44 protein-coding genes and 1 pseudogene (2 of these 45 cut by a window edge) are annotated in these 57,671 nt (G+C 45.7%); 31 read left to right on the top strand and 14 right to left on the bottom strand.

Annotation, left to right across the window (positions count from 1 at the left end; genetic code table 11):
• The 3 genes from yycH to NZ043_RS09080 form a co-directional block, all read left to right on the top strand.
• Positions 1-690: the 3' portion of a two-component system activity regulator YycH gene (gene yycH, locus NZ043_RS09090; protein WP_091035267.1), read on the top strand. It extends 591 nt beyond the left edge of the window; 690 of the gene's 1,281 nt are visible here — the last part of the coding sequence; its start codon lies off the left edge, out of view; the stop codon is at positions 688-690.
• A 274-nt stretch (positions 691-964) separates the two neighbouring features.
• On the top strand, positions 965-1,708 hold the full coding sequence (yycI, locus tag NZ043_RS09085; protein ID WP_339311569.1) for a two-component system regulatory protein YycI: 744 nt from the start codon (positions 965-967) through the stop codon (positions 1,706-1,708).
• 6 nt (positions 1,709-1,714) lie between these two features.
• Positions 1,715-2,521 carry an MBL fold metallo-hydrolase gene (locus NZ043_RS09080; protein WP_091035273.1) on the top strand — a complete coding sequence of 269 codons (807 nt, stop codon included), beginning with the start codon at positions 1,715-1,717 and terminating at the stop codon, positions 2,519-2,521.
• Here the strand turns inward: NZ043_RS09080 and NZ043_RS09075 are convergent.
• Positions 2,490-2,702 carry a hypothetical protein gene (locus NZ043_RS09075; RefSeq protein WP_036611899.1) on the bottom strand — a complete coding sequence of 71 codons (213 nt, stop codon included), beginning with the start codon at positions 2,700-2,702 and terminating at the stop codon, positions 2,490-2,492. The genes NZ043_RS09080 and NZ043_RS09075 overlap by 32 nt on opposite strands.
• A gap of 758 nt (positions 2,703-3,460) precedes the next feature.
• Here NZ043_RS09075 and NZ043_RS09070 point away from each other — a divergent pair.
• The 7 genes from NZ043_RS09070 to NZ043_RS09040 all read left to right on the top strand — a co-directional run bounded on the left by NZ043_RS09070 (position 3,461) and on the right by NZ043_RS09040 (position 10,459).
• Complete coding sequence (locus NZ043_RS09070; protein WP_076320179.1) at positions 3,461-4,738, top strand: trypsin-like peptidase domain-containing protein; 1,278 nt, start codon at positions 3,461-3,463, stop codon at positions 4,736-4,738.
• 398 nt (positions 4,739-5,136) lie between these two features.
• Positions 5,137-5,661 (top strand): hypothetical protein, encoded by a 525-nt coding sequence (locus NZ043_RS09065; protein WP_240768221.1) that lies wholly within the window; start codon positions 5,137-5,139, stop codon positions 5,659-5,661.
• A gap of 339 nt (positions 5,662-6,000) precedes the next feature.
• Positions 6,001-6,168 carry a CxxH/CxxC protein gene (locus tag NZ043_RS09060; protein ID WP_017691462.1) on the top strand — a complete coding sequence of 56 codons (168 nt, stop codon included), beginning with the start codon at positions 6,001-6,003 and terminating at the stop codon, positions 6,166-6,168.
• Between the two features lie 689 nt (positions 6,169-6,857).
• Entirely contained in the window at positions 6,858-7,337 is a 480-nt protein-coding gene (gene rlmH, locus NZ043_RS09055; RefSeq protein ID WP_339311567.1) for a 23S rRNA (pseudouridine(1915)-N(3))-methyltransferase RlmH, read from the top strand.
• Positions 7,338-7,479: 142 nt separating this feature from the next.
• Positions 7,480-8,496 carry an AraC family transcriptional regulator gene (locus NZ043_RS09050; RefSeq protein ID WP_339311565.1) on the top strand — a complete coding sequence of 339 codons (1,017 nt, stop codon included), beginning with the start codon at positions 7,480-7,482 and terminating at the stop codon, positions 8,494-8,496.
• A gap of 181 nt (positions 8,497-8,677) precedes the next feature.
• Positions 8,678-9,637, top strand: a complete 960-nt coding sequence (locus NZ043_RS09045) for an SDR family oxidoreductase (RefSeq protein ID WP_339311563.1) — start codon at positions 8,678-8,680, stop codon at positions 9,635-9,637.
• A gap of 195 nt (positions 9,638-9,832) precedes the next feature.
• Positions 9,833-10,459 (top strand): DUF2306 domain-containing protein, encoded by a 627-nt coding sequence (locus NZ043_RS09040; protein WP_133386398.1) that lies wholly within the window; start codon positions 9,833-9,835, stop codon positions 10,457-10,459.
• Positions 10,460-10,588: 129 nt separating this feature from the next.
• On the opposite strand, the gene NZ043_RS09035 is transcribed toward NZ043_RS09040, so the two are convergent.
• Entirely contained in the window at positions 10,589-10,750 is a 162-nt protein-coding gene (locus NZ043_RS09035) for a hypothetical protein (protein WP_339311560.1), read from the bottom strand.
• A 30-nt stretch (positions 10,751-10,780) separates the two neighbouring features.
• Positions 10,781-11,047, bottom strand: a complete 267-nt coding sequence (locus tag NZ043_RS09030) for a CPBP family intramembrane glutamic endopeptidase (protein ID WP_240768215.1) — start codon at positions 11,045-11,047, stop codon at positions 10,781-10,783.
• Positions 11,048-11,289: 242 nt separating this feature from the next.
• Here NZ043_RS09030 and NZ043_RS09025 point away from each other — a divergent pair.
• Positions 11,290-11,478, top strand: a pseudogene (locus NZ043_RS09025) (NADPH-dependent FMN reductase); the annotation flags it as partial.
• A 37-nt stretch (positions 11,479-11,515) separates the two neighbouring features.
• On the opposite strand, the gene NZ043_RS09020 reads toward NZ043_RS09025, so the two are convergent.
• On the bottom strand, positions 11,516-13,540 hold the full coding sequence (locus NZ043_RS09020) for a hypothetical protein (protein ID WP_339311556.1): 2,025 nt from the start codon (positions 13,538-13,540) through the stop codon (positions 11,516-11,518).
• A gap of 276 nt (positions 13,541-13,816) precedes the next feature.
• Here NZ043_RS09020 and NZ043_RS09015 point away from each other — a divergent pair, with 276 nt between their 5' ends.
• Complete coding sequence (locus NZ043_RS09015) at positions 13,817-14,902, top strand: 5-methyltetrahydropteroyltriglutamate--homocysteine S-methyltransferase (RefSeq protein ID WP_339311554.1); 1,086 nt, start codon at positions 13,817-13,819, stop codon at positions 14,900-14,902.
• Between the two features lie 28 nt (positions 14,903-14,930).
• Positions 14,931-16,421: an aldehyde dehydrogenase family protein gene (locus NZ043_RS09010; protein WP_339311552.1), complete on the top strand. Its 1,491-nt coding sequence runs from the start codon at positions 14,931-14,933 to the stop codon at positions 16,419-16,421.
• A 160-nt stretch (positions 16,422-16,581) separates the two neighbouring features.
• Here NZ043_RS09010 and NZ043_RS09005 read toward each other — a convergent pair whose 3' ends face one another.
• Complete coding sequence (locus NZ043_RS09005) at positions 16,582-17,034, bottom strand: HEAT repeat domain-containing protein (protein WP_091035293.1); 453 nt, start codon at positions 17,032-17,034, stop codon at positions 16,582-16,584.
• Between the two features lie 91 nt (positions 17,035-17,125).
• Positions 17,126-18,091 (bottom strand): YndJ family transporter, encoded by a 966-nt coding sequence (locus NZ043_RS09000; RefSeq protein WP_091035296.1) that lies wholly within the window; start codon positions 18,089-18,091, stop codon positions 17,126-17,128.
• 406 nt (positions 18,092-18,497) lie between these two features.
• On the opposite strand from NZ043_RS09000, the gene NZ043_RS08995 reads away from it, so the two are divergent.
• Positions 18,498-24,788: an Ig-like domain-containing protein gene (locus NZ043_RS08995; RefSeq protein WP_339311549.1), complete on the top strand. Its 6,291-nt coding sequence runs from the start codon at positions 18,498-18,500 to the stop codon at positions 24,786-24,788.
• A gap of 213 nt (positions 24,789-25,001) precedes the next feature.
• On the opposite strand, the gene NZ043_RS08990 is transcribed toward NZ043_RS08995, so the two are convergent.
• Positions 25,002-25,628: a hypothetical protein gene (locus NZ043_RS08990; protein ID WP_133386393.1), complete on the bottom strand. Its 627-nt coding sequence runs from the start codon at positions 25,626-25,628 to the stop codon at positions 25,002-25,004.
• A gap of 481 nt (positions 25,629-26,109) precedes the next feature.
• On the opposite strand from NZ043_RS08990, the gene NZ043_RS08985 reads away from it, so the two are divergent.
• From NZ043_RS08985 to NZ043_RS08960, 6 genes are all read left to right on the top strand, one after another.
• The gene (locus NZ043_RS08985) at positions 26,110-28,485 is read left to right on the top strand and encodes an Ig-like domain-containing protein (protein ID WP_339311546.1); all 2,376 of its coding nucleotides are present in this window, start codon (positions 26,110-26,112) and stop codon (positions 28,483-28,485) included.
• A 361-nt stretch (positions 28,486-28,846) separates the two neighbouring features.
• Complete coding sequence (locus NZ043_RS08980; protein WP_339311544.1) at positions 28,847-30,970, top strand: 5'-nucleotidase C-terminal domain-containing protein; 2,124 nt, start codon at positions 28,847-28,849, stop codon at positions 30,968-30,970.
• A 364-nt stretch (positions 30,971-31,334) separates the two neighbouring features.
• On the top strand, positions 31,335-31,880 hold the full coding sequence (locus tag NZ043_RS08975; RefSeq protein ID WP_133386390.1) for a 50S ribosomal protein L25: 546 nt from the start codon (positions 31,335-31,337) through the stop codon (positions 31,878-31,880).
• Positions 31,881-32,297: 417 nt separating this feature from the next.
• The gene (locus tag NZ043_RS08970) at positions 32,298-32,915 is read left to right on the top strand and encodes a hypothetical protein (RefSeq protein WP_133386389.1); all 618 of its coding nucleotides are present in this window, start codon (positions 32,298-32,300) and stop codon (positions 32,913-32,915) included.
• Positions 32,916-33,234: 319 nt separating this feature from the next.
• Positions 33,235-33,795, top strand: a complete 561-nt coding sequence (locus tag NZ043_RS08965; protein WP_339311541.1) for a DUF4303 domain-containing protein — start codon at positions 33,235-33,237, stop codon at positions 33,793-33,795.
• Between the two features lie 271 nt (positions 33,796-34,066).
• Entirely contained in the window at positions 34,067-34,408 is a 342-nt protein-coding gene (locus NZ043_RS08960; protein WP_338589568.1) for a hypothetical protein, read from the top strand.
• Between the two features lie 84 nt (positions 34,409-34,492).
• On the opposite strand, the gene NZ043_RS08955 is transcribed toward NZ043_RS08960, so the two are convergent.
• Positions 34,493-35,215 carry a YheC/YheD family protein gene (locus NZ043_RS08955; protein WP_074096662.1) on the bottom strand — a complete coding sequence of 241 codons (723 nt, stop codon included), beginning with the start codon at positions 35,213-35,215 and terminating at the stop codon, positions 34,493-34,495.
• 452 nt (positions 35,216-35,667) lie between these two features.
• Here NZ043_RS08955 and NZ043_RS08950 point away from each other — a divergent pair, with 452 nt between their 5' ends.
• The 6 genes from NZ043_RS08950 (at position 35,668) to NZ043_RS08925 (ending at position 45,351) form a co-directional block, all read left to right on the top strand.
• Positions 35,668-36,762, top strand: coding sequence for a bifunctional glycosyltransferase family 2/GtrA family protein (locus NZ043_RS08950; protein WP_339311538.1), 1,095 nt, complete (start codon positions 35,668-35,670; stop codon positions 36,760-36,762).
• Entirely contained in the window at positions 36,762-39,053 is a 2,292-nt protein-coding gene (locus NZ043_RS08945) for a glycosyltransferase family 2 protein (protein ID WP_339311536.1), read from the top strand. The genes NZ043_RS08950 and NZ043_RS08945 overlap by 1 nt, the downstream gene beginning before the upstream one ends.
• A gap of 11 nt (positions 39,054-39,064) precedes the next feature.
• On the top strand, positions 39,065-40,918 hold the full coding sequence (locus NZ043_RS08940) for a hypothetical protein (protein WP_133386384.1): 1,854 nt from the start codon (positions 39,065-39,067) through the stop codon (positions 40,916-40,918).
• Between the two features lie 193 nt (positions 40,919-41,111).
• On the top strand, positions 41,112-42,251 hold the full coding sequence (locus tag NZ043_RS08935) for a 5-methyltetrahydropteroyltriglutamate--homocysteine S-methyltransferase (protein ID WP_133386383.1): 1,140 nt from the start codon (positions 41,112-41,114) through the stop codon (positions 42,249-42,251).
• A 368-nt stretch (positions 42,252-42,619) separates the two neighbouring features.
• Positions 42,620-44,563, top strand: coding sequence for a hypothetical protein (locus tag NZ043_RS08930; protein WP_133386382.1), 1,944 nt, complete (start codon positions 42,620-42,622; stop codon positions 44,561-44,563).
• 26 nt (positions 44,564-44,589) lie between these two features.
• Positions 44,590-45,351: a leucine-rich repeat domain-containing protein gene (locus NZ043_RS08925; protein ID WP_133386381.1), complete on the top strand. Its 762-nt coding sequence runs from the start codon at positions 44,590-44,592 to the stop codon at positions 45,349-45,351.
• Positions 45,352-45,508: 157 nt separating this feature from the next.
• Here NZ043_RS08925 and NZ043_RS08920 read toward each other — a convergent pair whose 3' ends face one another.
• Positions 45,509-46,600, bottom strand: coding sequence for a GntR family transcriptional regulator (locus tag NZ043_RS08920; protein WP_339312704.1), 1,092 nt, complete (start codon positions 46,598-46,600; stop codon positions 45,509-45,511).
• Positions 46,601-47,034: 434 nt separating this feature from the next.
• Between NZ043_RS08920 and NZ043_RS08915 the strand changes: the two genes are divergently transcribed.
• From NZ043_RS08915 to NZ043_RS08895, 5 genes are all read left to right on the top strand, one after another.
• On the top strand, positions 47,035-48,651 hold the full coding sequence (locus NZ043_RS08915; protein WP_339311532.1) for an FGGY-family carbohydrate kinase: 1,617 nt from the start codon (positions 47,035-47,037) through the stop codon (positions 48,649-48,651).
• Between the two features lies 1 nt (position 48,652).
• Positions 48,653-49,348, top strand: a complete 696-nt coding sequence (locus tag NZ043_RS08910; RefSeq protein ID WP_036611813.1) for an L-ribulose-5-phosphate 4-epimerase — start codon at positions 48,653-48,655, stop codon at positions 49,346-49,348.
• Between the two features lie 273 nt (positions 49,349-49,621).
• Positions 49,622-51,040, top strand: coding sequence for an L-arabinose isomerase (gene araA, locus NZ043_RS08905; RefSeq protein ID WP_339311530.1), 1,419 nt, complete (start codon positions 49,622-49,624; stop codon positions 51,038-51,040).
• Between the two features lie 148 nt (positions 51,041-51,188).
• Complete coding sequence (locus NZ043_RS08900) at positions 51,189-51,959, top strand: AAC(3) family N-acetyltransferase (protein ID WP_339311528.1); 771 nt, start codon at positions 51,189-51,191, stop codon at positions 51,957-51,959.
• A gap of 336 nt (positions 51,960-52,295) precedes the next feature.
• The gene (locus NZ043_RS08895; RefSeq protein WP_339311526.1) at positions 52,296-53,990 is read left to right on the top strand and encodes a diguanylate cyclase; all 1,695 of its coding nucleotides are present in this window, start codon (positions 52,296-52,298) and stop codon (positions 53,988-53,990) included.
• Between the two features lie 75 nt (positions 53,991-54,065).
• Here the strand turns inward: NZ043_RS08895 and NZ043_RS08890 are convergent, their stop codons facing one another.
• The 5 genes from NZ043_RS08890 to NZ043_RS08870 all read right to left on the bottom strand — a co-directional run.
• Positions 54,066-54,413 (bottom strand): helix-turn-helix transcriptional regulator, encoded by a 348-nt coding sequence (locus NZ043_RS08890; RefSeq protein WP_133386376.1) that lies wholly within the window; start codon positions 54,411-54,413, stop codon positions 54,066-54,068.
• A 253-nt stretch (positions 54,414-54,666) separates the two neighbouring features.
• Positions 54,667-55,323, bottom strand: a complete 657-nt coding sequence (locus NZ043_RS08885; RefSeq protein WP_133386375.1) for a DUF1871 family protein — start codon at positions 55,321-55,323, stop codon at positions 54,667-54,669.
• A gap of 161 nt (positions 55,324-55,484) precedes the next feature.
• Positions 55,485-55,916, bottom strand: coding sequence for an SMI1/KNR4 family protein (locus NZ043_RS08880; RefSeq protein ID WP_133386374.1), 432 nt, complete (start codon positions 55,914-55,916; stop codon positions 55,485-55,487).
• Between the two features lie 40 nt (positions 55,917-55,956).
• Positions 55,957-57,060, bottom strand: coding sequence for a colicin E5-related ribonuclease (locus NZ043_RS08875; protein WP_133386373.1), 1,104 nt, complete (start codon positions 57,058-57,060; stop codon positions 55,957-55,959).
• A 232-nt stretch (positions 57,061-57,292) separates the two neighbouring features.
• Positions 57,293-57,671 carry the 3' portion of a hypothetical protein gene (locus NZ043_RS08870; protein ID WP_133386372.1) on the bottom strand. It continues 47 nt past the right edge of the window, so 379 of the gene's 426 nt are visible here — the last part of the coding sequence; its start codon lies off the right edge, out of view; the stop codon is at positions 57,293-57,295.

Raw genomic sequence — 57,671 nt, 5'->3', positions numbered from 1 at the left:
CCATATACGTTGATGGACGGCGGGTATTATATCCCGGCGGAAGCTCTGGAGACGATTGAAGCCGATGTGCCGACAGGTCAGTTCACGGTTGAGCAGATGCAGCGTAGTCTGTTCTTTGATCCAAGCATGACCCGGAACATCCGGGAAAAAGATGGATCGGAGATCTACACGGACAGTAAACGTAGTCTGCAGGTGAAACAGGAACAACGCTGGATCAGTTACACCGATCCGGCCGCACCGCCTGCGGGACAGATTGACCCCGCGAAGGATGCGCTGTCTGCGGTTGATTTTGTGAATCAGCATGGCGGCTGGAAAGGCCGGTCGCGCATGATGCTGGAGACCGCCGACAGCAAGACGCGGCTTGAATTTCAACAGTATTATGGCAGCTATCCGATTATGGATTCCATGCAGTTCCGCTTTGGCACGATCACCATGGAGATGCAGCAGGAGACGGTATCCAGCTATGAACGATCACTGGAATACCTGAACGAAGGTGCAGAGACGAAGAAATCGGTAAAGTTGCCTGGCGGAGACAAGCTGAAAGCTCTTATTAAAAAGGTGGCAGGTGAGAATCGCCAGGTTGTGGACGTGTACCCGGCTTATCGTCCTTCTTCGATTGAGGACGGACTAAAGCTGATTCCGGTATGGGTAATCCGCTTTGGAAACGGGGAGGAAACCACCGTTTCTTGATGGGTTGTAGGGTAACGGAGTCATTCGATATCCGAGCGAGGTGTAAGATCACACGATAACGGAGAGGGCAGAAAAAAGCTGTAGAAGCGAAGCCAAAAGCTTTCTGAAAGAAAGCTGCATCGAAAGCATACGCTTCGCCTTTATCGCCGGATTTCTTCCTTAGGAAAAGGGAATCAAGAAATCTGGGGATAACAGCGATCGGAAGGTTGTTCTGACCACGGAGTGGGCCAGTGTGATATTAGTTGCTTTTATATAATGGACGGAGGTGAATGTTTTGGATTGGGGACGGGCGAAAAATGTGTTGATCTATGCCTTTCTGCTGCTCAATCTGGTGCTGGGATACCAGATCTGGATGGATGCGCGCGAGACGGCCGGAGCCAATCTGGACTTCACCTCACTGGCAGATAATACACAGCAGGCGATGGAAGAGAAGGACATTCAGGTGCTGGCTCCGATTCCGAATGAAACGCCAAAGCTGCCAAAGTTGTCCTATGAGTTCATTGAAGAGGACAAGGCTGGCGTGGATATGGAACTGGAACAGCCTGTAGATAGCAAGTTAATCTTCTCGCAGAGCGAGCTGGAAGATGCATTAGAGCGTGAGATTCCACAGATCGGGACGTATCGGCTGGATCAGCTGATGGCCGAGGATGGGGCTTTTGTGCTTCACCCACTGGTGGATGGCAAATGGCCGCTCTTCAATGTGAGTCTGGAGCTATTCTACAGCGACCAGAAAATAACGGGTTACCGTCAAACTCCAGTGCGGATTACAACCGCAGAGGAGAGCGATCAGCAGGTGCTTCCGGCGTCGAAGGCGCTGGGAACACTGATCGAGAACTTTTTGCCAAATGATGCAATTGTCAAAGATATTCAGCTGGGCTATTACGGCCAGTTGTTCAATTCAGATATACAGGTAGCGATGCCGGCATGGCGGTTCGTGCTGGAAAGTGGCGAAGTGTTGTACGTGCAGGGCATCAGTGGGGATGTATTCAGTCCCAAGACAGACAAACCAGGGGAGTAATGCGTTATGGGGATATATTTTACCGTGTTATCCAGCGGTTCGACAGGTAATGCCACAGTCATACAACATGGGGGTACCTCACTCATGATTGACGCGGGTCTTAGTGCGAAGCGATTGGATGCACTGTTTCAGGAAAGGGAGATTTCTGGGGCGGAACTGGACGGGATTCTGGTTACACATGAACATTCCGATCACATTAAAGGACTAGGCGCGATGTCTCGGAAATATAATTTACCAATCTACGCGAATCTGAATACGTGGGCGGCACTGGAGAAGTCGGTTGGGGCGATTCCAGAGGAAAACCGGAGGGTATTTGAGACGGGTGAAAAGCATGATTTTGGTTCACTGCGCGTGGAATCCTTCGGGATCTCGCATGATGCGGCTGAGCCGGTAGGTTATACGTTCGATGATGGTACGGAGAAGCTGTCTGTTGCAACGGATCTCGGGTACATGAGCGACAAGGTTCGCGATGCGATCGCAGATTCTGACGTACTGGTGCTGGAGGCGAATCATGATGTCGAATTGCTGCGTATGGGGCGTTATCCGTGGAACACCAAGCGCCGGATTTTGAGTGACATTGGGCATTTGTCGAACGAAGCAGCAGGGGCAGCGCTTAGTGAACTGATGAACGGACGCATCAAGCGCACGTATCTGGCACATCTTAGCCGAGATCATAATATGATGGACTTGGCGAAAATGTCGGTGCGCGACGCGATGGAGAGCCGTGGATGTTTTTATCGGGATCATGAGTTCAAACTCTGTGATACCTATTATGACCGTCCTACGCCATGGGATAGGGTGGGTGAGCCATAAAGCTGTCGAGTTCGGCGGCTTTGCGCTCGACTTCCTCGCGGGTCAGAATTCCTTTATCAATAAGCAGTTCGATGATGGTACTGAGTGCAAGTGTGTTGCGATAGTGTTCTTCTTTGAGATCGGCCAGCTTGGCCGCCATATGAACTTCATCCATGGCTGTGAGTGTACGTGTGCGATCCATATATATCCTCCTCTATGAAGCTTCGAATTGTCTTTTACTATTATTGTAGTCAGGCTTGATGGAAAACATTCCTCTTTTTGCCGCTAACATTTGTGTGATGAGACGTGTATGCTGAACCTGTGACTATGCAGGGGTGAAAAAGTTCTTCAAATTTGCCAAAATGGCGCTTAGCGGACCGGATTTTGTGGTGATAGATACTATGGACCTTTATTGTTAAGAGCGTTATAGCGGAAATGTGCGTTAATTTTCGTAAATATGCAACTTTTTGGGATTTGGCGTGTTTAGTATATAAGGAGCATTGTGATTTTGGCTGTTTTGCGTGTGAAATGGCATGTCATAGAATGCGAGAGCATGATTGATAGAGTCACTGACAGAATGGCGTGTCCGTTCTGTTGTACATAGACGCTGTATCTTGATTTGATGCCGGGATGCGGCGATATGAAAGACCATTTTATAAAAATGCAAAAAAGCATGGGAAACCGAGAGGTTATTTACGGTACGCACGTAACGAAAGACACAGAACGAGGCTGGAGAAGCGAAGCGTTCGCCGAAAAGCTTTCTGAAGGAAAGCTACTTCGAGAGCATACGCGATGAACAAATTTCACCCTGAAAGTGGGATGGGAATTTGTGAGTAACAGCGATCGAAAGCTCGGCTGTGGCTGGAGTGGGGTAACGTAAGAACACCATCGTTGAACCATGCGACAACTTAGGCGGCAGTCAGGGTCTTGATGCGTGACAACGAAGGGGAGAGGATCACGATGGGATTGTTTGGAGACGATTTTTATTCAACCAAAGTATCAAGACGCGCCGAACCTGAACAGAAAGGCAAACTTCAGATCATCCGCCCTGGAGGCAGAGCACGTGGACGTGACCGCTGGAGCAATCCGCGCAGATCGCGTACGGGAATCAGTTCCACAGTGAAGGTAGCTGTGATTAGCTCGGTGATCAGCTCCATCGTGACCGTCCTGCTGTTTAGCTTCATCACACAGCCCGCTTCGTTACCGCTGGCTAATGCTACGGGGAATGGTGGTGGAGGCGGTGCACAGACAGCGCAGGCAGCTGATCCATACGATCGGATTATCCAGGCGGCAGCCCATGTTCGTCCTTCCGTGGTGAGCATTGTGAACCATAAAACGGGTAGCAGTCTGTCGATGGAAGATTCGGCGCTGGGCTCAGGGGTCATTTTCAAAAAGGAAGATGGCAAGGCCTACATCATGACCAACCACCACGTCGTGGAGGGTGCGAGTGATCTGGAGATTGTGACCGTAGATGGGGAGACACACAAAGCGAAGCTGGTCGGTAAAGACCGTGTAAGTGACATTGCTGTACTATCCGCAGAAGATAAAGGGCTGGGTGCAGTCGCGGAAATTGGCGATTCCAGCAAACTTCAGCGCGGTCAAACGGTGTTGGCAATCGGAAACCCACTCGGTCTGGGCGGTACGCTGACATCCGGTATTGTCAGTTACACGGATCGTATTCTACCGGTATCGATTAATCAGGATGGAGTATACGACTGGGAGCAAAACGTAATTCAGACGGATGCGGCGATTAATGAAGGCAATAGCGGTGGTGCATTGGTCGATCTGAACGGCAAAGTGGTCGGCATCAACACGATGAAGATCTCGGATACGGGTGTTGAAGGTCTCGGCTTCGCGATTCCGATGAACGAAGTGATGAAAACAGTAGATTCCCTGCTACTGAACGGCAAAGTATCTCGTCCATACCTGGGCGTGTACACGGTCGATCTGAGCAACCCATATGCACCACTGGATGACGAGCAGCGTAAGGATCTGAAGCTGCCATCTCATGTGGACAGCGGTGTGGTTGTGCTGGAAGCATCTGGTCCAGCATCCGAAGCCGGCATGAAGCTGAATGATGTCATTACGGAATTTGACGGGCAAAAAATTACCTCTACGCTGGATCTACGGAAATATCTGTACGATGAGAAGAAGATTGGGGATACGATTGAAGTGACCTTCTACCGGGATGGCAAAGCTGAGAAAGTATCGGTGAAGCTGACTGATAAACCGGAGTAAGGGAAGTTCAGCGAGCGAGCCTATACTGTTGCGTGGATTGAAATAGGGAATGCTAGAAGAGTGATCAGATCAACTGACCACTCTTTTTTAGTTGTTGGATGATGAGCATTACGCAATGCTTGATTGTAAGGGATGGGTTAGGTTGTAATTAAAGAAGAAAAGGAGTACTTAACTGGTACTTACCACTGGCCGACTATGAGTGGACTTGTTCATTCGACAGTAAATGAGTAGATTAAGCATTTATATCTTCCCATGATCAGTTAGACCCGGAGCCAAAGGAGCAGATACATAAGACTAGGGCTGTGGTAAACTGTTGTCAATATGTTGGAGACGGTCGCTGATGCAATAACATCTGTTTGTCGATCTAATTTTATTTCAGGATGGAAGGGGTATTTTTGATGAAACATTTGAAGAAAAAGATGCTTGGGGGAACGAGTTTGGCTCTGTCCCTGTTTATGTTGTCCGCCTGTGGGTCTGAGGTAGCTACGACAGGAGCATCTGTAGATACAAGTGCTTTGCAGGAGAAGATTGCTGGCCTAGAGAAGAAACTGGTGGAGCAAGGAGCCAAGAGCGTTGAGCAGGAGCAAAAAATCGCAGCACTTGAGACCAAGTTGAATGAGCTGAGTACAAATGTGATTGCTGCAGGTGGAGCTGGTGGTCAAACGCCTGTAACATCGGGAAATAACGGATCGGCCGGGAAAGGCGATGGAGTCCTGATTACGTTTGCCCAGTATGAGAAGCTTGAGGTTGGCATGTCGGTGGAAGATGTCATCGAGATCCTTGGCGGTGAAGGTGAAGCGCTGAGTGAAGCGGAGAATATGGTGGTTTACAACTATAAAGGCACAGCCGGCAATGGTGCCAATGCGGTTATTGCTTTTCAAGGCGGGAAGCTGTTGACGAAGGCGCAGTCGGGATTGAATTAAAACGAGTGTGGATTAGAGACAATTCATGGAATGGAACAGGGCAATAAGTAACTCTGTATTCGTAATTTAGGCGCAGGAGCAAGATTCATTCGCTATGTGAAGTGATTGTTAATGTTACAGGAGCATTCTTTTCGTAGTACCGTAAAGGTATCGGGAAGGATGCTTTTTGTGTTCTTTTACGGCGAATGGAGAGGTTTGTTGGAGGTTGGGCACGATAAATTAGGGCTGGGGGTTTCTTTTCGGCGGCAGGTGTGATAGAACTGAGAAGTGGCTATCCTGTAATGGGATAAGCGGTTGTGAATCGGGAACATAGCTGGTTACAGAAAGGATGCTTAACGGATGTACGTTGTATGCAAAGAACACGTGGACATTGCCATCGACATGTTTGTCGATGAGTATGAGGACGCTCCAGATATCGTTGATCTGAAGGAGACGGAATTTGCCGATTGGGACCCGCCTGCGAAGTGCGCAGAGTGCGAACAGCACGCGGAATTCCTCGTCGTTTAGCGTACTGTAGGACTTAGATGGCCGGAGGCGTGACTATAGGTGGCGCTTCTGGCTGACTTTCCATCCGGTATGAACATCACAGCAAGAAGCCAAGGAGAGCGTGATTAGCGCTCTTTTTGTCTTTGTGGGGGAATTGGTGGTGGTTGTTAGGCAGCGTGGCGTTGGCGAGGGTTGTGGGGGATGAAGGTGGAGTAGGACAGTAGGAGAAGATTAAGCTAGGTAGGCGCCGAGCCGAGTTCTGAGTTGGGGTGAGCCAGGTTGTAGCAGACGTGCAAGGTGTGTAGGTAATAGAAATGGAAGCTGCTGAGGCATGGGGAAAGTAGAATTTGGGTGACAGCGATGTCGGTAGGGACGGTGGCGTGGCTGGGTTGGGCGGAGTAACTCTAAAGAACCTGACAGACCTTATTCGGGGCAAACACTGCCTGGTTGAAATCTAACGAATCGTAGACACGTTATATTGCTGAAATGGTCTCGAAAGAGGTGGGGAAGGCTCGTTTTTAGTGGGATAGCGTGTTTCAGATTCGTTAGATTTTAAAGGAGCCGAAATGAGGCTGAATAAGGTGTGTGGGATTCGTTAGAATTGGAGAGATATGTAGGTATACTACAGTTGGAACAAACGATGCTGTGAAGCTTCTTACTTATAGAAAGAATATTGTGCAAGCAAGATAATTTAGGAGGAATGATTTTTCGTGTTTATTCAGATTATTGGCGTAGGCAAATTGAAGGAAAAGTATCTCACGCTGGGCATTCAGGAATATGCCAAGCGTCTCGCCCCGTACATCAAGTTTCAGATGATCGAGGTCGCAGACGAAAAGGCCCCCGATACCCTGAGCGAAGCTGAGGTTCGGGCGGTAAAAGAGCGCGAGGGCGAACGCATCCTCGCACATGTGAAGAGCGAGGCGCATCTTGTCGCGCTCGCATTGGATGGCCAGCTCTGGAGTTCCGAAGAGCTGGCATTGGAGATCGACAAGCTCGGCACGTATGGGACGAGCCATGTCGTGTTTGTCATCGGAGGAAGCCACGGGCTCTCCGATGAGGTGTTGCGCCGTGCGAAGCAGCGCTTGAGCTTCGGGCGCATGACCCTGCCGCATCAGCTTATGCGGCTGGTATTGGTGGAGCAGATTTATCGCGCGGTGAAGATAAATCGGGGGGAACCGTACCATAAGTAAAGCACATTGGGAGGCGATAGCGAGAAATGCTGTCCGCTTCGTGCTAGCAGGGAATCCCCTCGGACTTGCAGAAGGGAAGACTTGAGATATCCATGCTAATTTAACTTTAATGCTTAAGCTTTCTGGATGCGCCTGTGGTATCATGAACATGCCTATCATCCCGTTACATCTGAGGGGGAAGAAGTTGCTTGTGAACATGGACAATTACTATAAATATGAGGATGTATCTGTATTAGATGATGCCAATTCAGCGCTAGATAGTGAAGCAGCTCGGTTGGCAAGTTTGATTTACACGCATACTTCGCAGGATGGGACCTATGCTTCACCAATCCATGGTCTGTATGTGAACCGATATTCGCAAGTAGAAGCGGCGGATGATGTTCACACTATGTTCTCGCCGGTAATCTGCATTGCAGCGCAAGGGAAAAAGCGAATTACCGTAGGCAAGGATGCTTATGAGTATGGTGCTTCGCGAATGTATATTGCCCCCGTTGCCTTGCCTGTTGCGATGAAAATCATGCAGGCCAGCCCCCAAATACCGTTCTTGGGGATAGGTCTATACCTCGATCCGCAAAGGATTGCTTCGTTGCTGCCGATGGTATTTCCTAATGGTTTACCGGAGGTTCGCAATCGCAGTGCGTGCTATGTCATCGAAGCAGACTTGGCTATGATGAACGCCGCTGCAAGATTGATGGCTTGCCTGTCCTCTCCCGATGATGCTCAAATGCTGGCTCCATTGGTGAAAGACGAGATTTATATCCGCATCCTCCGTAGCCCAATCGGTGTTTATGTTGCCGAGACTGTTCTGGCGGAATCGGGCATGCAGCAGGTTGCAAAAGCGATTGATTGGCTCCAAAATAACTTTTCTCAGCCGTGGAAAGTAGCGGATTTGGCGGAGCTGGTCCATATGAGCGAATCTTCGTTTCGCGAGTATTTCAGATCGGCTACTGCGATGAGCCCTCTGCAATATCAAAAGGTGCTGCGCCTGCAAGAGGCGAGGCGTCTAATGTTATCCAGCTCCATTGACGCAACTACGGCGAGCCGGCGTGTAGGCTATTTGAGCGATTCCCAATTTAGCCGCGATTACAGCCGATTTTTTGGGTGCCCTCCAACTAGAGATATCACAAGGTGGCGTCAGGACCAGCAACAGTTGAAGTGAAACGCACATGTAAACGGCTTTTCAAATTTCCGCGGGCATAGAGCCTAGCGGATTTTTCCTTTTTAAGCGGCGGAATCTGTTGAATCAGGCAAAAACTCCGACGGAAAAGGCAAAGACCGCAGTAGTCAATCCCCTATACTAAGAGTAAACATCCTATCGATAGGAAAGGGGATTTCTGAAAATGCGTGTATTGGTTACAGGGGCGACAGGCTTTATCGGAGGGGCGGTCGTTCGCGAACTGCTGGATGCCGGTCATCAAGTGGTTGGTCTTGCCCGTTCTGAAAAAGCCGGCAAACGGCTTACGGCACTGGGTGCCCAGGTTCAAGTCGGTTCGATTGAGGATTTAGCAGGCTTGCGCAAAGTGGCTGCTGCAGTAGACGGGGTCATTCATTTGGCCTTCTTCCACAAGTTCTCGCATGCGGGCCTTCCAACTCGGCTTAGGGTTTTATTCGGCGGGAATCCTCGTCATGTAGTGATGCGATTTATGAAGGCTGCAATTGAGACCGATAGGCGAGCCATCGAGACACTTGGCACCTCCTTACCCGCCGGTGACCGGGCGCTTGTCGTCGCGATGCCTACGATGACGCTTACTCCCGGCCGTCTCGGAACGGAGGCCAGCGCTGGGGATCCTCAATCGCAAGGTGGATTACGCATCATTTCAGAACATACCACCCTAGACTTGGCGAATCGTGGGATACGTTCCTCGATTGTACGCCTCCCACCGATCGTACACGGTGAAGGCGATAAGACGGGCTTGTTCCCAAATCTGGTGAACATCGCTCGCAAGAAGGGGTTCTCCGCCTATACAGGCTCCGGTAACAACCGTTGGCCATCCGTGCATCTACTGGATGCGGCGCGCCTTTTTAGACTCGCCTTAGAACAAGCTCCGGCAGGGTCCCGGTTTCATGCAGTGAGCGAAGAGGGCATTCCATTTCAAGAGATCGCCACGGCTTTGGGCCTCCATTTGAACTTGCCGGTCCAAGGTATTGGGGTTGAAGAAGCAGGTAAACATTTCGGATGGCTTGCACCCTTCACGAAAACGGATAATCCAGCGTCCAGTGCGTTGACGCAGGAGCGTGTAGGATGGAAACCAGTACATCCTACCCTTTTAGATGATATTCGGAAGGGGTATTATTTCTAACTGTAAAGCTGGGAGGAAGCGAAGATCCGTTTGCACCAAAAGTACGGCAGGAAACTTGACCACGACAAGCGTTGAATTTGTATGTCCCTTTCTGGCCGATGCCTTAATCGAGAAGATCGGTATTGACTCTATAGCCACTATAGGGTTTAAAGGGACAACAGCTTCACGGTGCATCAACGGAGGAGGATAATTCTAATGGGAAATAAGATGATTCGGGCACTCGTTTTCATTCTTGCATTTTCGATTGCCGGATACGCAATTGTTCAGTATGGCGTGCTTAAAGCTAGTGATGCAGGACTTGTCTCTTTCAAATTGCAAAAGCCGAATTTTGAACTCAAACCATGGATATATGTACTATACATCCATATTGTTACCGCGATATTTGCCTTGATCATAGGACCCTTTCAACTATTTATGAAGCCAACGAATGATAGGAAACGTTGGCATCGCCTATTGGGGTATGGATATGTTCTTTCGATTACAGTTAGTGGGATCGTGAGTGTTTATTTATCCCTTTTTGCCACGGGAGGTTGGATTGCCGGGCTTGGGTTCATGTCGCTCGATGTATTGTGGGTTGCGACGACGCTTATTGCAACGAGAAAAATTATGGCGAAAGACATCCAAGCTCATAAAGCATGGATGCTTCGCAGTTATGCGCTTACTTTTGCAGCGGTCACGCTTCGAATCTGGTTAGCGCCGCTGAATCTTCTGCTTGGCGATTTCGAGGCGGCGTTTCGGGTTGTCGCTTGGGTTTGTTGGATTCCTAATCTGCTCGTCATAGAAGCCGTGATTTCCAGAATGAGGTTGCGGCCGCGGCAATGATTCACAACTGCCAGCTACAGAAGGAACGCTAAATGCGCTCCTTCTGTACAATGAGAATTAATCGAATCAGTTCATGAGCTGGACAATCTTTTCAAGCTCCAACTTTCCATCCAAATAGCGGGAAACAAATCATGGCCGTTTCTGTGCAGCACCGATCAGCATCGGAATGGCAATCACAATTCCCAGGATCACCGTAACAATAGAGCCCTCCAGGTCAAAATCTCCCCCCGTAAGCCATGCTGCGCTGTCAGCCTTCACCGTAAACAACCCGGCCGCAGGGAGTCCGGACACAGGAATGCCAAGCACACCTTCAAGTGCATTCTAAGCGAAATGCAGCCCCATGGCGAACCACAAATTACGCCGCCACAAGAATGCAGCTCCGAGCAGAACCCCTGCTTCCAGGGTGATGGCAAGTGCGCTCCATAGTGTTGCTCCTGGATTGCCAAGATGGAAGGCTCCGAAGGTGAGCGAGGTTACCGCAAGTGCAATCCAGCTGACCCATAATTTCTGTATAGATTGAAGCATCAATCCACGAAACACCAGTTCCTCGATGATGGCTGCGCTCAGCGCAGTTTCAATGGACGTCATGAGAATAGAAACCGGATCTGCAGCAGCAGCCCATTGGAAGGAGTAGCCGCCGAGCAGAACAATAATAAGTGTAGAATATGGCTCCCGTGATTATGCCCCGGACAGCTTCCACCCCTGCATGCTGCCCGGATAGCTCTGGAATGGGCCGCCATGCCACGTATTTCATAATAAGCTTATAAAATAGGATGGCTGCTAAGCTCAACAGGAGTGTTAAGAATAAGGAACCGACCCCTTCTACTCGCTCGGTCAATTGGTTATCCCGAGTGAATCGAGTTATGATCGGGAAACCCTCATGGATCGTAGGATCTTCCATGGGGCTGCTGGGTTCGGTCAAAGCTCAAGGCCATCTTCGTGATATTCTGTTTTCTTCGGGCATTTCCTCGCCACCTTTGCCGGGAAATGAAGTATATATTGGCATAGTTCATGAAAAGTTTCACCTAAAATCATGACTGGACCCTCAAGAATAAACTAAATTTCAAAATCAAGAGTACCCTGTTCGGTTAATTCAAAGGGACCAGGTGTAACATCTGCATCGGGTCTCTTTGTTCCGAAAAAGTCGGAGTCAAATTGATAGGGAGTGCTGTCTGGTTCCTCATACTTCATATCGGCGTGATACGTCTTTCCAAGCAGGTCCGTGGTAATCAACAGGGCAGAGGCTCCCCGAAGCAATTCGGGCTCATTGATCTGAATGTGCACCTTACCTTGCGCAGGATCAATCTCAACATTGATTCCCTTCTGTGCAACAATCTTCGCATCCGATTCGTGACGACTTGGAACCGCATCGTTAAGAAATGCATTGCCACCCATAGCCACCGGAAGAACGGCATTGCCTATAAAGAAATCCTTCGCCGCATCGCCAAGCTCAAGAAGCTCCTCTTTGGTGTATTCCCACCATTTCTTATCTTTCACATCAGGATGTTGATCGTAGCCTCCAAGTCCCACAGCATGCAGATAACATATGGAATTGTCCGGGACACCATCCATGACCGTCTTCCCGTCCTCTCCAACTTCATCCCTTGGTTTAAGGGGAAGATGCTCAAAAAAGGTGATGGGCGTAGGTTCCTTATTAGGATCATTGTCTCCTATAAAGATATTATTGTAGTACCTGTCATCGCCTCCAGTGATATTGGAGTATCCGGCCATGGCAGTCTCGTGAGGGAAGTGATATGGCGTAATACGAGTAATTTCAGAACGAACTACAAATCTCCCTGCAAACAAATTATGAGCAAATGCCCCGCCCTGAGCCATATTTCTGAAATTCATCGGAGAGAGAAATAGATTGTGATCGACCATATACGGACCATGGCAAACCTCAACGAAGAGGTCCTCCGAAAGATTGTCAAAAAATACATTACGGCTGATGCGAGTGCCCTGTGCCTGCCAGTCCAGCCAAAGCGCACGGTAACAGCTATACATTATATTTTCGCTAATTTGAGTATCCAGTGAAGCATGCAGTTTAATTCCCGCTACTTCGGCACCGTGTCTGAGTCGTTTGTGGTGAATATTATAAATACGGTTCTGATATATGTGGCTGAAGGCTGCTCCCATATGACCCACAATACCTGCCTGTTCACAATCATGAATTACATTACATCGAACAATGTGACTTCCGATGTTATCCTTATGCCAGCCGGAGCGTAATGCTCGTAAAATAACCTCCTGCTCGCGCTGAGTACCGCCTTTACTATGCTTCTCCAAAGACTTGCTGTGACCTGTACCGATTTCGGTACCCAGACTAATACCAACGCATTTGGATTCACTGATGATATTGTTTTCAATAATCCAGCCCTTGCTCCAGTGAGGTCCAATCAAACCTTCCTGGTAGTCCGTAGGTGGTGCCCATTGGGGGGAGGCTTGACGAAGAGTAAAACCGCTTACGGTGATGTAGTTAATTCCCGGTTTCTCAGGCCAGAAGCAATAAGGACGTACATTAATTTCTACATTTTCCTTACAAGGATCTTTTCCACCAAAGTTGGCCCAGATTTTGGTTGTCGTAGAACCAACCTCGGCATACCATTTTAACAATGAATCCTTGGGATACTTGGCTTCGGGCCAAACTTCAGGATTGTGAACGCTTTCAACACTATTGCACTCATATAATGATTTGCCATTCTGATAGACATCGCCGAGATGAACCGGGAAAGGCCCGTCAAACAACCAGTCTCCACTGAGCTCCACCTCAAAGGGATTACGAACGGAAAAGATAGAGTTGAGCACTTCTGTGCTCCAAACATGGTCTCCTTCAGACTTCCAGTTGGTAATCCGCTCAGCTCCTGTAATCACAACTTCCCCGTCTCCTGCGGATCGATATACGATTCGATGCTCCGCTGTTCCTCCATTCGCCGGGTTAACCCATTCCCTGTATACTCCCGCATGAACAATAACGGTATCACCAGCCATGGCATGAGCCGCAGCGCGTGATATGGTACGAAGGGGTTGATCTGCTGTTCCTTTTCCTTGATCATTCCCATGGTTGGATACATGATATTCCATAACAACTCTCCTTCTATTTTAAAATGTTTGTTGTATCCCGTTATTATACTAGAAAATAAATGTAATGGGAGAGATAGGAAGGCGGGTATCAGGCTAAATTGATATTGATATGAGGTAAACCATATCTAGTACCCTATGAGGTTGTGGTTTTTTTTGCTTTTTGAGTCTTTTAGCTATTGTTAAAAGCTATGACTAGCCATGCTTTTTTCATATAACAAGCATTCCTTTTCATCATGCTATACTCATTAGACTAAAAAGTTAGAAGGAGAAATAGTTATGATACCATTTCGTAATGATCATGTAGGTAGCTTTCTACGTCCTGCAGATTTAAGTCAGGCACGTGAACAATATAAATCAGGCAACATCACATATGAGGAATTAAGAGCTGTAGAAGATAAAGAGATTATTCGAATTATTGAAAAGCAAAAGGAAAATGGCGTATTGGCAGTTACGGATGGTGAATTCCGCAGAAGCTGGTGGCATTTTGATTTTCTGGGTGGCTTGGATGGCGTAGAGTTGTATGAGCAAATAGACGGACCAAAATTCCATAATATGCAAACGCGCAAGGGTGGAATTCGTGTTATTGGTAAAGTTGATTTTTCGAGTCATCCTTTTGTTAAGGATTTTGAGTTTTTGAAAAAGCATGCAGGTGATGCAGTGGCGAAACAGACCATTCCAAGTCCCAACATGCTTCTATATCGGTTGGAAAATGGCGCCAATATCTATACGGACCGGGAGCAATTCCTTCAGGATACGATTGCGGCGTATCAAAAAGCCATTCAAGCTTTTTATGATGTGGGATGTCGATACCTGCAATTAGATGATACCGCTTGGGCAGACCTATTCTCAGAAGCTGGTCATGATAAGCTGCGTGCCAAAGGTCTGGAACCGGCAGAAGAGTTGAAAACGATGCAGCGAATGATTAACGAAACTTTAGCTCATAAACCGGCAGATTTAGTTGTGACGATGCATATTTGTCGTGGTAACTATAAATCAAATTATTTCTCAACGGGTGGTTACGAGTACGCTTCTGAAGTTATCTTTGGTGGCTTAAACGTAGATGGATTATTCTTGGAATTTGATGATGAGCGCTCAGGTGGCTTCGAGCCTTTACAATATGTGAATCGAAAAGATTTGAAAATCGTGCTTGGTTTACTTACTTCGAAAACAGGCGAGTTAGAGGATAAAGAACAGATTAAAGCTCGGATTGCAGAGGCGGCAACCTATGTACCACTTGAGCAACTTTGTTTGAGCCCACAATGCGGCTTTTCTTCCACGGAAGAAGGCAATATTTTAACGGAAGAACAACAATGGCGTAAACTTCGTTATGTGAAGGAAATTGCAGAAGAAGTTTGGAATTAATCCATCTAAATAACGGAGGGGATGCAAAATGACGACGCAAGCAGACCAAGAGACAGTTATCGTTGAAGCGTTCATTAATGGTCAAAATGTAAAATCCCTTTCGCAGTTAGCAAAAGAGAATCCGACAAACCCATCCGAGATCGTAGGCTATTTCCCTGTCACTACGAGAGAACAAGCGGTTGATGCGATTGAAGCGGCGGCAGGGGCTTTTAAAACATGGAAGCAGATCTCCATTGATGAACGCATTATTATGATGCGCAAGGCGATCGAGAAGATTAGAGCAGCTGAAAATGAAATTGTTCATTTGCTGTCCAGAGAGCATGGCAAGCCCCTATATGATGCACACGGTGAAATTTATGTTTCGTTAATGTGGATGGAATTTGCTTGTAATGAAGCCAAATCGGCTCTACAGGAAGAGATCAAAGAGCATGAGAATGGTAAAACGATTCTTACCTATGATCCAATGGGTGTGGTGGCAGCGATTAGTCCATGGAACTATCCCATTGCTTTATCTACCATTAAGATCGCTCCTGCCTTGCTTGCGGGCAACACGATTGTGCTTAAACCCAGTCCATTTGCACCGCTGGCGGCAGCGAAGGTGGCAGAGATTATTGCGAGTGAGTTCCCGGCTGGTGTAATCAATGTCGTTCATGGTGATGCAGATGTGGGCGTTGAACTGACTAGTAATCCTCATGTTACTAAAATCGCCTTTACAGGTGGAACCGCGACCGCTAAGCATATTATCAAAGCAGCTTCGGAAACGATTAAGGATATGACACTTGAGCTTGGCGGCAATGATGCGGCGATCTTCTTGGAAAGCTTTGATGTACATGATGAGCGAGCCATGCGCCGGATTGTCATTTCTAATTTTTTGACAACAGGACAGATCTGTATGATCGCCAAACGTGTATATGTACACCGTTCTATTTATGATGCGTTTGTGGAAAAATATATCGAGGCGGCTAATCGCTGGATTCGAATCGGTGATCCATTTGATTCGAATACGACAGTAGGTCCGGTTAATAACCTGAAGCAGAAAGATTACGTGCTTGGCTTGGTTGAAGATGCACAAAAGCGCGGGGCTAAGGTCATCCCTCTCGGTCAAATTCTTGATCAGAAGCTGTTTGACCAAGGTTACTACCTACAACCTACGCTTGTCTTAGGTTGCGATGTTCATGATCCGATTGTAGTGGAGGAACAGTTTGGTCCTACGGTTCCGATTCTTCCATTTGACGATGAAGAGCAGGTTATTCATCTACACAATGAAAGCATATATGGATTGACGAGTTCTGTGTGGGGGAAAGAAGAGGATGCCATCTCCGTCGCACGTCAACTCGAAGCTGGAACGACCATGATCAATACAGCTGCTGTTCAGGGTCTTGACGTTCGGTTCCCTTTCGGTGGCTTTAAGCAATCTGGTATTGGCCGTGAATACGGCGCCGAAGGGATCCGCACGTATACAGAAAAACATGTCATCAACGTTCCGAAGACACTGGATCTTCCTTATATACCTGAATAAATTTTATATCACATAACTTCGCATCGTACAGGGCATGTACATGTGAAATTAAATGTAGGTTCTAACTTTACTCTGGTGACAATCAAAATAATAAGAAATAAAGAAGCCACTCCATTTTTTGGAGTGGCTTTTTATTCAGCTATTATACGGTGAATGGCGGCTATCTTCTACCTAGTGTCTCCCAAATTCCATGGAGCCAGGCGTCGAACTCAGCATCTTTGTCGCCCTCGTAAGTATCATAGAGATCCAGACGTGTCTTTTGCAGTTTTTCCTTAAATTCCTCAAATGTGTGACCTTCAGGAAGGCTTTTTTTGATCCGCAGCAAAATTTTGTTAGTACCTTTAAACAGCTCGCCTTTGTTTTTGGCAGGCATTTGTACATCTTCATCCAACTGTTTCAGCTTGTGATATGCAGCTTCACGCACCTGGAACACTTGATCATTTTTCAAAACATGCTGAAGTAACTTAATGGTAGGGGCTGTATCCCAGTTTCCCAATTCGTTCACCGCATTCAGTCTGTCTCTCCAGCTTGACGTACGGTTAGCCGCTCGTTTGAGCTCTTCAAAGTTCTCCGGTAGTTCGTTCACTGCTCCAACTTCATGGTTGTTCGTCAAAATTCAATCTCCTTAATCATCGCCATCTCGGCAGAATGATGAATGTTATTTATGTGATCACTATTATAGCACGAACCTGACTAAACTACTCCTATGAAGCCGATTGGTTAGCCTTTTCCTTAACGAAGTCTACCATGAACACCCAACCAATTAGTCCACATAAGACAAAACCAAACGCATGCAGAGATCCATAAATGGGAATAAAATCGCGTATGGTTAATGAGTACATATTTTTCAGTAACGGATAGAAGATGGAAATGACAACCACCGTGTAAAAGGCTAGACAAGAAAGGCCTAAGAAGAAGGCTGCCTTAATATCCAAAGCATTTTTCCTCAAGTAAGCAAGGAGATAAGCTGTGTAAACCACAATATTGCAGGCGAACAAACCGACACCAATGTATTCAATCGGCTTGGAGAAAATCATACCAATAGCAATCAAGATGGGTCCGATGATATCGACGGCAACAACCCAGGGATACCAGCTTTTCTTCGTCATGATGCGTCCCAGTTCACCAATGAAAATTGGAACGATTGCAGATGAGAAATGAAAGTGAACCGAGCTTAACGCGTGCGTTGCAGGATTAGCTTGAAAGAGGTTCAAATGATATTGATATAAGGTAAACCAAATGCCCCCGATGAAAAAATAAACGAGCCCCGCACCAATTGCTATTTCCGCTGCTTTTCCTTTAGCGATCACAATAGTGGTCAAGCCATAGATGCCAAGCAGCAGTGTGAACAGTAGCCACCCAAGGGACAGAATTCCTGGCATTGCCGTACTTTCTAACCCCCACATTTTACTACTCATTACCGAAGCTAGAGTAAGAAGCGCAGCGGGAAATTGAAGCCACTTCATAGCGGCATACATCAATCGTTGATATGTATTCTTCGCGTCATGATCCAAAAGTAAAATCACAAGAGGCACAATAACGAAAGCCGCAAACAGTAGAAATTTTTCAACAAGTTCGAATGGAAAGTAATCCAGATAAAATATCAGAATGGTTATGATACCACCGGGAAATGCGGGTGATTTCATGAGTTGCTTCAAGGAACTATTCATGGGGCTTCCTTTCTAACCTACGTCTATCGTAAGATCTGCCTGCATTCAGTTATGTCGCGTTTAATTAGTATAGAACGGCAATTCTCCTTCTAGTAGATTAACACAGTTATATGTAGATATATAAGAATAAATCCCCTCAATAACAAGACTTCATTCTTCAAATCCCAATAAAATTAATGCATTTTTTGTGATTCAACCAGGCAAGGGCAACTGTCATCACATTCTTGTTCAGTTTTTGTTTAGAGTTAATGATTATACTAAAATTCGCAACAAATCTGGAGACGGGAAGAAGGTAATAAATGTTGCTATAGTTCTTTTTGAACAGTGTAGGTTATAGACGAAGAAACACAAGAAGTTTGCTGTATTAGGGATCATTATATTTCAATTTTGTACGGAGGCACTAGATATGAACAACGATGGCTTTAGAAAATTTATTTCAATTGCGCTCACGGTCTGTCTAATATTTGGGCTTAGTGGTCTTACTCCTTTAGACGGCTCAGTGGCCAATGCGGCAATCGCTCCGACTATGGCGGAGACGAACTACGACCAGTACCAAGTCAAGTTAACTGCCGACCCGGTGACGGATGCGCCACCTAGCGGTTTTGGCACAGCGGCATCAGACGGACGTATTTGGACTGACAAGAGCGTTACGGCAGAGGGTGATGGCAGTTTTAATGTCAAATTGTCAGCGTTAGCACAAGAATATATGACCGCAAATTCGACCAATCCAGGTGTCGGAGGGAGCGGCAATGCTGACGGTCCTGCGGCGGACGTAACCTTTATTTTGGACATGAGTTCGTCTATGGGAAATCTAAATGGGAGAGAAATAGCAGAAACAGCAGGTGGACCTGGTGTGTACTATCGTGTGGAAGCGATGGCCAAGGCAGCCAACGATGCAATCCGCACAGTCATGGATGCCAATCCCAATAACCGCGTTGCGGTTTATTGGTTTGGAGGATCGGCTAGCTCCAACCACCTCGGCACGTTTATGGAACTAGGACACTACGTATTTAGTTCAGGACATGGAACGGAAGATTATTTGAAATATGCAACATCGAACCAAAACATCACATTGAACAGCAATCTAGTCAAGGATGGTACGGCCGTTGGAACGAAGTCGCCAGTCTCGCTAGGGGCAGGTACGCCAACGCAGGACGGTATCATGTATGGCGTCTCTAAGACGATGAGCAGTGTTGGAACTAAGGGCACGGGACCTAAGCGCCAGCCTTACTTGTTCCTTCTATCAGATGGGGCGGCAATTCATGCCAAGAAGGCATGGTATACTTCGCCCAAAGGCAAATCGTTTGAAACGGAATTTCAAAATGCAGTAACCGAAGCTACAACGATTGCAAACTACAATCAGAGTGGCACTGATGGTACCAAATACGTACCAGCTACTGCCGGTACCAGTCTGGCCAATACAGGTGATCCGGAAATTGCTGCGTTGACTATACTCACGGGCGCATACATGAAGGGTCTTTTAGATACTCAGTACACTGCATACAATGGAGGAGAATCCACTAAGGCCAAAGTGTATACAGTGGGACTGGGTTCCACAACGGCAATTAACGGACCGTATAGTGGTAGCCAGCCAGTCTATGCATGGGCAGGTCTTGACCCGAAAAGAGTCAACGATAATAAGGAAGACAGTAGTTATAACTATGGTACGGCAAAGAATACCTATGACAAGCTGAAAACGTATGCTGCTCAGGGGCCAAATGGTTTTAACTACGCAGATTCTTTTGTCTACAGTAATTATTACACATTCGCTCCAACCTATGACATTGTCAGTTCAGCTTTTGCTGGGTTGGCCAATGATGTAGAAGCTACTACGACCATACTTCCGCTTCTCAATATACCGGAGACTACCGATCTTGGCTCAGAGACAGCCGATATAGCAAGTGCAATTGTTGTTGCAGACGAAATCAGCGAGGACTTTAATGTTGATCTGTCCACGTTGAAAATCGGTGACGCTGTCGCAACGGTGGATGCAAATACAACGATAAATGGCGGTACAGCGTATCAATTTGCTGGATACGGAAGTAAAGCCGTCATTAAGACAGTCGCAGGTGTTACCAGTCTCACTTGGTATATCGACGCGGAAGATATGCAACGGCATATTTATCGCTTCAAGAACCGGACAAGCCCAAAGTCGGGAGAATATAGTGCACCAACAGACGGTTCATTTGCACTCAACTATAAAGTAAAACCTACTTTTCAGGTATCTCCCAATAATGTAGGAAACATATCTCGCTACTTGAATTTAGGTAATGCCATGGATGGGGCCAAAACAGCAGCTTATTTCTTCCCGCCTACGGACAGCCCTTACTATCTTGCTTTAACGAGTAAGCAGACGATCTCCAAAACAGATGGAATTGGTGCAACTTATGTAACCGAGGAGTCACTGAATAATGGAAGAGCGACGATGAAACTTGGAAACAACGGTAAGCTTGATCTGAAGATGGGGATTGACAAGACAGGTCCCACAACGGTTCAGACCAACGGATCTATAGACTACACAGTTACAATCTATAACTATACGAATACGACAAAAACAGGTCTTAGTGTCACCAGTGAGGGCCAAACACAAACGGGAATTGATGTACCCGCGAATAGTAGTAAGGTGCTGAGCTTCACGAAAACGGCACCAGGTACACCGCAAACTGTGATCAGCGACAATGCTGTAATTTCGGGGATGAATCTTGGCTCTAATACAGTAACTACCAATGTAACGGATGTGACAATAGCTGTGGTCACCACGCATGTCATCGAAGCCATTGGAGGCACGACTGAAGGGGATAATACCTACAATATTGGTGACTCAGCAACAATTAAGGCAAGCGCAGATCAAGGATATGCATTCGTGGGATGGTATGACAACCAAGCAGGTACAGGTACTCCAGTAAGTACAAGTGCAGCATATACGTTTACCGTTCAGACGGATGTAGGCTATTATGCTAAATATGTTATGCTGCCAGTCGCGGAGAATGACACGTATAGTGTCTTAAGAGGAGATACGCTCACCGTTTCGGCACTAGAGGGCATCTTGATGAACGATACGGATGCGGAGGGACGTCCACTTACGGCGGGGGCTATCAGCTCTGTCAGCGACCCGAGCAAGGGCACTCTGAATGTAAGTCCTGACGGATCATTCACATTCGTGGCAGATGAGGAAGCGTCCGGTAACGTTACGTTTACTTACCAAGCAGACAATGGCATCGCCCAGTCAAACGTAGCTACGGTGACGATTGCGATTACTCTACCAGTTTCTACGCATGAGCCTATTGCGGAGAATGACACCTATCGCATTAAGAGTGGAGATACGCTCACTGTTCCAGTTGAGGCAGGTATACTCACGAACGATACCGATGATGAGAATCATCCGCTTACGGCGATGAATGTCAGCTCAATCAGTGATCCAAGCATGGGCACGCTGAATGTGAGCCCTGACGGATCGTTCACGTTCATTGCGGAGGAGAATGCTTCCGGTAATGTTACGTTTACCTATCAAGCCTTTGACGGAACCGTTTATTCGAGTGTAGCTACGGTGACGATCACAATTACGTTGCCAATCAATACACATGTCATTGGAAATGTCGGGGGCACGACTAATGGTGACGATGCTTATGGGCTTGGCGAATCGGCAACAATTGCGGCTAACCCAAGTCTGGGCTATTCATTCGTGGGATGGTATGAGAACGAAGAAGGCACAGGCATTCCAGTAAGCACGGATGCGTCATACACCTTTACTGTTCAGACAGCCGGAGACTATTATGCAAAATTCAGAGCGGTGCCAGTTGCCGAGAATGACAGCTATCAGGTTGCAAGAGGGGGTAAACTTACTGTCCCGGCGGAAAAAGGAATTTTACTCAATGACACTAGCGCAGGGAATGATACGCTCACAGCAGTGAATATTAGTTCAGTTAGCGACGCAAGCAAGGGTACGCTGACGGCCAACTCGGATGGCTCATTCACGTTTGAGGCAAAAGAGGAAGCATCAGGAAGTGTGACGTTCACGTATCAAGCTTCTGACGGAACAGGTCAGTCCAACATAGCTACGGTGACGATCACAATTACCAACCCGAGCATTGTTGGAACGGTGACGGATAAGAAAACCGGAGACCCGGTATCCGGGGCGACAGTCATTTTACGTGACCTTGCAGGTAAGGAAAAGGAGCGGTTCACGACAGGTTCAAATGGTAAATATAATTTTGAAAATGTCGTGATCAATAAATATATTCTAGAAGTGATTAGCGATAAGTACAGCTTGGCTCATCGAGAAATCTCAGTATCCACGGTCAACGTTAATACGAATGGAGTTGTCATCCAGGACTTTGAGCTTGTCGAGTTTGAAATGACGTTGACGGCCAACCCATCGTCCATACTTGGTAACGGCACGTCAACATCTGTCTTTAAGGCGGTGGTGACTGATAAAGAGGGTAATCCTCAGGCAGGGGTCCAAGTTGTATTTAAAGTGCCGGATACAACATACGGCCATTTTGCTGGGGACTTGAATACGATAAGCGTCTTGACGGACGCACACGGAATCGCAACTACAACCTTCACGGCGGCTATACTTGGCGGTACGGAATCTGCATCTATACCATTAACGGCAACGGTTTCTGACAGCCCAAGAGATCTCTATGTGAGTGATACGATTCATATTACGATCACCCCTGGTGTTATTACGGGTATTGTCACAGACCAAGCGGGTCACCCCGTAGCAGGCGCTTTGATTAAAGTGAGCAAAGATTTTGATGGTGATGGTATTACTGATTTTCATGCTGTTGCAGTTACAGCGGGCGATGGGGCATACACCCTAGCTATACCGCAGGGTAATGTGACATACAATGTATCCATTACAAAGCAAGTAGAGATTGGTGGACAGAAAAAATCCGTCACGTTTAATCAGAGTGTTCCAGTAAATGCTAGTGTGGATGGTCGATCCTTTGAGGGGAATAAAACAGTCTCTGGTGTTGTCTTGGTGGAAACATCGCAGGGTGGCTCCCTGGCACTCAACGGAACTGTGGGCGGCGGTTACACGGTGTTGATCAATGACGGCAATGGGACTCATACAGGCCAAATTGATTCCAATGGAATATTCAATATCGACAGTGTACTTAAGGGCATCTACACTGCCGATGTCATCTATAACATTCCGCTCCCGGGCGGTGGAACACAACCTGTTGTTGTTGGTCGTGCTGATATTGAAATCAGTTCAGACGGACAAATCAGCATTAGTGAGGTGCTCATTGACCCCTACGGTACAATTACCGATTCCGTGACGGGTCATCCAATATCCGGTGCAATCGTTACACTTCATTACAGCAACGGAACGGTGGTCAACTTGCCACCTGTGAGCAGCTTCCCGCCAGCGGATAACGCGAACCCGCAGACGAGTGATGCGACTGGGCAGTATGCGTTCATGGTATTTCCGCATACGGACTACTACTTAACCGCGACCAAGGCAGGATATAAGAATTTCGACAGCAGAGTTGTCGATACGAACCAGCCGCTAATTCATGTAGGTACGGAGATCGTGCTGTACGACTTTAGCATGACGCCACTGCCGTCATCCAACGGAGGGGGCTCTCCAGTTGTAACGACTGATCCTGTAGGGCCACCAGTCACAACGACTGAGCCTGCACCACCGAAGACCATAACGACCAAGCCCATTGATCTTGCCACAGCTATCCTTGTGGACAAAATGAAGGGCAGAGAAGACGATATTCTAACCTTCACCGTGATTTACGCCAATAAAACGTTGACTGAGGCTGATGGCTTGTATGTTAAAGCTACTATCCCGGCGGGAATGAGTTTAGTTGATGCAAACGGCGGCGTCGTTACGGGCCAAGAAATAAAATGGATTGTTGGTAAGCTGGCAGGAGACACACGTGGCCAATTGACGTTTAAACTAAAGGTTAACGAAATGACCGAAGGCGAGAACTATGCTTCTGTTACGGCTGTTGTTGGCTCAGATCATAAGCTTACGCTTGTGAATACGCAAGACGATACGTCCTTGATTAAAGTGATGTTGTACTCTAACCGTTATGAGCACAAACATGATCGATATATTATGGGGTACCCAGACGGTAATGTGAAACCTGAAAAGCTCATCACTCGTGCAGAGATTGCAGCTATTTTTGCCCGGACACTTCATTTGCAAGATGAGGTTCGACACATCAAGCTGTACAGCGATGTCGCTACGGATTACTGGGGTGCCGATTATATCGAAGCAGTTGCAAATAAAGGGATATTCAAAGGCTATGCGGATCTTACATTCAGACCGGATCAGCCCATTACAAGAGCAGAGCTAGCGACAGCCATTGCTCGTTATCTCGGCGTTGCCAAAGAACTCAAGATGGACCATACTTTGAGAATCAGCTCGTTTACAGATATTGAGGGGAACTGGGCGGAGCAGTCTATCGATGAAGTTTTCCGTTTCGGTATCGTATCAGGGTATAAGGATGCTTCTTTCCAACCTGGAAGTCAGATTACCCGAGAGGAAGCCGTTAAGATGATTAATGGGATGCTGTATAGAGGTCCTCTGACTGGAGCAGAACCTTCATATCCGGACAACCGTTTGGACAAATGGTCATATGGACATGTCGAGGAAGCCACAAGAACCCATACGTATAAAATTAATGAAGATGGCTCGGAAACGATGATCAAGTATATCCCGGAAGATCTGTGGTAATTTTGCATCGTGAATACACTCAAACTTAGTAATAAGTAAGTGCACGCTATCTTAAACTAATCTGAGGGATCTCATTAGATTCCTCAGATTTTTTTGCTATCTGGTTATGTACATACATATTGGTGAGTGGACCCAAAAACGTTAGACACAAAAAAGAGCCGCAAATCATGCGACTCTTTTTTGTCTTTCTGTACATTCGAGTTCGTTTCCCTTTTAACGCCCGCCCGTATTCGAAGCCCAGACAGGAATCCAACTATTCGGATAATTGCTATTGGTCAGGGTTGTGTTATAGAGAACTAAATTCCCATCACTTTGCATGACCAGTGTATCACCTGTTGTGTTAGCCGGTAAGCTGCTCCCGTGATGACCTGGAATCCATGAGGTGGTATTGGGAGACCAAGCAGCTACCTGTACAGAAGTATCAATCATCAAAACTTTATCCCATCCCCAACCGGTGTAATATTCGAATTTACCTGTAGCCGGGTTGAAACCATAACGATAACCATATTGGTAAACGTCTTGATATTTCATGCCATATTTATAGATGACAGGTTTCCCGTACTGTGATTCAAAGTTGAACGAAAGAGCCCCACTGTTACTAGTTCCGCTACTCCAGAGAGAAGAACCGTTTTGATAGATAACAAAGTTCCCGTCATTCTGCCAAATGGCTGAAAATCTACCATCTTGGGAGGTGAGATAGTCACCCTTCGCCATGCTTTGACCGATCGTGAGCTTATCACCAAGATAGCCGGCAGAAGCTGATGCTGGTACGGCAAATGCAAGGATCAACAAGCAAGCCATAAGAATGCGAAATGATCTGGGGAAAAGTTGTCTGTTCATTGGACACGCTCCTATGTTCTTTATAAGTGGTAGTTATAGGGAAAATCGATATATAATGCTCTCCGGGGTCACCTCCTTTAATAGGCAGTAAGTTGCTTGAATACATCGTATGTAAATGGATATGTGTTAACTAGAGTTGAGGGAGATGGAGGTCCGCGGAGGCTTACTATCATAACTGCCCTTACATGTGATCACAAAACGAATATGACTTTTTATCCCATTATATCAACTAAAAAGATAAAATACATAATTTTCTATTAAAATCTTTCCGGGCGATAGTTGAAGGAATAAATGAATACTTTTAACTAGTCTCACTCTCGACTTGCAGTTAGTAGTTCTGCTGTGGCAAACGATTTATTTTTATTTGTGGATATAGGAATTTGGACGAATGTGTCGAATGATTGATTAGATTGAATTTGAGGTATTTCAAAGAGTTTCAGATGGTTTTTTTCATCCAGAGGAAAGATACGAGGAGGGTCATATGAATTTTGGCAAAAGGATAGGGAGCATGATTCTGGTCTTGTCTCTCATTACAGGACTGTTGTACTTAAAACCATCGGATAAGGTGTATGCAGCGGCTCCAACGTCAACAATCACAATGGATAATACGCTGCTGAGAATTGGCAGTACATCAAAGGTAACCTTTACGTTCTCGGAAGCGGTACAAGGGTTGGATTATGGAGACTTAACCGTTCCGAACGGCACACTGACTGCACCTGTCTCTTCTGATGGAGGCATTACGTGGACCGCAACTCTCACACCTAAACCCGACACTACAGATGCAACCAACGTCATTACTCTCGACAATGGGGGTGTGATGAATCAGGACCGTAGTGTAGGTATAGGAACGACCACTTCGAATAATTATGAGGTCTATACCGCTCGGCCAACGGCAACGATTGTTGTAGCCGATACAACACTGACCATTGGTAAGACATCACAGGTAACGATCACATTCTCTGAGGCCGTGACAGGTTTTACCGTCGCAGACCTTGCGGTGACGAATGGAACAATTCAAAATCTAGCCACCAATGATAATATTAGCTATACAGCAGAACTAACCCCGCCTGTAGGCATGACTGCTGGAACCAACAAGATTACACTCGATAATACGGGTGTGGAGAATCAAGGCGGCATTGAAGGCATAGGAACAACAGACTCAAATAACTTCGCAATCGATACAGTAAGGCCCACAGCAATGATTTTCGTAGCCGATGCTGCACTGACTGCCGGGAAGACATCGCAGGTTACCTTTACGTTTTCCGAAGCAGTTACAGGCTTTACCAATGACGACCTTACCGTTGCAAACGGTACCCTGAGTGCCGTTAGCTCTACCGATGGAGGCGTTACATGGACCGCGATATTGACGCCGACTGTTGGTATTACGGATGGAACGAATATCATTACGCTTGATAATACAGGCATCAGTGATGTTGCAGGCAATGCCGGAACGGGTACGACGGATTCGAATAATTATACGGTTTATACCGCCCAACCAACGGCAACGATTGTTGTAGCCGATACAACGCTGACCAGTGGCAAAACATCAGCGGTAACGATCACATTCTCTGAGGCTGTGTCGGGTTTTGATAATGCGGATCTGACGGTTGCGAACGGTACCCTGAGTGCTGTTCATTCATCCGATGGGGGCGTGACGTGGACAGCAACGTTAACACCTCAAGCTAACGTGAGCAAATCGGTCAATGTCATCACCCTTCAGAATAATGGAGTGTCCAACGGTGCTGGTAATGCAGGACAGGGTATAACGGAGTCCAATCCGTATTCAGTTTTCACTGTACAGCCCGTACAAACAACAAGTCCGAGTACTCCTTCTGCACCAACGGCTCCGATAGACAATACAGTCACTTCAACAACGGGTAAAATAACCGTTCCGGTGGGCAAATCAGGGTTGGTTAGCTTGGGCAAGGAGATTCAAATCTCAATTCCAGCAGGGGGATCCCCTCAAGAACTGACTTTATCGATTGATAAAGTATCTGATACCGAAACTCTGCTAAGAAATAAAGAGATTCTGGCCAGCCCAGTATTTGAGCTTCTAAAGAATTTTACGGAGAACTTCCTCAAGCCGGTAAAAATGACATTTACATTTGATTCATCAGGTCTTGAGAGTCATCATTCGGCAGCTGTATTTTATTATGATGAAGTGAATAAGGCATGGGAGAAAGTGGATGGCGGTATTATAAAAGGGAACCAAATCATAGTCGAGGTCAATCACTTTACGAAGTTCGCCGTCCTGGTTGTAGACAAAACCAGCGGAAAGCCTGTCTTGAATAATCCAGTTGAACCCACCACGGAACCTGGTTTTAGCGATATCTCGGGACACTGGGCTGAAGCAAGAATTAAACAAGCTTCAAGCAACGGCATCATCAACGGTTATCCGGATGGAACGTTCAATCCGAGGAAGAACGTCACACGTGCCGAGTTCTCAGTCATGCTGATGGGTGCGTTGAATTTACAAAAAACAGAAGTGGAACTGGTATTCTCAGATAAAACCGAGATCGGAACTTGGGCCAAAATGGCAGTCTCGCAAGCCGTGCAAGAAGGCATTATTAGCGGTTATCCGGACGACACGTTCCGGCCGAACGCCAATATCACACGTGCCGAGATGGTAGTGATGGTTGCTAATGCACTCAAGGTATCTACTACAGGCAATGCTACAACGTCTTTTGCAGATGACAAATCTATTCCTGTTTGGGCAAAAACCTCTGTGGAAGCTCTGAAGGAACTTGGTCTTGTAGAAGGCATGGGTAACAACGATTTCAAACCTAAAGCACAAACCACCAGAGCAGAGGCTGTTGTTATATTAATGAACATGTTAGATAAAACCAAAGTGGAATAGTGGTTAACGGAGGAGAAATATCTCTACCTTTATAGAACAGAAAAGTAGATTTGGGGGTTAGATGTACCCTTGAGACTGACTGCTGTGAATTATTAATATGAAGGAATAAAGGCACCCTGCAGGGTGTCTTTTTTTAGCCAGTGTACTATGTTGAACGTACCCAGTAGGTGATAGCGTAAGAAGAATTGAGCTGCGTGTCAGAGCAATAATAGTGAAGTTTTGGCTGAAATGTAACATGTCATGTTGCTGTTCTATCAATCTCTCAACTTTTTACATCAATTTTATATATTTAATGATTTTTATGAATTGAACTATGGTAAAATATCTCAGGATCTAAAATTGGAGAGGGGTTTTTTCATTCATGTTTTGGAAAAAAGTTTTGGGTAAAAGCACACTGCGTGTAGCTACTGCTGCACTATTACTCACGCAACTATTGGGCGCAGCGGGTTCTGTCTCTGCCGCAGGTAACGATGTAGAAGTTCACTTGATTGGAATCAATGATTTCCACGGTCAGTTAGATACCACATCAATCGTGGGTGATAAGAAGGCAGGAACGGCTCCAATTCTAGCAACCTATCTCAAAGAAGCTCAAGCCAAATATGAACACTCCCTACTCTTCCATAATGGGGACTCTGTTGGTGCATCTGCTCCAGCCTCATCTTTGGATCGTGACGAGCCTACCATGGAATGGATGAATATGATGGGCTTTGATGTAGGGTCCTTAGGGAATCATGAATTCGACCAAGGTGTCGCTGCTTTAAAGGCACAGATCTTTGGCGGCCTTGATCCAAAAGAAGGCAAAGTAACGCATGCCGGCGCAAAATTTGATTACGTCAATGCAAATGTGATTGAAACTGCCACAGGAAAAACATTGATTAAGCCCTATGTGATTAAAGAAGTAGGCGGAGTCAAAATTGGATTTATTGGACTAGTGACGAAATCCACACCTGCCAAAGTATCTCCATCTGGGACAGCTGGCGTACGTTTCTTAAGCGCAGAAGAAGAAGTGGAAGCCGTTAATAAATATGCTAAAGAATTGCAAGACCAAGGTGTAGAAACGATCATTGTTTTGGCACATGATCCAGCAACAACCAAAGAAGGCGTAACCACTGGAGAAGCAGCTGATCTGGCAAAAGCTTTACCGGCGGATTCCCCTGTTGACGTTATCGTTGCAGGTGACAACCATGCATTGGCTAACGGTGAAGTGAATGGAAAGTTGATCGTGCAAGCTTATTCCTATGGTACGGCGTTTGAAGATATCAAGCTGATGATTGATCCTGCCACCGGGGATGTAACTGAAAAATCAGCGACTGTTACAACGACTTTCCAAGAGGGTGTAAAAGAAGACCCTGAATCTTTAGCTATTATTAAAAAATCATTAGACAAGCATCCTGAGCTGACGAAGCCAGTAGGTACAACGGATGGTTCTGTTACCCGTACAGATGCTTATAATAACGAAGCCCCTCTAGGCAACCTCATTGCAGATTCAATGCGTGAAGCAGACTTTGGGGATGAGGCAAGTGCTGCTGACTTTGCATTTATGAATCCAGGCGGTATTCGTGCGGATCTGCCACAAGGCGATGTGACCTTTGCTGATCTTGCCAAAATCCAACCGTTTGGTAATACTCTAGTAAAACTTGAGCTGACTGGCGAACAGGTTAAAACCTTGTTGCAGCAGCAATGGGGTACCAATGCTGACGGTACACCTAATACCAAAACACTCCAAATCTCTGGTTTGAAATACACTGCAGATTTCAATAAGCAGGTCGCAGAACGTGTTACTGGTCTCAGTCTTGAAGATGGAACAACGATTGATCCTGCAAAAACATATACGGCTGTAGTTAACAACTTTATGGCTGCAGGTGGAGATAACTATAAAGTGCTGCTGGATGCTAAATCATCCTTGGCAGGTCCTATCGATCTGGATGTATTCTACCAGTACATCGTAGACACGTATAAAGGCGGTAGCATCGAATCTAAAAATGAAGGACGTATCACAAACCTGGCTGCATCTACTGAGCCAACAGAAACGCCTGTAACAACAGAAGTCATTTCTCGTGCTGAATTTGTAAGTGCTCTGGTCGACATGTTGAAACTTAACGAAGTAGCTACAGCACCTGCATTCAAGGATGTTGCAGCTAATGCTGCATATGCAGACGCGATTGTTGAAGCTACGCATGCTGGATTCATTCAAGGGTATGGTGGAAACTTCTATCCTGATCGGGATATCACGCGTGAAGAAGCTGCTACCATTCTTGCTAAATTGGTAAAAGATCAAGCTACTGATAAAGATGCTGCTACGATTATTGCTAGTTTCGAAGATGGAAAATCCGTGTCTGCCTATGCAATTAAACCTATGGCAAAACTGATTGACAAAGGTATTCTTGCTGGAACAGATAAAAAATCACTTCAACCTAAACAAGGTCTTACTGCTAACGATGCAAAAGCATTGATTGAAAAAGCTGTTGCAGCAAAAGCTTCATAATGTAGAACTTATTCAAACTTTATATTAATAGGGGCTCTTCCTGACAAAGGAAGAGCCCTATTAATATAAATACTAACAGCGGTTCTTCACCAGCAATACCTTTACTCATCTGTTCGATTACTTCGGGTTGATCGACAAAAGGATGTTTCTATGATAGGGTGGAGGCATCCCATAGGCATTCTACTCTTCGGAGTAGAGTGCCTTCATGTATATTATGGGAGCTTACATTAAATGTATTTTAAAATCAATTGGATCGTATATGGAGGTGGTGATGCTATGTTTCTCTCTTTAGCCCCAACAGGGGATGGTTGGATGAGTATGAAAAATGTGAAAATATCATTTAATAAAGAGGAGCGAACATAGCATGACTACTCGTTTTCAAGCGGAGACCCGCATTCCATTAAATTCTTCTCGACTTAAGAATCTACGTAAATCCGGGCGTTTGCCAGGTATTGTGTTTGGCAGAAATACGGAGAATGAGATGATTCATATTCCAACAATAGAATTTCAAAAATGGTTGAAGCATGGAGCGTCTGGTTTTATTGAATTACAGTTTGAAGAGAAAGGCTCATTGACCGTATTGTTGGAAGACCTCCAACGTGATTCGGTTACACGAGATTTGATTCATGTGGATTTTCAACAGGTGCAGACCAATGAGATCATGCGGACAAAAATTCCTGTCAAGTTCAACGGCACACCGATTGGCACAAAACAGGGCGGAGTCGTGCAAGTTCAATTATCTTCTATTGAAGTGGAGGCATTGCCGAGACACTTGCCAACGTCGATTGAATTTGACATTAGTGCTATGGAACTTGGAGAAACGTTACATGTAAGTGATGCAACGTTTGCTCCAGATGTAACGGTGATCTCTGAGGGGAATGAGTCTCTTCTCTCTGTAGTTAAACCTTAACAATTCCAAATTCGCAAAGCTGAATAAGTCAAAATTAGCCGTACGGGTGATCATCCGTACGGCTAATTTGTGCTGATCACGATATGTTGGCGTGCCCCCATCCTCACAAAGCGGGTAATCTAAAATTCACCTTACGTATGTCTTTTGCTCGCGTACAGGCGTAATGATCCTGATATTTCGCTACCCTTTCAAAGTTCATTCGCAAAATTCAGGTGTAAAGTAGGTAGACTCGGGACAGGTGATCACTATAATGGAAATAAGATACATATATAGTTGATATATAAGAATGGATGCGGATGAATTAACGCTCAATATAGAGATAGAGATAGAGATAGAGATGAGGAAGAGCGGTGAGTAAACCTGAACCGCTAAGGTCATTGGCATAACATTTCTAAACAGGGCGGTGAGCGAAAAGAAATGGACAAATTAAAGAATAGCGGATTCTATAAACTGAGATTCTTCATCACTCCTGAAGAGTTTAAAAGCCTTTTGCAGCTTTTAGAGCATCGGCAAGCGCAATTCTATCGTACCAATGCTACCCGAACAGAACATGATTATAGACAGGTGTACGAGGGGTATCAGACGTTCTATCAGTATTTTGTGGCAGGAGAAAAGAGAGATGACATCCATCCCTTCTTTGTTTACTCTATTTCTATTGCATCAGATCAAGAAAGTTCAGGATTTTTTGTGAGAAATGAAGAGGTTTCTTTTCCATATCACGGACAATGGGCAGAGGATGAACTGCCGTGTATCTTGCTTTCATTTCCGAAAGGTTTTCAAGTTAATTTGGAAGATGAAAAAGGAAAGTACTATATTTATGAGGATATCCGGGACCATAAGCCGCTGACCTATGCGTTTTTCGATGAAATAAGAGATTCTATCAAAAAAATGACCAAACCCCTTCGCTTCTCAGCCTATGATGCAGATGCGATGAAGGAGCAAAAGCCCTCTGTGCGTATAAGCCATGATGCAATGCACGACTTGAGCCAATCGTGGATAATCAGTAAATATGGACTTGTGATTCATGGCAAATAGGAGGGGGACGAAATGATGTTCGCCCTAAAGCTTACCTGTACCTGGGTACTGCTATTTGCCTCATGTTCAGCAGTATGGTGGAGTTTCAGAACAGAAAAGCTTATAACCATCTCCTGGCTGGCATTTTTGCTACCGGCTGTTTTCCAGCTAGCTACCGCTTTCCGGATCGGTCCAGGCCAAGCAAAGTCACTCATTGTGTTCGGCTGCATCAATCTGGTGTTTACTATCCTTGTGGGTGCGGGTGTTTGGTATCTAGTCCAAATAGCCAATTCATATCGAAGGGGCAAATGATCAACGAATGGAAAGGGGAACTCCACTCATGAAGCCAATGCAAGAAATAGAGACACTGGCCATAGAGATCGCCGCTGCCGCGAGAACGTCTTTTGGTGCTCTTTTTGAAAATGGGGAACGTTACTATTATTGTACGTTATACACTACTGGCGAGGGACATGCGCCAAGCATCTCTGCCTGGTCGTGGGAAGCTTTGGCGTTGGAATCGGCTAGGCAAGCAGAAGAAAGTGATACGCCGGTATCCACGATTGCGGATCTCATCAAATGGTCGTATGCGGATTCGCCCTATTGTTGTTTTGGGGATGATCACTTTGACGGTGTCAAACAACGATATAACGAGCGTCCTTTCATTGCGGAACTGGAGTATGATGATTGGGATCGCGAGTTGGATGTGAGGCTGAACGCCATGGAGCTGGCGATGAAAATGCTCGATGATGAAGGCATATTTGCCTTAAATCAACCGCGAGAGTCCGTATGTGTCCTTGTTGAAGTCATGCCGCCGGATAAGATCAATACCGAAATTGCCTTACGTTTGAATCGGGCGGAATCTCCGGCGATGCAAGCATGGTTGGCGGAGGCGGCAGAATAGAAGCATCTGCATTTGGGGAGTTTTGAACGTCTATGATTTATCGTTTCGACTCAATTTGCCCAATAAGATGATAGTGACAGTAGGTCTATAATTCGCGAACCACCTTTGTACAGTAAAGGGTGGTTTTTTCGTGTTTGAGTTATGACATCAAGCTACCAGTTTCCCTCTACTACTGTACAAACACACTTTTTCTACCTTGTCCACATTTATACCTCACCAAAACTATTTAATTGCATTTAATAGATTATCAATAAAAAAGGAGGTTTTGAGAATGGGAAATAGAAGACCTGGAGCACCTAGAGGTGGTTATGACCCTGTTCAGATCTATAACTCGACTTCGTTTAATGCGAGTGGAGTAGTGGAGTATGCATCCATTTTTTGTAGCAACGATAGATATAGTGTTCAGCGTGATGAGACTTGGAGATCTTCCGGCCGTGGTGTGTGCCTGGTAACTAGAATCACTGCGACGGTTAGAACACCGAGTGGAAATATTGAGGCTGAACCGTATACCTCTTCTGGTACTTCATACAGCCAGTTCGCCATTATACAGGTAGGGGTAAATCAGTTCCGAGTGACACGTGTTACAAGTGCGACTAGAAAATGCCGGAAATAACCGAAGAGGGTTAATATCAAGAACAGGTACTAAACAGGAAGAGACGACTGGCTATGAGTAACATGCTGGTCGTCTTCTTTTGCTTTAATGTTCTTTGTACCATAATATTCTGCGGTGCATCGAGGAATCTTTCAAAAGTCGGAAAGGCCGTAAGGCTGGTTGATAATTGCCTTCGATAATCCAAATTCGCCGTTTCTTGTCGATGGCTATATCGAATCCAACTTGTCTAAGCATAGGGTAATGCTCTCCCAATCGTTTGGCAGCTAATCGTGCAACTTGTTCCGCTCTGACAAGTAAGCGCCGATCTCCAATTCGAGCTAGTCTCAGTGCTTTAAGAACTGGAATGGGGCGGTTATTCACATTGGTGACTTGGTATCCTTGTGCAGCGACTTTAGCATAGGAACCTGTCACGTTCCAAGTGGACGAGGAACCCTTTTTGCGCTGAACCATGATCCGAATGTCGAACGGCCTGTGTTTAATTTGAGCAAGCTGCAGACGCTTTTGGACAATATATTCATCACTTTTGATTGTTTGTTCGAACCATTCCAGTAACTGCTCGTTGTCTCTCATGGTGACTGTGTTATTTTCATTTTGAATACGATAAGCATTTGCACCGCTTCGTTTAATGAACAGGATACCCCTTCCGTAACTGCCATTACGAGGTTTCAGTACAACGCTGGGATACTGAAGAAGCATCTTCGTTAGCGTATCCTTCTCAAGCAACTGTGTTTCTGGCAAACGTTCAGCTAGAGAGGGCTCATCGCGCAGAATGCCATACTGCAACCATTTGTCTCTTTCGAATAACATTGGAATCACAGCCTTTTTCAATCGTCTACGGTAATTCTAATTCAAATTCGTGATCCGCATAAGTGGCCATTCGTCCAGATTTGTAAGCCGATGCATGTCCAATCGGTCGATGGAGACAGAAGATGAACTTTTGCGAGAAATGACTGCATTCTGGGAAGGCGTTCATTCATGCTTTGAGTGGCTTCTGGAACCGCAGGCTCACTTCTATCACCACCGTGGATAACGGCATGCCATGCTGGTACATGTACTGAAACAAGAGCCAAATGTGAAATGGTTTGAGGAGTACTAGACTAACCTTCAAATAGTTCTTTTTACCTATAAATTAGCTTATAAAAAGCGAGACTTTTTTACTAATATATATACAGATTATTCGTTTACTGTATGTCTTTTCGATGTTATACTCACAATATTCAAAAAAATTGTTGAAATATGTCGAATTGAGGCTTATCAGGATGATTATAGGTAAACAAAACGGCGAAGCGATCATCCTCATTCCATCACTTGAACCGGATGAGAGACTTCCAACCTATGTACGGCAATTGCGAGAGTATGGCTTGACCAATATTGTTATTGTGGACGACGGATCGGGTGAGGCCTACCAGTCGATTTTTGAGGAGCTTCGTGAGAATGGTTGTGCTCTGCTAACACATGCGGAAAATCAGGGGAAGGGTGCGGCACTCAAGACCGGATTTCAGTATATTGCTCAGCAATTCGATGCATCTTCCTTCGTTGTAACCGCTGATTCAGACGGACAGCATGCAGCTGAGGATGTCTACCGTGTAGCCCAAGAAGCAAGGCTTCATCCAGACTCGTTGGTGCTCGGGGTAAGGAACTTCAGTGAGGGGAACATACCGCCAAAGTCCCTGTTAGGCAATCGGATGACCTCCTTTATTTTTGCCATGCTGTATGGTAAAAAGCTGTCAGATACCCAGACTGGGCTTCGTGCCTTCGGTCCAGGGTTACTTGCGTTTATGCAGGATGTTCGCGGTATTCGATTTGAATATGAGCTTCAGATGCTCATCTCGTGCATTCAGTCTGGCATACCGATTCATACCATGCCAATCCAAGTCATTTATGAAAATGGCAATGCGGGAACTCATTTTAAAGCAATCCAGGATAGTGCCCGGGTAATGGGTGTGTTGTTCTCCAATTTTCTGCGGTTCATTTCATCATCGGTGGCCAGTTCTGTTGTTGATTTGGGTATCGCCTGGTTTTTGATCGACGCGTTGCGGCCCATGTTGAGTGAGCAGCACTATCTAAGAATTCTGCTTGCAACCGTGATTGCGAGAGTGATTTCCATTGTAGTCAACTATGTACTGAACAGACATTTTGTATTCCGCAAGGAGGATAGCCAGGGAAGTCTATGGCGCTATCTGACGTTATGCGGAGTGGTGATCTTGCTTTCCAGTACCGGTGTATATATATTCCATACCGTTCTCTTCGTAGATGAGAAATTGGCGAAATTCGTCTGTGATGCCTTGCTGTTCCTGCTCAGTTTCCAATTGCAGCGAAGATGGGTATTTGCAGCAAGGAGGAAGCAGCTGTAGTGCAAAACGAAAAAAGGCAGAATATCTTTTTTGTCATCACGATGATCCTGATGTCGATTTATTTGGTATGGCGTACGTTCTTTACGTTGCCATGGGGTGAAGGCGTACTGAACGTCATTTTTGGTATGCTGCTGATTGTGGCTGAAGCGGTCACCGTACTGACAACCTTTGAATTATTCTTTCAAAAGATGCAAAAAGAACGTACACAGCTCGACTTTCCAATCGTTCCGCCGGAGTACTATCCGGATGTGGATGTATTTATTGCTACGCATAATGAGCCTGTTGATCTGTTATATAAAACCGTTAATGCCTGTACGTTCATGGATTACCCGGACAAGCAGAAGGTTCATATCTATCTCTGTGACGATGGAGCAAGACCAGAGGTAGAGGAGCTTGCCAGACAGTTTGGCGTGGGATATCTGGGGTTCCCCGGAAACAAGGATGCCAAGTCTGGTAATCTGAACAATGCACTGAGCAAAAGCTCTTCTCCGCTCATTGCAACATTTGATGCAGATATGATTCCACAGCACACCTTTTTGATGAAAACGGTCCCCTATTTCATGCTCTCCACGTTTATTAAGGAGAATGAAGTATGGCGTCTTCGCCGAGAGGACGAGATGGACCCTAAGTTCAAGCTTGGGCTGGTACAGACCCCGCAGAGTTTCTACAATCCGGATCTATTCCAGTTTAACCTGTATGCAGAGCAAGGCATTCCGAATGAACAGGATTTCTTCTCCAGAGAAGTGAACATCCTGCGTAATGCCTCCAATGCGGTAGCCTATACAGGAAGTAATACGATCATTTCCCGGCAGGGTATGGAAGACATCGGAGGTTTTCCACTCAATACGATCACCGAGGACTTCGAGACAAGCATCCGCTTGCAGCAGGAAGGTTATATTACCTATGCGACTCAAGAGGTTCAAGCTGCCGGGCAGACAACAACAACAGTGAAGAGCATGATTAAGCAGCGGATTCGCTGGGCAAGGGGTATTATTCAGAGCCTGCAGAATACGCGTGCACCCTTATCTGGGAAGCTTCCTTTCTGGACGAGAGTGACCTACTTAAGCAGTTTCTTATACTGGTGGTCCTTCTTTAACCGGTTGATTTTCATTTTGGCACCTATTTTATTTGCGTTATTCGACTTCCAGATTGTGAACACAACCTTCTGGCAGATCTTAATATTCTGGCTTCCATCTTATTTCTTCTATAGTGTATCCATGCGATATCTGTCCAGCAATATTCGGAATCAGCGCTGGAGTCAGGTTATCGATACCATATTTATGCCTTATCTGATCTGGCCGGTTCTCCTGGAGACGCTGGGTATTCGTGAGAAAAAATTCAAGGTTACCAATAAAAGCAGAGCAAGCGGTCGACAATGGATGTCTGCTCTGTTATATGCACTTCCGCATATCTTCTTGCTGTTACTATCCATTGCAGCCGTGATTCGGTATGTCAATGGCAAGTACGGCATTGCGCTGTTCTTCAGCAGTATCATTATTTTCTGGCTGATTCATAACATGATTGCGCTGTGTTACGCCCTGTTCTTCATGATTGGCCGCCGTGCGTATCGGGAGACAGAACGGATTCGGGCGCAGGAAGATGTCACGATTCATGACCAAGCCAACAATCTGCGATATCAGGCCAAGACGGTGGATGTATCCGAACAAGGGATTGCCTTTTATGTCCCTTATCCCATTTATTTGGCTGAGCAGAAGATCATCTCTCTGGTCGTCAAAACCGAGCGATATGAGGCGAACCTCGATGCAGTCATCGTTTATGTGAAACAGGATGGGGAGGGCTGGCGTTATTCTGCAACGGTTCAGCCGGTCGATGAGAATGATAACCGCCAATACATGCAAATCATCTACGACCGTAAACACTCATTGCCAGAGCAGATGAATCTGTGGGATACGGCTTATGACGATATGCTTCGCAATGTGAAAAAACGGATTGTTCAACCCAGATCGGATCAGCGAAAAATGCCGCGGCTTTCCCTTCAGCTTCCAGTTCATTTCACCAATGATGCTAGCTGTACGCTGCGCAGCTTCAATTATCGTTTCTTCTCTGCGACGGGATTTCATGGTGATATTGCGGCAGGAGCGGTCGTTACTTTTTATACGAAGAGTAATATTGAAGTCATTTTGCAACATACGGGAAAAACGACAGCCCGTGAGCGCGAAGTGCTTCTCTCGGTGGAGAATATCGATGATATTGTGGAGAAGGGCTTGATCGACCAATTGCTGACGGATCTGATTCAGCCACATTCCGATCGTGCCACCAGAGAGGGTTAGGAGAGATAAAGATGCTCATTGTGCTTCATTTTGTGATGGGAGTTTTATTGATATTCTCCTTTCTTGGTTATATGCAATTTGTACGGAAGGCACTTTCACTACGTTGGGAATTCACCCCTGTATTCGTGTTTTCATTAATTGCCTGCTTTGTATTTCTGAGTGGTTTGGCAGGGCAGCTCTTTACGGGCAGCCTTGTCATCCTAATTGCAGGTTTGCTTTTATATGGGGGAATGTTGTTTCTCAGGCTGAGCCGAGGGGCATCATTACGTATGTCCTTTTCCATATTTCAATTTTCATTCCTGGCAGGGACTTTTGTTTTCTTGCTGTTGCTCTTTCAGAACCAGTTAACACATTACGATAATTTCTCCCACTGGGCTATCGTACTGAAGCAGATGCTGAGTACAGATGCCTTTCCAACGCCAGACTCCAACCTGATTGATTTTAAAAACTATCCGCTGGGGACTTCGTCATTTATCTATTATGTCTGTCGCTTCATGGGGCATTCCCAGTCCGTAATGCTTTTGGCACAAGGATTGCTTATCTTTTCCTGTTTTTATGCCATGTTTGGCATTGTTTCGGAGAAGAAACGCTTTCTTCTGTACGCCTTTCTTGGACTCGGGTTATCTACACTTTCTTTTTTCAATCTTACGATTCGGATCACCAATCTGCTCGTGGATTTCTTGCTTCCGATCTACGCGCTCGCAATCCTGGCGGTAATCTACCAATATCGTAATGAGATCAAAAAAGCATGTATTGTTGTTCTTCCGCTTGCGGGCTTACTGACCATCATCAAAAGCACGGGTATTATTTTCGCCGCGATCGGCCTGATCTTCCTGGTGTATACATGGCTAAAACATAAGCAAAAATTCAGTTGGAAAACAGCCCTCGCTGTAGTGGGTACGATCTGCGGTGCACTGATTCCATACTTTGGCTGGAGCTGGCGAATGGCAACGGTGTTCCAAGGCATTGATAACAAGTTCGATGTGGCTACTTCGGGGATTCAGGCTGGCAAAACGCCGGAGCAGATGCGTGAGATTCTGTGGACTTTCCTCAAGGCCAGTACGGATCTGACGACACGGCCAGTGATCGGCATTGTTATTTTCCAGCTTATCGCGATTGCAGCATCTGTATTTGCCATCGTGGTGCTTAAGAAGAAGTGGAACTTGTGGAAAGCATTAATTGCTTTGGACGTTGTTCTGTTACTGTACTATGCGGGTATTCTGGCGTTGTATCTCTTCTCCATGCCACTGGATGAAGCCATTGTCCTGGCTGGATTTGAGCGTTATGCGTCCAGTATCGTGGTGCTGTTCGCCGGTGGACTGGTGTTGTGCGCTGCGATCGACCTGGAGCGTTCATTTCACTATCGGATTGGTGAAGTGCCTGATTATCAATCCTTTAAGACGGTCGAGACGAAAGGTCATTATCAGAAAGGCATTATCGGCTGTATGGCTGTTGCCGCCACCATCCTTTTGTCCGAATACAACGGTATCGTGTCTATCGCCCAAAGCTATGATACAACGCTCCCTTACAAGATTCATGCGGTAACTGGTGATCGGTGGTACTCAGGTGGGCAGGAGGATAATAACAGATATCTCTTCTACGCCTCAGACAGGGACCAACAGGTCACGAACTATTACATGCAATATGTAGGGAAGTATTTCTTGTATGCTCCTCATGTGGACGGGATTGTGTTGTTCTATGAGGATAATATGGATAACCTTCTAAGCGGCTATGATTATCTAGTGGTCATCGAGACCGATCTCAACGCCAAGTGGTTGCTGAAAAAGCATTATGGCATCGACATGCAAGAGGGTATCTACAAAATCACCCGTTCCGGGGATCAGATCGTTCTTACGTTGACTTGAGATCATAGGTGTGGAGACCCTCTTCCGGACATCCGGTCAGGTAAGATTGAATACATGATTTATATATAGAGTCCCCTTAAATATAGCCCGCTATAGCTAATGCCTATAGCGGGCTATAACTCTTTCGTAGAACAGTTATTCCGATCGGATATGTTATATTTAATTCTATAATGATAAACGGGGAGATTAAACTATGAGCGTACAAACAGAACCTAAACAACGAACAGTCACTCCATTTCGATATGATATTGTGGGCAGTTTCCTGCGCCCGAGTGCGTTGAAGGATGCCCGATTAAAATACCAGAACGGCGAAATTACCACGGAACAGTTGAATGAAGTGGAGAATGCCGAGATTGTGAAACTTGTACAGAAACAAAAAGAGGTAGGCCTTCAGGCTGTAACGGACGGCGAATTCCGCCGCTCTTGGTGGCATCTGGACTTCTTCTGGGGATTGGATAGTGTAGAGCGGACGATCATCGAGGAAGGTTACCGATTCAACGGTGCAACATCCAGACCGGAAACAGCTCGTCTGAGCGGCAAAATCAGCTATAGCAGTCATCCATTTGTAGCGCATTATGCCTTCTTGAAAGAAGCGGCTGGGGAAGACGTTGTTGCCCGTCAGTCCATCCCAGCAGCTGCACAGTTCCTATTCGAATTGGACCGGGCAGATAATAAGGAAAGCACACAGGCCATCTATCCGAACCGCCAAGAGCTTCTCTCGGACATTGCCGGGGCGTACAAAGCATCCATCTTGGCCTTTTATGAAGCCGGCTGCCGCAGCATCCAGATTGATGATTGCACATGGGGCGCACTGTGTGACCAACAGTTCATCACAGTGATGGAGCAGATTGGCGTTAATGTGGAAGAGTACGCAAACGAACTTGCAAAACTGAACGAAGATGTGTTATCTGGCCTGCCGGAAGACCTCGTGGTAACCACTCATGTCTGCCGCGGTAATTATGTTTCGACATTTGCAGGAGTCGGTGGCGGTTACGAGCCGATTGCGCAGACACTTCTGAGCATCGATAACTACTCTGGATTCTATCTGGAGTTTGATACGGAACGGGCTGGTGACTTCAAGCCACTTCGTTTCCTGAAGGACAATCAGCAGGTTGTACTTGGCCTCTTCTCTTCCAAATTCGGAGAGTTGGAGAACAAGGAAGATATCCTGAAACGGATTGAGGAAGCTACACAATATGTTGATCTGGATCGAATCTGCCTGAGCCCACAATGCGGATTCGCTTCCACGGAAGAAGGCAACCATCTGACCGAGGAACAGCAATGGCGCAAGCTTGCCTTCATTAAGGAAATTGCTGAAGAGCTCTGGAAGTAGGAAGTAACATTTGCAGCGTCATTCATCATTCACTCATGTGTTTATGTATAAGAAAAAATCGCTAAAAAGCCGTACGGACCATCATCCGTATGGCTTTTTGGTGTAAGTCCTCACTTTTGAGTGGATATTTGATCAGAGCCCATAACAGCCAAGAGAGTAAAGCAAGGGGGAGATATGAGAATAACGGATCAGCCCATATTATATTAGGGTTACATTCCTTGGTGAAGTAGTCCATTATCCATTCTTAACGGAACAGTTATAGGATGAGAGCAGGAGGGGTTCTATTAAATTAGGATGAGGATAATATCAATGTATTTCGTTCCAGATCATGGTATATTTCTAGTATTAAATAATGTAAGGAGATAACTATGAGTCGCACACTAGTTTTTTCACTAAAAGTAATACCTCTGCTGTTAACTACGATTCTGCTGTTTTCCCTAATTTCTGTACATCCTGCCCAGGCAGAGGGTGAAGTTGCGAACATTGAGGATGCTGTAGTAAAAAGTCAGTTGAACCTTAATTGGTCTTCGTTGGATGAGTTAAATAGTGGATTTTCCCATTCCATTGCCTATGGTGGAGGGATTTATATGATGCCAGCTGCTGGAGGCTATGTGAAAACCTCTAAGGACGGAGTTACATGGAAGACAATCTATACCGGGAATCCAGTAGATTTTAGTTTGATTATTCGTGGAAAGTCAGAATTCATGGGTTTTCGTGAGGAAGCAGATATCGTAACCGTATGGACATCCACTGATGGTCTGTCATGGGAGAAGTTAAATAATTCAATACATATAAGATTTTTAAAAGACGCCGTATGGAACGGGAAACGATATATTGCAGTTGGTGGAACAACATATGAAGGAAAGATTTTCTCTTCAGAGGATGGATTAACGTGGACCGAGCGAAAAACAGGGATCTCCACCAATTTTACAGCCGTAGCATGGGGCAATAATACCTTCGTGGCTCAAGGTTATGAAGGCGGAGTCGTAGCGGTATCCAAAGACGGAATCACCTGGAAAAAGGTGAAGACCAATCAGCCCAATTATGAGCAAGTTTGGGATATGACCTATGGCGGTGGAGCTTTTGTTGCTGTAGGGGATGCAACGATCATGACCTCGAAGGATGGACTGAAATGGACATACGTATCGTCCAAAGCCTTTTGGTCCAAGGTGTACTGGGCAAAGGACAGGTTTTATATTTTTGGTTTTGAATATGTGAATAAAGCCAATCATGTCTTGAAGGAGGTCAACTGGACATCCAAGGATGGTAAGAGCTGGAGCGATGCTGGGTTTGCAACTAGCCCTAAGCAGAACCCGTTTTTTACCATTCACAACGGCAAACAGTATATAACGATTACGGATGCTGGTATTCAAACATCTGCGGATGGGCGCAAATGGAAGCTGACAAAGCGATATCCTTTTGTGCTTCCAAGTAACGTATATGAAGCAGCAGTAAGCAAGGATAGGCTGGTGCTGGTGGGTGGGTATCGTAGCCAGCTTAACTTCCTTTCCGTCAGCTCGCAGGGTTCTGCAAAGATGAACACGGCTGGCAAATGGCAATCTTCTTATGTGGATCAAGCGTATCCACTTCGGGGAGTTGTATGGTCAGGGAAGGACTTTTTTGCGGTAGGAGATAACGGGAAGATGATGTCCTCTGTTGATGGGGTAAAGTGGACGGTCATTAAATCACCGACAACTCAATCACTTACGAGCGTGCTGTATGCTAAAAATACGTATTACGTGGCAGGCGAGGCCGGCACGATTCTTTCTTCCAAGGATAGGAAGACGTGGAGGACCCTAAACACTAATGTAAAGAAAAAAATCAATGCGATGGCATCAAACGGCACAACATTGGTAGCCGTTGGAGAAAAAGGGCTTTTGCTCGTCTCCGAGGATGGTCTGAAGTGGAACGAAATCCCGGCACGGTTTCCTGGGCATAATTTCGATGTGGTATGGGGTGACGGAAAATTTGTCGTGACCACTGCCAGTTACTATGGGAATGCACAGAGTGCGGTTATTTTGACTTCAGAGGACGGTAAGAAATGGGCGAGGACAGAGTTCCGTGACGAATTATATGCTCGTGGAATGAACACTGGATTCTTTGGCATCTCATACGTGGGCAATCTCTTCATTGCTGTTGGCAGTGAAGGTTCCATCTTCCTTTCCGATGACGCTGAGAAATGGACCAAGCAGGATGTCTTGACGGTAGACGATTGGTACGATGCGGTGGAGTTTAAAGGGAAAGTGTACGTCTTTGGAAATACAGGTAAAATCGTTACGGCTGACCTCAACTCCTTGAAACGGAGCCACTAATTAAGATGCTTAAAGGGAGAATCTATATGCGTAATCAATTCATCAAAAGTATGATCGTTTTATGTTTGGTTTTTGTACTATTACCGACCACTATTATCTCGGCTGCATCGCTTATCAAAGACCCGGTCCTGGCCAAAGTTATTCGGACAGATTTGAAGATGTCGGCTAAGAAGGAACTAAAGGCTGCTGATTTGAAAAAATTAAAATCCATATATGCTATGGAAACAAAAAGTAAGATTTCTAACCTGCAAGGTCTTGAACATGCCGTTAATATGACGGATTTATTCTTGCCTGACCAAAATATAAAAAATATTAAACCACTTAACAAGTTAAAAAAATTGACGTTCTTAGCTGTTGAAGGCAATCAGATTGCAGATATCTCGCCACTTATAGGTCTGACTAATCTGCAAAATCTGGTTATGGACGATAACAAAATCAAAAGCCTGGCTCCATTAAACAATATGCGTAAGCTAACCAGTCTACTCGCCAGTGGGAATCAGGTGACTGATCTAAGTCCTCTTCAGAAGTTAAAGTTGGAATGGGTTATTATGAATGATAATAAAATTCAAGATCTGACACCTTTAAAGAACCATCCAACCTTGGAGTATCTATATGTAGAAGATAACCTCATTAAGGATATTGCAGTGCTCGAAACCATCCCACATCTAACAGAGGTATATTTGGCTAATAATCCGTTGAATGAGCGTGCAGAGCAGGTTGTGAAAAAATTGGAGAAGAAAGGCGTCGTTGTAAGTCTGGTAAGCGAAGAAGCGGATCAGTCGAAGTAGTTTCGATTAGAGAAGATGTATATGTATATGTAAGAAGAAGTAATCCCTCATTAATAGTGAACAAGAACAAAGAAGGCCGCAGATATTCTCGCGGCCTTCTTTAAGTATGTTGGAAAGTGACGCTCGGTAACAACTTAACGCCCATCCCACAACAATATTATTCCACTTCGATCTCCTTCACCGTCTCTCCCTCAACCAGCACCGGTTGATAGTAGGTGTTTGTTGGCAGATCCTTTTTGCCTTGCAGATTCTTGATCACCCAGTCGGCAGCGTCGCGGCCCATTTGTTCTTGGGGGTGGGTTAGCGTTGTAAGCCTGATGTTGGCGTTCTTGGCGATATACGAATTGTCTTGTCCAATGATGGATAACTCATCCGGGATCGAGATGCCCAGTTGCCTGCAGGCGTGCACGACCTCCAGTCCCACCTCATCGTTGTAACAGACGATCGCGGTGAGCGCATCCCTGTTTTCGTCCAGATACGTTGCTACATTAGAGGATAACTCTGGTTTCGATGCGGTATCAAAGGAAAGCACTTGCTCAGGATGGAACCGTAACTTCGCTTCACCCAGTGCCTTGATGTATCCTTTCATCCGGTACTTGCCTTGTAGATCATCCATTTTGGAAATAATGCCAATCTGGGTGTGGCCTTTGGCAATCAATTCCCGAGTGGCAAGATAACTGGACTGCACGTCATCCAGACAGAAGAACGGAACCTCCAGCTCCTCATAGAACGCATTAATCATCGTAAACGGCACATCCTGCTCCTTGAACGACAGGTAGTATGCAATATTGGGATTGTAGAGATTACTTTTGGTCGGTTCGACGATCAGGCCATCGACGCCGTAGGAGAGCATCATTTCGAGGGCTTTTTTCTCCTGCGCTACATCATTATTGGTACTGGCCAGCAGTAACGAGTAGTTGTCCTCATTCAGACGACTCTCAATGCCGCGGATAATGGACGGAAAGATATAATCCGAGATGTATGTCGTGATCACACCGATCGTTTTCTTCGACGTATTGCCGCCTGATCGTGATCGATACTGATTGCTAACGTAAGTGCCTGACCCCTTTTCGCTTCGTAAAAACCCTTCATTAGATAACTCCAAAATAGCCTTCCGCACCGTCTGGCGACTTACATTGTAGCTTTCCTGTAATGCCAACTCGGTTGGGATCTGTTCGCCTATGCTATATGTCCCCGAAAGGATATGAGTCTTAATATCATCAATGATGACCTGGTATTTTGGCTTCACGTAGTCCACTTCTTTCATCGTTACTCATCTATATCAATGTTGTTGTTCAAATAGTTGTACGTACATATTCTAGCATGATTCAGATGGGATGAAAATAAAACCGAACATTTTTCGAAATAAACCGTACATATCCAGCCTTTATGGATGGAGGTGTACCTTACAGCATAGCCATTTTATAGCCATATAAGACCTCTGAATGGTCAAATAGAGTACATTATGTGTTCTTTGTAAGTATAACTATTATATATTATTGACAAATGTACGTACAAAAAATATACTAAGGCTGTCAGAAAAGGAAAGCGCATTCTTTGAAAACACAACGGAACGCATCTATACAAAATTCATTATTAGCTACTGTCATAAGTAAGAGCTTCACCTTATATATGCATCCTTTGGGATGTGAAATCGCGACCGGAGAGGGGATACACGTGATTATGAGTCAACTGGACTTGAAAGAAGCCATTACCAAGGGCGCTACTTCGCTCGGTATTGAATTTGGATCAACGCGGATTAAGGCGGTGTTGATTGACGAGCGTTTTGAAACCATCGCGTCAGGCAGTTATGAATGGGAGAACCTCCTGAAAGATGGATATTGGACGTACAACCAGGAGGATATCATCACAGGCCTGCAAACGGCTTATCGTGAGATGAAGCAAGATGTGGAACAGAAATACGGAATTACGCTGCGAACGGTCGGTTCTATCGGATTCTCGGCCATGATGCACGGATATATCGCATTGGATAGCGCAGGTGAAATGCTGGTACCTTTCCGAACCTGGCGTAATGCTACGACGGGAGCAGCTGCAAGGGAGCTAACGGAACTTCTGCAATTCAATATTCCGGAACGCTGGAGCATCGCCCACTTGTACCAAGCCATTTTGAACGAAGAGGCACATGTGCCACAGATCGATCACCTGACAACTTTGGCTGGATATATCCACTGGTTGCTGACGGGCAATAAGGCGATTGGGATCGGCGATGCATCAGGCATTTTCCCAATTGACGAGTCTACACATAACTATCACCCATCCATGATCCAACAGTTCGACGAACAGATCGCAGGCAAAGGTTATCCGTGGAAAGTCGAGGACCTTCTGCCCAAGGTATATCTCGCTGGTGAGAATGCAGGTGTATTGACGGAAGCGGGAGCCAAGTTGCTCGACCCTTCGCAAGATCTGCAAGCAGGCATTCCGCTCTGTCCGCCAGAAGGCGATGCCGGAACAGGTATGGTGGCAACGAATAGCGTGAGAAAACGTACGGGGAACATCTCCGTGGGCACATCCGTATTTGCGATGATCGTACTGGAGAAGGAATTATCCAAAGTGTATCCCGAGATTGATATGGTCACCACGCCGGATGGTAGCCCAGTAGGAATGGTGCATGCCAACAACTGTTCCAGTGATATCAACGCATGGGTGGGATTGTTCCGCGAATTCTCTCAAGCGATGGGATATGAAGTGGATAACGGTAAGTTGTTTAGCGTGTTGTTCAACAAGGCTTTGGAGGCAGACCCTGATGGTGGCGGCTTGCTCAGCTACGGTTACTACTCAGGCGAGAACATTACGGGACTTGAGAAAGGCCGTCCATTGTTCGTCCGCTCCCCGGAAAGCAACTTCAATCTGGCAAACTTCATGCGGACACATCTGTTCAGTGCATTCGGTGCACTCAAGCTGGGCATGGACATTTTGACGGAGGAAGAGAATGTAGCCATTGACAGCATTTTGGCTCACGGTGGCCTATTCAAGACCCCTGTGGTCGGACAACGAATTGTAGCTGCTGCAATGAACGTACCGGTATCAGTGATGTCTACCGCTGGTGAAGGCGGCGCATGGGGCATGGCACTTCTGGCTTCGTACATGATCAACAAGGATCAAGAGGAGAGCCTGGATGTGTTCCTGGAGCAGAAAGTCTTTAACGATGTGGAGGGAGTCGAAGTGGCGCCGGATTCATCGGATGTGAAAGGGTTTGAAGCATTTATCGAACGCTACCGGAGTGGACTCACAATTGAGCATGCAGCTGTAAACCATCTGGTAGAAAACGGGAGGGAATAACATGTTAGAACAACTGAAAGAAGAGGTATTCCAGGCGAATCTGGAACTGCCAAAGCATGGACTTGTAAAATTCACATGGGGTAACGTCAGCGCAATCGATCGGGAAAGCGGTCTGTTCGTGATCAAACCAAGTGGCGTCAGCTACGATACGATGAAAGCAAGCGACATGGTTGTGGTTGATCTGGACGGTAACGTCGTGGAGGGAGAAATGAGACCTTCCTCGGACACCGCAACACATGCCGTACTATATAAGCATTACTCGGAGATTGGCGGTATTGTGCACACACACTCCACGTGGGCGACTATCTGGGCGCAAGCCGGACTGGACGTACCTGTTATGGGAACCACACATGCGGACACGTTCTATGGTGCGGTGCCTTGTGCACGGTTCTTGAACCAGGACGAGGTGGATCGTGGATACGAAGCAGAGACAGGACGCGTCATTATTGAAACGTTTGAACAGCGTGGGATTGATGTTATGGCTGTTCCGGCAGTACTACTCCATGGTCATGCACCGTTTACGTGGGGGAAAGATGCCAAGTCTGCGGTGGTGAACAGTGTCGTGCTGGAGGAAGTGTGCAAAATGAACCTGTACGCGCGGCAATTAAATAACTTCGCGAAGGAACTACCACAAGGCATTTTGGATAAACACTATCTGCGAAAACACGGAAAAGACGCGTATTACGGACAGAAGTAATTAGGTTATAACAGTGACTGGAAGCGTGTTCTGGCTTCCAAGTGGTTTAGTGTGGGAATGATTTGTTCAACTATACTTTTTACACGATAACGGAGAAGACAGAAGAAAGCTGGAGAAGCGGAGCGTTCGCCTTTATCACAGGATTTTCCCTTTGCAAAAAGGGAATCAAAAAAATCCGGGGATAACCAGCGATCGAAAGATTATTCTGGCTGCGCAGTGTGCTAGTGTAAACCCATTAGTTCAACTATAAAATAATGAAATGAGGATGATTATATGTCAGCAGCAAAAGAATTCTGGTTTGTCGTCGGTTCACAGCACTTGTACGGAGAAGAAGCACTGGGCGAAGTAAAAGCCAATGCACAGAAAATCACCGATGCCCTTAATGCAAGCGGCGTACTGCCGTACCCGCTCGTATTGCAGGATCTGGCGGTAAGCGCAGATAAAATCACGAGCACGATGAAAGAAGTCAACTACCGCGATGAAGTAGCGGGTGTCATCACATGGATGCATACGTTCTCCCCGGCGAAGATGTGGATTCGTGGTACAAAATTGCTGCAAAAACCTTTGCTTCACTTGGCAACCCAATTCAACGAAAGCATTCCTTGGGCAACCATCGACATGGACTTCATGAACTTAAACCAAGCGGCACATGGTGACCGCGAATATGGCTTCATCAATGCCCGTCTGAGAAAACAAAATAAAATCGTTGTTGGCTACTGGGAGCGCCCAGAAGTTCAACAGCAGGTTGCAGACTGGATGGACGTAGCGGTAGCTTATAATGAGAGCTTTAACATCAAAGTAGCGCGCTTCGGTGATAACATGCGCAACGTGGGCGTAACCGAAGGTGATAAAGTAGAGGCACAGATCCAATTTGGATGGACGGTTGATTACTTCGGCATCGGCGACCTCGTGCAATACGTGAACGCTGTAACAGAGCAGGAAATCGATGATTTGATCGCTCAGTACGGAGACCTCTACGAATTCGATTATGGCACGAACAGCAAGGAAGCTTGGGAAGCCAGCGTACGTGTGCAAGCGAGTTATGAAATTGCGATCAAACGTTTCCTGGACGAAGGTGGTTACAGTGCCTTCACTACAAACTTCGAAGATCTGCATGGTATGAAACAACTTCCGGGTCTGGCCGTGCAACGCCTGATGGGTCAAGGGTACGGATTTGCCGGTGAGGGTGACTGGAAAACAGCTGCGCTGGATCGCTTGCTGAAAATCATGGCCCATAACGAGAACACAGGCTTCATGGAAGATTACACATACGAGATGGCCGCTGGACAGGAAGCGATCCTGCAATCTCACATGCTTGAAGTAGATCCGACACTGGCCAGCACCAAACCGAGAATCATCGTGTCCCCACTGGGTATTGGCGATCGTGAAGATCCGGCACGTCTCGTATTCGATGGCAAAGCAGGCGAAGGTGTCGTGGTATCCATGGCAGACTTCGGTACCCACTACAAACTGTTGATCAATGAAGTATCTGCATTTGAGCCAACTGTTCCAGCGCCTAACCTGCCGGTAGCACGTGTTCTGTGGAGCGTGAAGCCAAACTTCCAGGACGGGGTAAAAGCATGGATCGAAAATGGTGGTGGTCACCATACGGTTGTATCCTTAAACCTGACGACAGATCAGATCGTGACGTATGCGAAGCTGGTGAATCTGGAGTACGTTATTATTAAGTAAAAGTTGAGTGGTAGCTACTGCCTGAACTCATACAAATTCTTTCTCTGTGGCCGGGGGTTAACCCTCGGCCCTTTGTTTGTTATGCTGAGAAGCTGAGCAAGGATTTGCTTTTTCATCGAAAAGGGATAAGAAATGAAGGAGGAAAGACATGTATACAAAAGAAAGCTTGATGCAGCAACTTGAGCAGCTTGGTATGGATAGGCAAGGCACATTGCTCATTCACTCTTCAATGAAAAGTATTGGCGAGGTTGAAGGTGGAGCAGACACGGTGTTGGATGCCTTTAGCGACTATATGAAAGAGGGATTGTTGGTGCTTCCCACGCATACGTGGTCTACCATTAATGCGGATAACCCAGTGTTCCACGTGGAAACTTCTGTATGCTGCGTAGGCATTCTGCCTGAGCTTTTCCGTAAACGTCCGGGCGTGGTTCGTTCGTGGCACCCTACGCACTCGGTAGCAGCACTCGGAAGGGATGCAGAGGCATTTACGAAGGATGATCATCTCTTCGATACACCGTGTGCGAGAGGTTCAGCATGGGGGAAACTGCTCGATCGAAAAGCGACGATCTTGTTAGTAGGCGTTGACTTGAAGCGGAATACATTTATCCATGGGGTCGAAGAGTGGGTGGACATCCCTGGCAGAATGACGGACGAGCATGAGATGCTTTATACGGTTTTACCAGATGGAAGCCAGATTTCAGTACCATCCCGCAGGCATTGTGGGTTGCCATGGTCAGAGCATTTCTGGAAAGTAGACGAGGTATTGGTTCGCGAAGGTGCGATGCGTAAAGGAAAGCTCGGTGATGCGGTTGTTAGAGTGTGTGATGCGACTAAGACAGCAGAGGTAATTACGGAAATGCTGAAGGATAACCCCGATCTATTCACGGACAACCTCCCTCTAAATGCAGTAACCGAATGATATAAGGGCCGTCCGATAGCCGGATGGCTCAATATGAATTACTTGATGATAGCTGAATAACTCCCGAGTAGCTGATCTTCCTCTCCTATTTGTACTCTAAACCTTCAAAAGCATTTATAAATCATCAGAAATAGATCAGCATTTCGATCAGAGGTTGGTCGGACTTCCAGTGTATGGGCTACTCACCCTTATGGTGGTGTGATAAGATATGGTTAAATTAACCAATAAGTATGGCGTAGCAGAATTGTATAGGTGTTTATTGAAGTTATATATAAGTATCACATAGAATCATGAACAACCACGTTGTCATTGTAGCATCTAAGAAGGAGAAGATTCGTGAACCCATTAGTATGGTATGATCTCTTTTTATTTGTCCTATTGTTCGGTGTAGGTGTATATGTGTTTGCTACGGTTAGAATTACGAACTTACATAAGGTGTACTTTTTGTTTCACGGGTTGATGATGCTCTGGCCTTTCTGCCAATTTGCGAGTACGCTCACGGACGATTCCGGTCTGCAATTGTTCTATGTGACGTTATCATTCGTCGCGGTCTCCCTGCTTGGGAGCGGATGGCTTCTACTGACGATTTTTATTACCGGTTATTCAGAGCGTTTGAGTGCAAAAGGAACGTTCCTGCTATTTGTCCCTGCGGTGATCGGGGCTATAGGTGTAGTCGCAAATCCATGGAATGAGTTCGTCATCCCACTGGAGGGTGGATACATCGAACGGGCTTACGGGCCTTGGTTCTGGGTTGTGATGGTTATTCTGGTGAGCTATTTCTTGGCGTCCCTCGTCGTCCTGTTCCGGGCGGTGTATTCATCGCAGACGTCTGCCATGATCAAAAAACAGGTGAGGATTACCCTATGGGGTATCTTTGTCTTGGCTGTGTTTGCAACAATTGATGCGATTCTAAATGTCGTTCTAGCCCGCTGGTTGCCGATCATTCCTGGCATGACTTCGCTGGGGATCTTTCTGTCGGACCTGTTCTTTGTCTATGTGATCAAAAGATACAATGTGTTCGATCTGGTCTCCATCGCGCATGAGGATGTGATCAATACCATTCCATATGGCATCCTGGTACTGGATGAGAATGAAGTCATTGTTGAAGCAAACAAAGCCTCAAGATCCTTTATGGATCTGCATGTGGGGGATTCTTTTGATATGGAAGCCTTTCTGGAGTCTGTTCATGTCGTGGGTAGCTGCCGGGAGTTCGTGAATCATTATAAGAAAAAAGAAAATACCCTCTCCCACATTGAAGTAATCGTGGAGCGGGACAACAATATCCGGCACTATATCCTGCAATCTTCTCCGATTGTGGATTCGGCACTTGTGCCGATCGGTCATATTCTCACGTTTCAGGATGTCTCACAGGAGCGTTTCTACGTGAAAGAGATGAATCGCCAGAACGTAACGCTTCAGGAGCGAAATCAGGCGCTGGACTTGATACGTCAGGAGTTATCCGAGGCCAATCGCAAACTGGAGGAACTCGCGCTGACGGACAGTTTAACCAACTGTTACAACCGCCGTTATCTGACCCAACATCTTAACCACGAGGTCATTACCAATATTCAATACAAAACACCATTCTCACTCCTGCTGCTTGATATCGACTACTTCAAAGCGATCAATGATCGCTATGGGCATGTCATCGGGGATGAAGTGCTCGTTCGCACGGCGGAAGCTGTCAAACAATCGATTCGCAGCACCGATATCCTGACGCGTTATGGCGGGGAAGAGTTCATGATCTACCTTCCGCATACGGAGCATGACTTGGCGAACCAAATCGCAGAGCGCGTAAGAACAGCTGTGGAGTCCAACCACATCATGGTGGATCACGAGATTATGCAGGTGTCCATTACGATTAGTATTGGGATTCTATCCTTTGAGGATTTTGAAGTTGTGCATGTACCGGACAATCCGGAGGGGTATTTGACGCAGCTATTCGCTGCGGTGGATAAGGCACTGTATCAGGCGAAGCAGAATGGGCGAAATCGGATTGAGTTTGCGGCGTTTGAGCGGGGTGTTGTTTGAAAAGAGAAATAAGAGAAGAGTGGAGACGTACTCCACTCTTTTTGGTGTTAGCGTATGATTTTGATGTAGAGATATTTATTCGGAATTTTTATGTGATTTTTCGATAGCATTTAAAACTTCTTTGCTAATTTTGGTCAATGATAAGATTATATCTGTACTTTTGCCGCTTATTAGAGTTATATGTTCATCCAAGGCTCTTTTGTACTCAGAGTCTTCTTTAAATTTAAAGATTTCTTCAGCAGTGACCTGCAATCCATTCATTATTTTCTCAAGAGTCTCCAAAGAAATGTTACGATCTCCCCTTTCAACCCCACCAATATAGCTGTAATGAAGCCCTGCTGCTTCGGCCAGTTGTTCCTGAGTCCAGCCTTTTGCTTTCCTTAACTCACGTATTCGATTTCCTACGTCCTCTGGTAAACTCATTTGATCACCTCCACTTAAGGTTAGAAGAGGTTATAGAATCCTTACAGACTAATAAGGTGCACAGCATTGTTGGAATCATTGCGGGAAGAGGCGACAGAGAAACAGATTGGGCGGTATAGGGTGATTTTGGAGGGGATAGGATAAGAGCGTATTTAAGTTGATTAAATAGATATACACTCTGAGCGTTGAATAGACTGCCTATGGTTGTGTTGATCATACGCAGTCTTTATTTACCTGAGTCATAGTTGTATACTCACTCACGGTCAGGAAGAATCGGCTTTTTATTTTGTAAATTAAACCAAGCTTCAATATGATCACTTAAAGATGGAATATCGCTGATCCCCTTCTCGCATAATTCGTTATACTTATGGCCTAAAATTCCTTTTAGATCATAATTTTTCTTATATTCGTCTGTTAATCTTGCCTGATATACTTCATATGGTTCCAAGCTGTAGTTTTGGTTGCGAGTCTCAAGACCAAGATACAACTTCCATTGTAACTCGCCATGGAAAGCATCTATACATGTAGCTAATTCGTTGTACAACTTCCCTGGATTGCGAAATCTGAAATAAAATCCAGGCGTGTGATGATAAATGTCCTCTCTTGCAAACATATTATATCTGGCCCATTCGTAGGTACGAAGCTTAGATAATGTATAGCCTATGAGGTGCGGCAGTTCGAGAATTTTGTTCGCAATATTTGTACATGACTCTAAACTTTCAGTGAATATATCGCTCCCAAATCTTCTCCTGAACATCGTGTATATTTCTTTAGCTAAGTTATGTTTATCCAAGCTGGCGTTAAGAATATATTCTTCAATTTGTTTTACCTCTTCCTCATATTCATCCTCAGGAGCGTAGGGAAATACATCAATGGGGTCCCATTCCTCTATTATTTTTTTAACTAACATATGTAACACCTCTTATTCAAAATCCTTTATAGATTCGGTGGGGCCGGTCATTACACAAATATTTTCCCGAATCAGAAGCTTTTATCGGTTATCATGAGAGCATCCTTTCAAGATTCTGATTCTAGTATAGACTCCATCCTTACTGGATGAAGTCAGATTGTTTAATTAAATTGTTGGATAAATGCTGTGAAGTCTGTGGCGGCCAGATGACCACCCAAGGTGTTGTAAGAATTTATCGTTTCAATATAGATAATATTAGGCTGAGAATTGTGGCTGTAATTAAAACAAAACAGGTTACCCTCTACATCTATAGCAAAAGGAAAATGATTAGGAGGAAGGTTGTTCTTTTGCTCATTATATACATCCAATATATCAAGCTCATCAAATGCGATGAAGGTTAAGAAGGAAGAAAACATCACTTTTTTTCCACTAATGTTCAACGTCCGTTGGGCAGGTTCTGCACCGTGATATTTTTCTATGAAATGAATGTACTCAGAGGGAAATTGTATACCCCAAGTCTTTTCCACTGTCTTTACGGTATGAATATCAACAGGAGGATACTCCGTGCTCCATGCATTATTATTATCGACCATTTGATCTACTCCCTATTAATAATTGAATTTAAACCCGGAGCTATTTAATCCAATTTATATCATCATCTGACCAGTATGTGCTCCAATTAGGATCATCTACCTGACTAACTTGGATGATTTCTCCCGTGTCGTTTCTTCTAACGGCGTAACCGCCATCTTCATGATAGTATACAGTGACGGGCGCATTATTCTGTCCTTTTCTTTGGTCAATCCAATCCACTGTGCCTGCCGGCTCATGCATAGCTTCACCCAATCGTTGATCATTCCAACCACGTTCAGCAATTTGATCTGCAATACTTTTGCCACCTCTTTTTGTAGGCTCTTGGCTGTAGTGAAAGGGAGCTCCAGAATAACTATTTAAATTCGTATCTGCTTCTTTTCCCTTTCCCCCTCCAGAATCCGTATGGGGCGAGTGATGCTGTTTGCCATCAGTGGACTTGATCCCGACTTTTCTACCGAAGATTCCGAGGAGCATAGAAGTTGTGATATTTGCTGCGTACTCTGCTCCGCCTTCTTGCTTCATTTTATCGAACTCAGCTGCAATATGCTTTTCTGCCTGTTCTCGGGTATCTCCGTTATCCCACGCATAGTTCCAACTAAAGGCGATTCCACTCCCTATGTCGGTAACGGTACCAATGGTATTATCATACAAGAAGTTACCCGCAGTATCTAATGGATGTTCGATAAGGTCTTTACCTAGTTGCAGGGCAGAGTCCCCAATCGCTAATATGTTTTCTCCGGCCTGATTGAAAAAGGCATCAACATGTTCCTCAACGCTACGTTTAGGAGGGGGATCGTTAGGGCCGCAAACAAGATCATTGGTACGAGGTGTGCCCGGATTGGCCTGATACTGCAGTAACGCAGAGATGTTAACCATAGTAGAATCGGTATCGACAAAACGTTCCCGAATCTGTTCCAAACGAAGAGATATTGTATGCAGCAACTCCAGCGTGGTATTCAGGTTTTTCTCTGCATAACGGTATAAGTGGGCAAAGCGTTCGGCTGTCTCGCCTTCAAAACCGCCGAGTAGGGGAGTGAGTTGGCCGTTTAATCTAGTCAGTGTTTGTTGCAAGTGCCCGTGTCCTATCTTAAACACGCCAATCGTGTGTGTCATTTGATCCACAGGGATCTGTATCTTTGTCATCGTCTCAATCCTCAGTTCTTGATCTATACTATATTTTAATCCATGTTAGATGCTGTTTGTGAGGACCTATAGTTCTATTTGTTTGTACCCATTCTCCTGAAATCCTCAAACCGAGATGTATTGTTTGTGCCAGGAATAATCTGACTGTTAGGAGGGGCATCTCCCCATTAGAAATGATAATGTTGATTCCGTTTTATTTGAGTATAAATGCTCAATTATGCTTTAAAAAACTTTATTCTATGGCATCATAAAGTTCCGACATTCGGTCAGCCAATTCCAACTGTGGCTGCATTCGCTGATGATTCATATCGGTAGGTGTCATGTACAGCACTTCTTTTCCCTGCTCAAGCATCGTGACATGGAACAATACCCCTGTTGCATCTTCTTGGTCCGGATCAAGTACGATTTCTAAATCACGTACCTTTTCAATCCATTCCTGAATCAGCACTTGATCTGTAGTTATTTTTTTAGTGCCATCACTGCCGCTCATCATTTCAATAGAATCAACCTGTGTAATTTCGCCAGGATAGAAGGTGTATAATTCCCTTGATACTTTACTTACTCCGACTTGATCGGGCTGATTAGAACTTTGGCAGCCGCTAAGAATCAGG

It is taken from the genome of Paenibacillus sp. FSL k6-2145 (genome assembly GCF_037976585.1).
GTDB lineage: Bacteria > Bacillota > Bacilli > Paenibacillales > Paenibacillaceae > Paenibacillus.
The sequence above is the reverse complement of the archived record's forward strand: the minus strand, read 5'-3'. Positions and strand labels throughout refer to the sequence as shown.

Coding starts and splice junctions, on each gene's coding strand:
- NZ043_RS09080 (WP_091035273.1), top strand. CDS start 1,715: ATGGGGATATATTTTACCGTGTTATCCAGCGGTTCGACAGGTAATGCC.
- NZ043_RS09075 (WP_036611899.1), bottom strand. CDS start 2,702: ATGGATCGCACACGTACACTCACAGCCATGGATGAAGTTCATATGGCG.
- NZ043_RS09070 (WP_076320179.1), top strand. CDS start 3,461: ATGGGATTGTTTGGAGACGATTTTTATTCAACCAAAGTATCAAGACGC.
- NZ043_RS09065 (WP_240768221.1), top strand. CDS start 5,137: ATGAAACATTTGAAGAAAAAGATGCTTGGGGGAACGAGTTTGGCTCTG.
- NZ043_RS09060 (WP_017691462.1), top strand. CDS start 6,001: ATGTACGTTGTATGCAAAGAACACGTGGACATTGCCATCGACATGTTT.
- NZ043_RS09050 (WP_339311565.1), top strand. CDS start 7,480: ATGAACATGCCTATCATCCCGTTACATCTGAGGGGGAAGAAGTTGCTT.
- NZ043_RS09045 (WP_339311563.1), top strand. CDS start 8,678: ATGCGTGTATTGGTTACAGGGGCGACAGGCTTTATCGGAGGGGCGGTC.
- NZ043_RS09040 (WP_133386398.1), top strand. CDS start 9,833: ATGGGAAATAAGATGATTCGGGCACTCGTTTTCATTCTTGCATTTTCG.
- NZ043_RS09030 (WP_240768215.1), bottom strand. CDS start 11,047: ATGACGTCCATTGAAACTGCGCTGAGCGCAGCCATCATCGAGGAACTG.
- NZ043_RS09020 (WP_339311556.1), bottom strand. CDS start 13,540: ATGGAATATCATGTATCCAACCATGGGAATGATCAAGGAAAAGGAACA.
- NZ043_RS09015 (WP_339311554.1), top strand. CDS start 13,817: ATGATACCATTTCGTAATGATCATGTAGGTAGCTTTCTACGTCCTGCA.
- NZ043_RS09010 (WP_339311552.1), top strand. CDS start 14,931: ATGACGACGCAAGCAGACCAAGAGACAGTTATCGTTGAAGCGTTCATT.
- NZ043_RS09000 (WP_091035296.1), bottom strand. CDS start 18,091: ATGAATAGTTCCTTGAAGCAACTCATGAAATCACCCGCATTTCCCGGT.
- NZ043_RS08995 (WP_339311549.1), top strand. CDS start 18,498: ATGAACAACGATGGCTTTAGAAAATTTATTTCAATTGCGCTCACGGTC.
- NZ043_RS08990 (WP_133386393.1), bottom strand. CDS start 25,628: ATGAACAGACAACTTTTCCCCAGATCATTTCGCATTCTTATGGCTTGC.
- NZ043_RS08985 (WP_339311546.1), top strand. CDS start 26,110: ATGAATTTTGGCAAAAGGATAGGGAGCATGATTCTGGTCTTGTCTCTC.
- NZ043_RS08980 (WP_339311544.1), top strand. CDS start 28,847: ATGTTTTGGAAAAAAGTTTTGGGTAAAAGCACACTGCGTGTAGCTACT.
- NZ043_RS08975 (WP_133386390.1), top strand. CDS start 31,335: ATGACTACTCGTTTTCAAGCGGAGACCCGCATTCCATTAAATTCTTCT.
- NZ043_RS08970 (WP_133386389.1), top strand. CDS start 32,298: ATGGACAAATTAAAGAATAGCGGATTCTATAAACTGAGATTCTTCATC.
- NZ043_RS08965 (WP_339311541.1), top strand. CDS start 33,235: ATGAAGCCAATGCAAGAAATAGAGACACTGGCCATAGAGATCGCCGCT.
- NZ043_RS08960 (WP_338589568.1), top strand. CDS start 34,067: ATGGGAAATAGAAGACCTGGAGCACCTAGAGGTGGTTATGACCCTGTT.
- NZ043_RS08955 (WP_074096662.1), bottom strand. CDS start 35,215: ATGTTATTCGAAAGAGACAAATGGTTGCAGTATGGCATTCTGCGCGAT.
- NZ043_RS08950 (WP_339311538.1), top strand. CDS start 35,668: ATGATTATAGGTAAACAAAACGGCGAAGCGATCATCCTCATTCCATCA.
- NZ043_RS08940 (WP_133386384.1), top strand. CDS start 39,065: ATGCTCATTGTGCTTCATTTTGTGATGGGAGTTTTATTGATATTCTCC.
- NZ043_RS08935 (WP_133386383.1), top strand. CDS start 41,112: ATGAGCGTACAAACAGAACCTAAACAACGAACAGTCACTCCATTTCGA.
- NZ043_RS08930 (WP_133386382.1), top strand. CDS start 42,620: ATGAGTCGCACACTAGTTTTTTCACTAAAAGTAATACCTCTGCTGTTA.
- NZ043_RS08925 (WP_133386381.1), top strand. CDS start 44,590: ATGCGTAATCAATTCATCAAAAGTATGATCGTTTTATGTTTGGTTTTT.
- NZ043_RS08915 (WP_339311532.1), top strand. CDS start 47,035: ATGAGTCAACTGGACTTGAAAGAAGCCATTACCAAGGGCGCTACTTCG.
- NZ043_RS08910 (WP_036611813.1), top strand. CDS start 48,653: ATGTTAGAACAACTGAAAGAAGAGGTATTCCAGGCGAATCTGGAACTG.
- araA (WP_339311530.1), top strand. CDS start 49,622: ATGTCAGCAGCAAAAGAATTCTGGTTTGTCGTCGGTTCACAGCACTTG.
- NZ043_RS08900 (WP_339311528.1), top strand. CDS start 51,189: ATGTATACAAAAGAAAGCTTGATGCAGCAACTTGAGCAGCTTGGTATG.
- NZ043_RS08890 (WP_133386376.1), bottom strand. CDS start 54,413: ATGAGTTTACCAGAGGACGTAGGAAATCGAATACGTGAGTTAAGGAAA.
- NZ043_RS08885 (WP_133386375.1), bottom strand. CDS start 55,323: ATGTTAGTTAAAAAAATAATAGAGGAATGGGACCCCATTGATGTATTT.
- NZ043_RS08880 (WP_133386374.1), bottom strand. CDS start 55,916: ATGGTCGATAATAATAATGCATGGAGCACGGAGTATCCTCCTGTTGAT.
- NZ043_RS08875 (WP_133386373.1), bottom strand. CDS start 57,060: ATGACAAAGATACAGATCCCTGTGGATCAAATGACACACACGATTGGC.